At 60.3% G+C, this 42311-nt stretch carries 49 protein-coding genes and 1 pseudogene; 31 read left to right on the top strand and 19 right to left on the bottom strand.

Annotated elements, in window-relative coordinates; all coding sequences use genetic code 11:
• A pseudogene (locus ACESMW_RS10470) lies at positions 1-192 on the top strand (acyl dehydratase); the annotation flags it as partial.
• Positions 193-249: 57 nt separating this feature from the next.
• A complete protein-coding gene (locus ACESMW_RS10475; RefSeq protein WP_372986989.1) occupies positions 250-876 on the top strand; it encodes a response regulator in 627 nt (208 codons plus the stop codon).
• On the opposite strand, the gene ACESMW_RS10480 is transcribed toward ACESMW_RS10475, so the two are convergent.
• Entirely contained in the window at positions 873-2621 is a 1749-nt protein-coding gene (locus ACESMW_RS10480; protein WP_372986990.1) for an ATP-binding protein, read from the bottom strand. The genes ACESMW_RS10475 and ACESMW_RS10480 overlap by 4 nt on opposite strands.
• A 10-nt stretch (positions 2622-2631) precedes the next feature.
• On the bottom strand, positions 2632-3135 hold the full coding sequence (locus tag ACESMW_RS10485) for a hypothetical protein (RefSeq protein ID WP_372986991.1): 504 nt from the start codon (positions 3133-3135) through the stop codon (positions 2632-2634).
• Positions 3136-3326: 191 nt separating this feature from the next.
• On the opposite strand from ACESMW_RS10485, the gene ACESMW_RS10490 reads away from it, so the two are divergent.
• Positions 3327-4160 (top strand): DUF6544 family protein, encoded by an 834-nt coding sequence (locus ACESMW_RS10490; protein ID WP_372986992.1) that lies wholly within the window; start codon positions 3327-3329, stop codon positions 4158-4160.
• Between the two features lie 37 nt (positions 4161-4197).
• On the opposite strand, the gene ACESMW_RS10495 is transcribed toward ACESMW_RS10490, so the two are convergent.
• Entirely contained in the window at positions 4198-4617 is a 420-nt protein-coding gene (locus ACESMW_RS10495; protein ID WP_372986993.1) for a universal stress protein, read from the bottom strand.
• A 160-nt stretch (positions 4618-4777) separates the two neighbouring features.
• Between ACESMW_RS10495 and ACESMW_RS10500 the strand changes: the two genes are divergently transcribed.
• The gene (locus ACESMW_RS10500; RefSeq protein WP_372986994.1) at positions 4778-5110 is read left to right on the top strand and encodes an antibiotic biosynthesis monooxygenase family protein; all 333 of its coding nucleotides are present in this window, start codon (positions 4778-4780) and stop codon (positions 5108-5110) included.
• A gap of 79 nt (positions 5111-5189) precedes the next feature.
• Positions 5190-6689 carry a CoA-acylating methylmalonate-semialdehyde dehydrogenase gene (locus tag ACESMW_RS10505; RefSeq protein WP_372986995.1) on the top strand — a complete coding sequence of 500 codons (1500 nt, stop codon included), beginning with the start codon at positions 5190-5192 and terminating at the stop codon, positions 6687-6689.
• 39 nt (positions 6690-6728) lie between these two features.
• On the opposite strand, the gene ACESMW_RS10510 is transcribed toward ACESMW_RS10505, so the two are convergent.
• The gene (locus ACESMW_RS10510) at positions 6729-7706 is read right to left on the bottom strand and encodes a ribonuclease Z (protein WP_372986996.1); all 978 of its coding nucleotides are present in this window, start codon (positions 7704-7706) and stop codon (positions 6729-6731) included.
• 69 nt (positions 7707-7775) lie between these two features.
• Between ACESMW_RS10510 and ACESMW_RS10515 the strand changes: the two genes are divergently transcribed.
• A complete protein-coding gene (locus tag ACESMW_RS10515; RefSeq protein WP_372986997.1) occupies positions 7776-8411 on the top strand; it encodes a phosphoribosyltransferase in 636 nt (211 codons plus the stop codon).
• 49 nt (positions 8412-8460) lie between these two features.
• Here the strand turns inward: ACESMW_RS10515 and ACESMW_RS10520 are convergent, their stop codons facing one another.
• A complete protein-coding gene (locus tag ACESMW_RS10520; protein WP_372986998.1) occupies positions 8461-9039 on the bottom strand; it encodes a hypothetical protein in 579 nt (192 codons plus the stop codon).
• Between the two features lie 247 nt (positions 9040-9286).
• Here ACESMW_RS10520 and ACESMW_RS10525 point away from each other — a divergent pair, with 247 nt between their 5' ends.
• Positions 9287-10141 (top strand): crotonase/enoyl-CoA hydratase family protein, encoded by an 855-nt coding sequence (locus ACESMW_RS10525; RefSeq protein ID WP_372986999.1) that lies wholly within the window; start codon positions 9287-9289, stop codon positions 10139-10141.
• Positions 10142-10144: 3 nt separating this feature from the next.
• The gene (locus ACESMW_RS10530) at positions 10145-10741 is read left to right on the top strand and encodes a CPBP family intramembrane glutamic endopeptidase (protein ID WP_372987000.1); all 597 of its coding nucleotides are present in this window, start codon (positions 10145-10147) and stop codon (positions 10739-10741) included.
• 5 nt (positions 10742-10746) lie between these two features.
• On the opposite strand, the gene ACESMW_RS10535 is transcribed toward ACESMW_RS10530, so the two are convergent.
• The 3 genes from ACESMW_RS10535 to ACESMW_RS10545 all read right to left on the bottom strand — a co-directional run bounded on the left by ACESMW_RS10535 (position 10747) and on the right by ACESMW_RS10545 (position 12727).
• Positions 10747-11151, bottom strand: a complete 405-nt coding sequence (locus ACESMW_RS10535) for a DUF2721 domain-containing protein (protein ID WP_092006771.1) — start codon at positions 11149-11151, stop codon at positions 10747-10749.
• Positions 11152-11255: 104 nt separating this feature from the next.
• Positions 11256-11825 (bottom strand): NnrU family protein, encoded by a 570-nt coding sequence (locus tag ACESMW_RS10540; RefSeq protein ID WP_372987001.1) that lies wholly within the window; start codon positions 11823-11825, stop codon positions 11256-11258.
• Positions 11822-12727 (bottom strand): LysR family transcriptional regulator ArgP, encoded by a 906-nt coding sequence (locus tag ACESMW_RS10545; protein ID WP_372987002.1) that lies wholly within the window; start codon positions 12725-12727, stop codon positions 11822-11824. The genes ACESMW_RS10540 and ACESMW_RS10545 overlap by 4 nt, the downstream gene beginning before the upstream one ends.
• 88 nt (positions 12728-12815) lie before the next feature.
• On the opposite strand from ACESMW_RS10545, the gene ACESMW_RS10550 reads away from it, so the two are divergent.
• Positions 12816-13421 carry a LysE/ArgO family amino acid transporter gene (locus ACESMW_RS10550; protein WP_372987003.1) on the top strand — a complete coding sequence of 202 codons (606 nt, stop codon included), beginning with the start codon at positions 12816-12818 and terminating at the stop codon, positions 13419-13421.
• Positions 13422-13451: 30 nt separating this feature from the next.
• Here the strand turns inward: ACESMW_RS10550 and ACESMW_RS10555 are convergent, their stop codons facing one another.
• Complete coding sequence (locus ACESMW_RS10555; RefSeq protein WP_372987004.1) at positions 13452-13955, bottom strand: C40 family peptidase; 504 nt, start codon at positions 13953-13955, stop codon at positions 13452-13454.
• 95 nt (positions 13956-14050) lie between these two features.
• On the opposite strand from ACESMW_RS10555, the gene ACESMW_RS10560 reads away from it, so the two are divergent.
• From ACESMW_RS10560 to ACESMW_RS10570, 3 genes are read left to right on the top strand one after another with little or no spacing between them, the layout of a single operon-like run.
• Positions 14051-15970 carry a YdbH domain-containing protein gene (locus ACESMW_RS10560; protein WP_372987005.1) on the top strand — a complete coding sequence of 640 codons (1920 nt, stop codon included), beginning with the start codon at positions 14051-14053 and terminating at the stop codon, positions 15968-15970.
• A 36-nt stretch (positions 15971-16006) separates the two neighbouring features.
• Positions 16007-16228 (top strand): YnbE family lipoprotein, encoded by a 222-nt coding sequence (locus tag ACESMW_RS10565; protein ID WP_372987006.1) that lies wholly within the window; start codon positions 16007-16009, stop codon positions 16226-16228.
• A 31-nt stretch (positions 16229-16259) separates the two neighbouring features.
• On the top strand, positions 16260-16604 hold the full coding sequence (locus ACESMW_RS10570) for a YdbL family protein (protein ID WP_372987007.1): 345 nt from the start codon (positions 16260-16262) through the stop codon (positions 16602-16604).
• Positions 16605-16619: 15 nt separating this feature from the next.
• Here the strand turns inward: ACESMW_RS10570 and ACESMW_RS10575 are convergent, their stop codons facing one another.
• Together ACESMW_RS10575 and ACESMW_RS10580 are read right to left on the bottom strand one after the other, a co-directional pair.
• The gene (locus ACESMW_RS10575) at positions 16620-17291 is read right to left on the bottom strand and encodes an SOS response-associated peptidase (protein ID WP_372987008.1); all 672 of its coding nucleotides are present in this window, start codon (positions 17289-17291) and stop codon (positions 16620-16622) included.
• 8 nt (positions 17292-17299) lie between these two features.
• A complete protein-coding gene (locus tag ACESMW_RS10580; RefSeq protein ID WP_372987035.1) occupies positions 17300-18358 on the bottom strand; it encodes an alpha/beta hydrolase in 1059 nt (352 codons plus the stop codon).
• Between the two features lie 109 nt (positions 18359-18467).
• Between ACESMW_RS10580 and ACESMW_RS10585 the strand changes: the two genes are divergently transcribed.
• The 10 genes from ACESMW_RS10585 to ACESMW_RS10630 all read left to right on the top strand — a co-directional run bounded on the left by ACESMW_RS10585 (position 18468) and on the right by ACESMW_RS10630 (position 26074).
• Positions 18468-18785 carry a DUF2007 domain-containing protein gene (locus ACESMW_RS10585; protein WP_372987009.1) on the top strand — a complete coding sequence of 106 codons (318 nt, stop codon included), beginning with the start codon at positions 18468-18470 and terminating at the stop codon, positions 18783-18785.
• A 37-nt stretch (positions 18786-18822) separates the two neighbouring features.
• Complete coding sequence (locus ACESMW_RS10590; RefSeq protein ID WP_372987010.1) at positions 18823-19494, top strand: SDR family oxidoreductase; 672 nt, start codon at positions 18823-18825, stop codon at positions 19492-19494.
• A gap of 12 nt (positions 19495-19506) precedes the next feature.
• Positions 19507-20265 (top strand): glucose 1-dehydrogenase, encoded by a 759-nt coding sequence (locus ACESMW_RS10595; protein WP_372987011.1) that lies wholly within the window; start codon positions 19507-19509, stop codon positions 20263-20265.
• A 3-nt stretch (positions 20266-20268) separates the two neighbouring features.
• Entirely contained in the window at positions 20269-20838 is a 570-nt protein-coding gene (gene thpR / locus ACESMW_RS10600) for an RNA 2',3'-cyclic phosphodiesterase (protein ID WP_372987012.1), read from the top strand.
• Between the two features lie 42 nt (positions 20839-20880).
• Positions 20881-22449, top strand: a complete 1569-nt coding sequence (locus ACESMW_RS10605) for a carbon-nitrogen hydrolase family protein (RefSeq protein ID WP_372987013.1) — start codon at positions 20881-20883, stop codon at positions 22447-22449.
• A gap of 107 nt (positions 22450-22556) precedes the next feature.
• The gene (locus ACESMW_RS10610; RefSeq protein ID WP_372987014.1) at positions 22557-22949 is read left to right on the top strand and encodes a hypothetical protein; all 393 of its coding nucleotides are present in this window, start codon (positions 22557-22559) and stop codon (positions 22947-22949) included.
• 17 nt (positions 22950-22966) lie between these two features.
• Complete coding sequence (locus tag ACESMW_RS10615; RefSeq protein WP_372987015.1) at positions 22967-23575, top strand: ATP-binding cassette domain-containing protein; 609 nt, start codon at positions 22967-22969, stop codon at positions 23573-23575.
• The gene (locus tag ACESMW_RS10620) at positions 23562-24365 is read left to right on the top strand and encodes an ABC transporter permease (protein WP_372987016.1); all 804 of its coding nucleotides are present in this window, start codon (positions 23562-23564) and stop codon (positions 24363-24365) included. The genes ACESMW_RS10615 and ACESMW_RS10620 overlap by 14 nt, the downstream gene beginning before the upstream one ends.
• A gap of 63 nt (positions 24366-24428) precedes the next feature.
• A complete protein-coding gene (locus ACESMW_RS10625) occupies positions 24429-25418 on the top strand; it encodes a CobW family GTP-binding protein (protein ID WP_372987017.1) in 990 nt (329 codons plus the stop codon).
• A gap of 2 nt (positions 25419-25420) precedes the next feature.
• A complete protein-coding gene (locus ACESMW_RS10630; RefSeq protein ID WP_372987018.1) occupies positions 25421-26074 on the top strand; it encodes a class I SAM-dependent methyltransferase in 654 nt (217 codons plus the stop codon).
• A gap of 12 nt (positions 26075-26086) precedes the next feature.
• On the opposite strand, the gene ACESMW_RS10635 is transcribed toward ACESMW_RS10630, so the two are convergent.
• The 3 genes from ACESMW_RS10635 to ACESMW_RS10645 form a co-directional block, all read right to left on the bottom strand.
• A complete protein-coding gene (locus ACESMW_RS10635) occupies positions 26087-27082 on the bottom strand; it encodes a PA2778 family cysteine peptidase (RefSeq protein WP_372987019.1) in 996 nt (331 codons plus the stop codon).
• Positions 27083-27094: 12 nt separating this feature from the next.
• Positions 27095-27496, bottom strand: a complete 402-nt coding sequence (locus ACESMW_RS10640; RefSeq protein WP_372987020.1) for a PA2779 family protein — start codon at positions 27494-27496, stop codon at positions 27095-27097.
• Between the two features lie 71 nt (positions 27497-27567).
• Positions 27568-28632 carry a hypothetical protein gene (locus tag ACESMW_RS10645; protein WP_372987021.1) on the bottom strand — a complete coding sequence of 355 codons (1065 nt, stop codon included), beginning with the start codon at positions 28630-28632 and terminating at the stop codon, positions 27568-27570.
• Positions 28633-28789: 157 nt separating this feature from the next.
• On the opposite strand from ACESMW_RS10645, the gene ACESMW_RS10650 reads away from it, so the two are divergent.
• From ACESMW_RS10650 to ACESMW_RS10660, 3 genes are read left to right on the top strand one after another with little or no spacing between them, the layout of a single operon-like run.
• Positions 28790-30385 carry a serine/threonine-protein kinase gene (locus ACESMW_RS10650; protein ID WP_372987022.1) on the top strand — a complete coding sequence of 532 codons (1596 nt, stop codon included), beginning with the start codon at positions 28790-28792 and terminating at the stop codon, positions 30383-30385.
• Entirely contained in the window at positions 30385-31137 is a 753-nt protein-coding gene (locus ACESMW_RS10655) for a PP2C family protein-serine/threonine phosphatase (RefSeq protein ID WP_372987023.1), read from the top strand. Before ACESMW_RS10650 ends, ACESMW_RS10655 begins: the two co-directional genes overlap by 1 nt.
• 11 nt (positions 31138-31148) lie before the next feature.
• Positions 31149-31499 carry an FHA domain-containing protein gene (locus ACESMW_RS10660; protein ID WP_372987024.1) on the top strand — a complete coding sequence of 117 codons (351 nt, stop codon included), beginning with the start codon at positions 31149-31151 and terminating at the stop codon, positions 31497-31499.
• A gap of 18 nt (positions 31500-31517) precedes the next feature.
• On the opposite strand, the gene ACESMW_RS10665 is transcribed toward ACESMW_RS10660, so the two are convergent.
• Positions 31518-32243: a glutamine amidotransferase gene (locus ACESMW_RS10665; RefSeq protein ID WP_372987025.1), complete on the bottom strand. Its 726-nt coding sequence runs from the start codon at positions 32241-32243 to the stop codon at positions 31518-31520.
• A 152-nt stretch (positions 32244-32395) separates the two neighbouring features.
• Between ACESMW_RS10665 and ACESMW_RS10670 the strand changes: the two genes are divergently transcribed.
• Complete coding sequence (locus tag ACESMW_RS10670; protein ID WP_372987026.1) at positions 32396-32989, top strand: CAP domain-containing protein; 594 nt, start codon at positions 32396-32398, stop codon at positions 32987-32989.
• Positions 32990-33010: 21 nt separating this feature from the next.
• On the opposite strand, the gene ACESMW_RS10675 is transcribed toward ACESMW_RS10670, so the two are convergent.
• The 4 genes from ACESMW_RS10675 to ACESMW_RS10690 form a co-directional block, all read right to left on the bottom strand.
• Positions 33011-33733 (bottom strand): YebC/PmpR family DNA-binding transcriptional regulator, encoded by a 723-nt coding sequence (locus ACESMW_RS10675; protein WP_343815812.1) that lies wholly within the window; start codon positions 33731-33733, stop codon positions 33011-33013.
• Between the two features lie 131 nt (positions 33734-33864).
• Positions 33865-34665 (bottom strand): MBL fold metallo-hydrolase, encoded by an 801-nt coding sequence (locus tag ACESMW_RS10680; RefSeq protein ID WP_372987027.1) that lies wholly within the window; start codon positions 34663-34665, stop codon positions 33865-33867.
• A gap of 147 nt (positions 34666-34812) precedes the next feature.
• Complete coding sequence (locus ACESMW_RS10685; protein ID WP_372987028.1) at positions 34813-35241, bottom strand: SRPBCC family protein; 429 nt, start codon at positions 35239-35241, stop codon at positions 34813-34815.
• A 92-nt stretch (positions 35242-35333) separates the two neighbouring features.
• Positions 35334-36254: an AraC family transcriptional regulator gene (locus ACESMW_RS10690; protein WP_372987029.1), complete on the bottom strand. Its 921-nt coding sequence runs from the start codon at positions 36252-36254 to the stop codon at positions 35334-35336.
• 115 nt (positions 36255-36369) lie between these two features.
• Between ACESMW_RS10690 and ACESMW_RS10695 the strand changes: the two genes are divergently transcribed.
• The 5 genes from ACESMW_RS10695 (at position 36370) to mmsB (ending at position 42106) form a co-directional block, all read left to right on the top strand.
• Positions 36370-37863 carry a CoA-acylating methylmalonate-semialdehyde dehydrogenase gene (locus ACESMW_RS10695; RefSeq protein WP_372987030.1) on the top strand — a complete coding sequence of 498 codons (1494 nt, stop codon included), beginning with the start codon at positions 36370-36372 and terminating at the stop codon, positions 37861-37863.
• Between the two features lie 79 nt (positions 37864-37942).
• Positions 37943-39109: an acyl-CoA dehydrogenase family protein gene (locus tag ACESMW_RS10700; RefSeq protein WP_372987031.1), complete on the top strand. Its 1167-nt coding sequence runs from the start codon at positions 37943-37945 to the stop codon at positions 39107-39109.
• Positions 39110-39283: 174 nt separating this feature from the next.
• Positions 39284-40063 carry an enoyl-CoA hydratase gene (locus ACESMW_RS10705; protein ID WP_372987032.1) on the top strand — a complete coding sequence of 260 codons (780 nt, stop codon included), beginning with the start codon at positions 39284-39286 and terminating at the stop codon, positions 40061-40063.
• Positions 40064-40083: 20 nt separating this feature from the next.
• Positions 40084-41154: an enoyl-CoA hydratase/isomerase family protein gene (locus tag ACESMW_RS10710; protein WP_372987033.1), complete on the top strand. Its 1071-nt coding sequence runs from the start codon at positions 40084-40086 to the stop codon at positions 41152-41154.
• 64 nt (positions 41155-41218) lie between these two features.
• Complete coding sequence (gene mmsB, locus ACESMW_RS10715; protein WP_372987034.1) at positions 41219-42106, top strand: 3-hydroxyisobutyrate dehydrogenase; 888 nt, start codon at positions 41219-41221, stop codon at positions 42104-42106.
• The last annotated feature ends 205 nt before the right edge of the window (positions 42107-42311 follow it).

The following is a 42311-nucleotide window of genomic DNA, read 5'->3' on the forward strand; positions in this document are numbered from 1 at the left end:
TTCGGGGATACCATTGCCTGCGTGTTCACGATCACCGAGGTGGATGATCGGAACCGCGCGAGGGCAGAGGCAGTATTGTCGAACCAGCATGGAGAAACAGTGATCGAAGCCTGGCTGACCGGTGTGCTGCCCGGCGAGCCGGAGCGTCAGATCATGGCGCAGACGGCTGGCGATTCTGATCAGACGTTCTAGAATTTGTGGAAGGTTCGGTACCCGGGATTGGAAGCCGGCCAAACGCAGGATGCGACAATGAAACTGTTCATTGTGGACGACCATCAACTCTTTATTGATGGTATGCGACACCTGCTGGGTCACCTGGACGGTGTCAGTGTCATTGAAGAATGCAATCGGGCTGAGGAGGCAATCAAGAGGCTCGAGGCAGAGGACAGTTTTGACCTGGTTCTGATCGATCTCGGTATGCCGGGCATGGATGGGCTGGCCATTCTCCAGCGGCTCAGGGAAACCGGCTCCGTCACCCCGGTGGTGGTCGTTTCCGCCGAAGAAAACATTGCCCGAATCGGACATGCGCTTGAGCTGGGGGCGCTGGGCTACATTCCCAAGGAGCAGAGCGGAATCGACATGCTCCATGCCGTGAAGCAGGTGTTATCGGGCGAGATCTACGTGCCCGATCCGGTTCGGGAGCGCCTCAGTCTGTACCAGTCCCGCCGTCATCCTGAGCACGGCACCCTGACCCGGCGCCAGATGGATGTCCTCAATCTGGTCGCCAAGGGCTACTCCAACAAGCAGATCGCGGCCGCATTATTCGTAGCCGAACATACGGTCAAGGTCCACATCGCCGCCATTCTGAAAGCGCTCAATGCCACCAATCGAACCGAATGTGTGCACAAGGCCCGGAGCCTGGGGTTGCTGGATTAATCCGCACTGGCAGTGCTGGTGAGCTGGCGCTGTATGAGGCTTCTGAGCCTGGCCGGGCTGACCGGTTTGTGAATCATCCTGAGGCCACTCCTTTCAACCTCCCGCAGCTGCCGGGAACTGGTGGTGCCGGTGATAATGATGCCTGGTAACTCGGCCCCGTATCGTTGCCTGAGGCTCCGGATTACCTCAACACCATTCTTCGAGCCCTCCAGACTGAAGTCAGACAGCACCAGGTCCGGTCGCTCCGGCGATTGCTGGAGGGCTTCCGCCAGGGACGACACGGCAGTGACCCTGAACTTCCAGCGGCTCAGCAGTGTGTCCATTGCATTGAGCACATTTCTGTCGTCGTCGATGACCAGAATGTGATGTCCTGAGGCCTGCCAGATCGGCTCCGCGACTTGCTCTTCCCGATGTTTGATCCTGGTTGGATCACCGAGTGGAATGGTGAGGCTGAAAACGGACCCCCTGCCTTCGTCGGAGCGCAGGTCCAGTGGCAGCTCCATCAGCTCACAGAGCTTGTGAACGATAGCCAGGCCAAATCCCAACCCTTTGTCTCTCTCATCTTCGTGGGGAGAGGGGTGTGCCTGTTCGAACTCCACGAAAACTCGCTCCCGTGCCTCCCGGGGAATGCCGATGCCGGTATCCCATACCTGGACGAGTATCGAGTCCTCCCTCGGGCGGGCGCTGATGAGAACGCCCCCCGAGCGGGTGTATCGAATGGCATTGGCGATCAGATTACGCATCACGCGCTCAAGAAGGCCCCGATCGGCTCTCACTACGGCGGGTCGGGTATGAAGCCTGAGATTCAGTTCCTTCTGTTCGGCTTTTTCCCGGAATTCTTCCGATAGCTGAATGAGAAAAAATTCAATGTCGAAGTCCACTGGTTCCGGCTGGATAATATTGGCATCGAGCCGGGAAATATCGAACAGGGCATCAAACATCCGGCGCATGGCGTCCAGGGAGGCATCGATCCGGCGGAGAATGCGTTGTTCTTCCTGTGGGCTGCCCGCGCCTTTGAGTGCATCGAAGAAAAGCGAGAGTGCATGCAGAGGCTGCCGGAAATCATGGCTCGCTGTTGCCAGGGTACGGGACTTTGCCCGGATCGCGGTCTGCAGTTCCTGGGAGCGTTGACTGAGCTGATCTGCAAGATCGGCGGTTTCAAAGCGAAGGTGCATTTCCGAACGCACGATGGAATTGAGCTTTTTGGCAAAACTGTAGGATGCCAGAATCGCGAACGCGACCATCATCGCCAGGGCGAACCAGGCCACCTCGCCGAGGCTGATAAAGTGTGCCACCAGAGCTCCCTTGATGGGCATGCCGTAGCTGTAATACAGGGGCAGCCAGTGGGTACCGGCAGAGATGGAGCCGATGCCGAGGATCAGGGCCAGGGTGATCATGAACACCTGGTGTGGAACGGACTCGGTGCCGGCAAACAGAAAGACCGCGATTGCCCACAGGGTACCGAGGTAGATCTGTAACAGAAGAAGCTTACGATGCCAGGGTTCGGCAGTGGTGGGGGTGACATCCTGTTTCCGGTAGGCGGCCGTGAGCAGATAGCGGGTGCCAATGCCCGCGATCACAAGAACGAACCATCCTGAAAGCAATACCCGGTCCACCTGGTTCCACAGAACCAGAACAACGGTCAGGGGAACCAGGATGGTAATAGCAGCCCACTCACGCATTTTGTTGAAGTGAGGGGCCAGCGCCTCGAACGTGATGCGTTGCTCGATCTCCGTGGCATTCATGGGTGGCCGGTTACCTCAGCGCCTGTATGGTTCGCTGGTTTTCCTGGTGTCGTTCCACGAGAACCGAGAAGGTTTGCGGACGACACTGAACCCACCAGGAGCCGACAAAAGGCCTCTGGCGGTGCGGATGTGCCACTTCGCGACCGGTGTTAACGAATCCCCAGTTTGTTGCTTCATCCAGAAGCATGGCCCGTTCTCCGGAGAAAGCAAACGGCTGGGTCCTGGCGGGGCCACCACGGGGATCGCCGGTTTTCATGTTGCCACAGACCACCATGCCTCCGTCCGGGCCCGCGCCGGCAACGCCGTAGACGTTGAAAAACTCGACGTCTCCTGCATTCGCCAGCAGCTCGGCGACAGAGTTGGTGGCAGCGGCTTTCTGCTCGGAAGAGAGAATGACCAGCAGTGATTCCGAAGTATCGGAGGCTGGCGGGTCCAGTGATGCATAGCGCTGGGTATCGGTGCTCGCACAGCCGGTGATAGCGGCAAGCGCGAGCAGTAAGGGTAAGGTTTTCATTGATATCTCCGCTATTCCCTGTTCAGGCTCTGGTTGAGCCGTCTCCCGGCGCTGAGATGGGCGCCGGGTCCTTGCGTGAAACTGCAATGAGCGTCACATTTCAAGTATTGGGAATCGATGGCGGTTCTTGTATTACTCAAAAGAGCTAATTTCATGGCCCGGAATAAACAGACACGGAAAGTCCTGTAACCATGATCATCCACGTACTGAGCACTCTGATCTTTCTCGTCCTTGCCGGACTGTCTGCCCGCCGGTGGGCAGACCACAGGGCGGACCGCCGGATTATGGAGTCACTGGTCCGAAACCAGCCCCGAGATCCCGACCGGTTTGACCCGGCCATGGTTGACCGCCTGCCGGAACCGGCCCGGCGTTACTTTCTTTACACCATCGTCCCGGGAACGCCGCTGTACACCGTGGCAACGTTCTCCATGGAGGGACGGTTCGGCATGGGAGATCGGGACAAGCCAGATTACCTGGCGATGTCGGCCCGGCAGACCTTGGCGGCGCCCGTCGGTTTCATCTGGAGTATGAATGCCCGGCGCGGACTGATGCGTATATCGGGTTCGGACACCGGTCGCTGGACACGGTTCTGGCTAATGGGGCTGCTGCCAGTGGCCCGCATGGGGGGCACTCCGGATCACGCCCGCTCGGCCTTCGGGCGGTACGTGGCAGAAGCCGTGTTCTGGACGCCAGCAGCATTGCTGCCGGGGCCGAACGTGCACTGGGAACTGGTGGATGTGAACGTCGCCCGGGTAACGCTGCGCCATAACGGGTTATCCCAGTCGGTGGATGTGACGGTTGCAGAGGATGGCCAACCGCTTCAGGTGCATTTTGACCGCTGGAGCAATGCCAACCCGGAGAAGGAATACCGCTGGCAGCCTTTTGGCGGGTATCTCTCCGAATTTCGGGAAGTAGAGGGCTTCCGGTTGCCGATGCATGTTGAGGCCGGCAACCATTTTGGCACGGAGCGTTATTTTCCGTTCTTTGTGGTGGATGTAACGGAGATTGCCTTTCCCCATGACTGAAAGAACAGATAGCCCGGGCAAGCTGCGGGCCTGACCCTCAACGGACCACAAACACCGAGATATCACTGTGCTTGACGATGTTCGCGCCATTGGAGCGCAGCAGGTGCAGCCTGTCACCAATACCCGGTGGATGTGAGGCCATAATCACCAGGTCGGCACCCGTGTCCTTGATGGCATCCAGCAGCTTGTCGTCCAGCTCGACCGCAGTGTCTACCGACTCCAGAACTTCCGCGTCGGTTTTGATGCCGTGGGCCTTGCCCTGTTCTTCGGCAAATTCCTTCATTTTGGCGCGAAGTTCGTCCGGATTGTGGGCGGCGGCGCCGGGCGTGCTGTTGGTGACGGTGACATAGCAGAGGGTGGCGCTGTAATGCTTGGCCATGTCGATGGCGGTGTTCAGGGCCTTGGGTATTTTGTCCAGGTGGGACAGGTCTACCGGAACCAGGATTTTGTGATACATGGCGGTACTCCTCTTTGAGGGAGGAAATGAACGATGTGTTCCATACTTCAAGGGTGGCACTGAATGGCGGCTGGTGCCAACCTCAGTGGCGCAGGCTTGATTTCAGACAAGTTTTAGCTGATCCCGCCACTTGAACAGTTTTTCAAAGGAGGCAAGAACGATGAAGTATATTTTCGAAGTGCGAGTACAGGACGGACACACCGCGGAGGAGTACGCCGACGCCTGGGTGCGGGCCAGTGAGTTGATCCAGAAAGCGCCGGGTGCCCGAGGCACCATGCTTCATCGAAAGATTGGCGAGCCGAACACCCTGATTGCCATCGCATCCTGGGACAGCAAGGAAGCGCGGGATGCCATGGAATCCGACAAGGACCCTCGGATAACGGAAATCATCCGCAGCGCGGCTCCCTTTGTTGAGATCACGCCGCTGGGCGAATTCGAGGAACCGGAGTGGGTGGTGATGCCTCCGGACTCCGGGCAGGAATGGGGGATGTGAACGACAGCTGAACCGGCGAGGAACGATCAGGTGGTCTATATTTATCCGACGCCCAGTATCGTTCATCCGGAGGTCAGTCATGTCTGTTCGTGAAATACCCCTGTTCATTGATGGTAAGCCAGTCCGTTCGGAGAGTTCGGAGTGGCGTGATGTCGTCAACCCGGCTACCCAGGAGGTGGTTTCCCGGGTGCCGTTTGCCACCGAAGCGGAAGTAGAGCGGGCCGTCGCCTCTGCCAAAGAGGCGTTCCGAGAGTGGCGGAAGGTCTCGCTCGCCCAGCGCATGCGCATCATGCTCAAATTCCAGGCCCTGGTGCGTGAGCATACCAAGGAACTGGCAGCCCTGATTACCGAGGAACACGGCAAGACCCTGCCCGATGCGGAAGGTGAGGTGGGCCGGGGCCTTGAGGTCATCGAGTATGCCTGTTCGGTCACCTCCCTGCAGTTGGGCGAGATCGCCGAGAATGCGGCAGGTGGTGTGAATGTCTACTCGTTGAACCAGCCACTGGGTGTGGGCGCAGGTATCACCGCGTTCAACTTCCCGGTGATGCTACCCTGCTTCATGTTCCCGCTGGCTATTGCTACCGGCAACACGTTTATCCTCAAGCCTTCCGAGCAGGATCCCAGTTCCACCATGCGTCTGGTGGAACTGGCCCATGAGGCCGGCATTCCTGCCGGTGTTCTCAATGTGGTCCATGGCGGGCCCGATGTGGCCAACATGATCTGCGACCACCCGGATATCAAGGCGCTGTCCTTCATCGGCTCCACCCACGTCGGCACCCATATCTACAATCGCGCCGGTGCCGCAGGCAAGCGGGTGCAGTCGATGATGGGGGCGAAGAACCACTGCGTGATCATGCCCGATGCCAACCGCAGCCAGGCCATCAACAACATGATCGGTTCGGCATTTGGTGCGGCGGGCCAGCGTTGCATGGCCAACTCGGTGCTGGTCCTGGTGGGGAAGGCCCGGGAATGGATGCCGGAAATTATCGAGAAATCGAAAAACCTGAAGGTTGGCCCGGGCATCCAGCGAGATGCGGATCTGGGCCCGCTGGTTTCTCCCCAGGCTCTCAAGCGGGTCGTTGGTCTGATCGACAAGGGCGAGAAGGAGGGCGCTACCTTGGCGCTCGACGGTCGTGGTTGCACGGTTGAGGGGTGCCCGGAGGGCAATTTCGTGGGGCCCACGATCTTCACCAATGTGAAGCCGGATATGACCATCTACCGGGAGGAAATTTTCGGGCCTGTACTCTGTGTGGTGGAAGTGGATACTCTGGATGAAGCCATCGAATTCATCAACCGGAACCCGAACGGCAATGGCACTTCCATTTTCACCGGCTCCGGCTGGGCTGCCCGTCGCTTTGAAAACGACATCGATGTGGGGCAGGTGGGCATCAACGTGCCGATCCCGGTGCCGGTTGCCTTCTTCAGCTTCACCGGTTCCCGGGGCTCCAAATTGGGCGACCTGGGGCCCAACGGCAAGCAGGCGATCCAGTTCTGGACTCAGACGAAGACGGTTACCGCACGCTGGTTTGAGCCGGATCATCTGTCTGAAGAGGTGAACACCACCATCTCGATGAAGTAGTACTGCGGTGCCGTTCGAAGCTGGCGGCCCAATGTTGATCTATTGCCCCGACGGCTCCCGAAGCTGGAGTGTCAGGTCCTTTCCGAGCCGGTAACTGGCGAAATCCCGGGCCAGATAAAGCGTACCGCGATACAGGCCTGTCGCTTCCGCCTCGACTTCGCCGATGTGCGGGTAGGCATCCCGGCTGAGCTGATAGCGGGAGCTGAAATGCGTCAGTACCAGGTTGGGAATGCCCACAGCCTCTGCAAACCGGGCGACCTGTGCCGCCGAGCTGTGCTGGGGCCAGGAGCCGACGTGGTCGGCCACTTCCTGGGTGTAGGTGGCTTCGTGGATCAGCACGTGGGCGTCCTGACAGGCGGCCTCGAGTAATTCCGGGTTGTCGTTGTCGCCGCCCACGACAATTTTTCTCGGTTGTCGGGAAATGGCGGTGTACTGGTCGCTACGAAGTACTGTTCCGTTTTCCAGCACCACGTCCCTGCCTTGCTGTAGTTCGCCCCAGGCCGGGCCCGGTTCGACACCGTCAGCCTCGAGTTCGTCCTTCAACAGCTGTCGCTCCAGGTTCTTCTCGGTAAAGGTGAAAGCGCGGCTGGAGACCCGGTGGGAAAGCGGGGTGGCCATGACTTCGACCGCATCGTCTTCCCAATAGAACTCTTCCGCTTCCGAGTCGATGTATTTGAGCTCATAGCTCAGGCTGGAATCGCTGTTTCCCAGGGCGGTTTCCACAAAGGTTTTCACCGGCCTGGGTGCCACCAGGAACAGGGGCTCGGTACGGCCCAGCATGGAAGCGCTGGTGAGCAGACCGGGCAGCCCGAAAGTGTGGTCGCCGTGCACGTGGGTGATAAAAATCGCCTGCAGCTGCATCACGGAGTGGCGGGTATGCAGCAATTGGTGCTGGGTGCCTTCACCGCAATCGATCAGGTACCAGTGTTTCGGTTTGCCGTGCATCAGTGCCAGGCCAGTGACATTTCTGGCTTTTGTCGGCGTGCCGGCGGAGGTGCCGAGGAACGTGAAATCCATGGGGTTTCCTGTTGGGGCTTTTGAAAGAGTATAAAATTGAAAGACAGGATCACAAGGCGGGAGTCACCGATGGCAGAACCGACGCTCATGCAGGTCCAGTTGCTCAGCCCGGATGAGGTGGTGGATGCCTGCGATGAAGTCGCACGCCACATCCTGGCCAGTCGGTTCCGCCCGGACATGATCGTCGCTGTCGCCCGGGGTGGCTTCATGCCTGCCCGTTTCCTGTGTGATTTCCTGAACCTGGGGACACTGTGTTCCATCCGCGTCCAGCATTACGAGGCCGGTGCCAGCAGGGGTGAGGAGGCCCGGGTGACCATTCCGCTGGCAGCGGACATCCGCGGCGCCCGGGTGCTGGTGGTTGACGATGTTAATGACAGCGGCGATACCCTGCGGGCGGCGCGCTCCTACTTGGAGCCCCTCGGCCCGGCAGAGCTCCGCACCGCCGTTCTCCATGAAAAACTGGTGACCACCTGCCCGGCGGATTTCAGTTCCGGCGAGGTGCGAAAGTGGCGCTGGATTCTCTATCCCTGGGCCATGGTGGAAGATATCGCCCAGTTTATCCGGGAAATGGTGCCGGCACCTCAGGATGCAGCAGAAACCTTACGGCGTTTGCACACCTGTTACGGGCTGGCGCTGACGCCAGTTCAATTGACCCGTGTGGTCTATTTTGGCGGCCTGCCGCACTCACTGCTGCCTGCTACCTGAAAAAAGAACCCGCACCTCGCAGGCGCGGGTTCGCGTCAAGCGAACTGCCTTACCAGCCCTGATAGTATTGGCGCTGGCGGTTCTGTAGCTGTTGGCGCTGCTCGTCAGTGAGCACGTCGTTCATTTCCTGCTGGAATTTCTGACGCCGCTCGTACATTTCCTGCATTCGTTCCTGCTGCTGTTGCAAGTGCCGGTTCTGGATCTCCTCCATGCGTTTTTTCTGCTCATCCGTCAGATCCAGTCCCGCGCCCGGTCCCATGCCCGGGTAGCCGCCCATCATGCCGGGACCCATTCCAGGGGCCATACCACCTTGCATGCCAGGCCCATAGCCCATGCCGGGTCCCATGCCGCCGTGCATGCCCGGCCCATAGCCCATGCCTGGCCCCATACCGCCGTGCATGCCGGGACCGTAACCCTTGCCCGGTCCCATACCGTGCATTCCGGGGCCGTAACCCGGGCCAGGACCATACCCCATACCAGGGCCATAGCCCATTCCCGGGCCGGGCCCGTATCCCATGCCGGGACCCATACCCGGACCCATGTAACCCTGGGCCGCCGCGAGGCCGGAAAGACCCAGCCCCATAATGGAGACCAGCAATGTTTTCCTGAATGCTTCTGAAGTGCGCATTCCGGCTTCCTCCCTGTTGAATCAGATCGTAAATCCCGAAAGGGACTTGTTCACACTAGAGCTTGGCACAACTTTGTATATCGGCAAGGAGAGGGACGGAGTGGGGGAGGAGTTGTAATGTGCCGCTTTCGTCTGTGGCAGTTGAGCGGTATATTCGGAGGCAATCACGGAAAATCATCAGAAAATAGCTGAAAATATTACAAAATTTCCGGTTTTTATCGCTTTCAATGACCAACGGAGACAAAACGTGACCGAACCCTTCTCCTACCAGAGTTTCTCGGTTGATGTGTCCAATCACATCGCCCATGTCCAGTTCAAACGGCCGGACGCCCTCAATACCATGAACAAGGCCTTCTGGCTGGAGTTGCCACAGTGCATGCAGGACATCGAGGCCAATACCGATGCCCGCGTCATCGTGATCTCGTCTACTGGCAAACATTTCTCCGCCGGCATGGATCTGGGTGTGTTTACCGATTCCAAGGCCGTACCCATGGGGGGCGACCCGGGCCGGATGGCCGAGAACCTGCGCCGGGTGGTGCTGCAGCTGCAGGACACCCTGAGCTCCCTGGAGAAGGTGCGCCTGCCGGTGCTGGCGGCGGTGCATGGAGGCTGTATCGGTGGTGCACTGGACCTGGTCTGCGCGGCAGACAGCCGTTACTGCACAGCGGATGCCTACTTCACCATCAAGGAAACCGAACTGGGCATGACGGCGGATGTGGGCACCCTGCAGCGCCTGCCCAAGCTGATCCCTGAGGGTGTGGTGCGTGAGCTGGCCTACACCGGTCGCAAGTTTGGTGCGGAAGAGGCCCACCGGCTGGGGTTCGTGAATACCGTGTACGAAAATCACGAAACAATGCTGGAGGGCGTGATGGAGATCGCCGCCCGGATTGCTGCCAACTCGCCGCTGGCGGTTACCGGCTGCAAGGAAATGATCAACTACAGCCGGGATCACTCGGTGGAGGACAGCCTGAAGTACATGGCCACCTGGCAGGCCGGCATGTTCCGCCCCGACGACATGATGAAGACCTTCCAGGCCAAGGGTCAGAAGCAGCCGCCAGAGTACGATGACCTGTTCCCGGTGAAAGACCTGTTCAGCCAGTAAGTCATGGCAAGAACCGGAGGGTCTTCCATCTCGACCCGGGCCGCCCTGGTATTCCAGGGCGGCATCGGTGTCATTGGCCTGCTGGCGGTCTGGCTGTTCGATATTCCCGTGCAGTGGGGTGGCCTGAGCGGTTTGGAGATAATTCTGTATGGCGCTCTTGGCGCCGTCGGAACCTATCTGACCCTGATTCTGGTAACCCGGATCCCGGGCCTGTTCCCGGACAACCTGGGACAGCAGATGCGCGGGCTGCACCGTTTCGCCCGAAGCTTTTCCTGGACGGTTCTGGTGGCGTTGTCGGTGCTCGCCGGTGTTGGGGAGGAGCTTCTATTCAGGGGAGCCGTCCAGGGCTGGCTGATTCAGCACACCGGGCCCTGGACCGCGGTTATTGCATCGTCAGTCCTGTTTGGTCTGGTCCACTACGTGTCATTTACCTATTTCCTGGTGGCCACGGGACTCGGTCTGGTCCTGGGCGTTGCCTATCATCTCTCCGCCAGCCTGGGCATGGTCATGCTCTGGCATGCGCTTTACGACGTGCTGGCCCTCTATTGCCTGCTGCGTTTCCCACACTGGTTCGGAATTGATTCCGCAGGCCCGAGGTGACCGCCTCAGCCCTGGCTCTCGCTTTTTCTCGCCTCGAAGTTGGAGAGCTCCACGTTGATTGCGTTGGTGGAAATCTGGATCTCGTACAGTGAGTAAAGGAGCGATAGCGACAGCAAGACCAGACTGATACCAAACGCCACAATGCCCGGCATTTCAGATCCCAGAAACAGCAGGAACATGGAGACTGTGCAAAGGAAAAAACTGAGCACACCAAAGGTCTGCATTCGTTTGGTCAGCACGATGCGCTTTCGAAGCATGCCGATCTGGCGGGCAATCAGGGCGTGATCGTCTTCGGAATCCATCTGCTTGAGCTGGCGGATCAACTGCGCCAGCACCAGGAATCGGTTGGTGTAAGCCAGTAACAGTAGCGAGATGGCCGGGAAGAGCAGCGCGGGGGTGGTCAGGTCCAAATGTAAATCCTGTAGTGTTCAGGTGTGGTTTCTTACCAGTTTTCGAAGGCAATAAGCTCTTTACTGGTAACTGGTTGGTTGTAAACATGAGCCCGAGCCATTGCTCAGACCGGTGATACGCCAAAGAGCCACTGGTGGGCCCAGAAGACCGTGATGACGTATACCGCCAGGCCGCCGACAACTGCAATGGCATCGTTTGCCCGTGACGCCGGCAGCGTCGGGATTGACCGCTCGGTGCGGCGTTTCATGGATATCCGGTCCACCACCGCCCAGGCCAGGAAAGCGCCGAAAAGCAGTACATCGTGCAACATGCCGTTTGCCAACAGGTGCGCCAGGGCCCAGAGTTTTACGGCAACCAGCATCGGATGTTTGAGCGTTGCCTTGATCTTCCCGGGGAAATACGTGGCGAACAGCAACGGAAAAACCGGAATCAGCAACAGCATGGCCAGGTGCCTGAGCCAGCCGGCAGGTGTGTACAGTACCGTTGGGTCCATCCGGGCCGTCCCATATCCCCAGACAATCAGCACCAGGCCGATGATAGAAACCAGCGAGTAGAGGCCTTTGAATGCGCCCTCCCCAAGCCGATCATGTAGCCGGTTGCGCAGTGGTTCATTGACGATGGACAGGGAGTGGATTCCCAGAAACAGGATCAGGCCGACTATCAATATGCTCATTTAAAGCGACTCCTTGGTTTGTTCCTTTCCGCGGTACGTACGCAGGCATTCTGCAGGGCCTTGGTAAGGCGATCCATGGCACCTCCGCTGTGGCGCCAGAAATGCCAGTATAGCTTTACTTCCAATTGTTGCCCGATGGCGATGCTGGTCAGTCTTCCCGCCGCCAGCTCCTCCCGCACCTGGATTTCCGGAATCATGCCGTACCCCATGCCGGCGGTTGCCAGCTTTACAAAGCCTTCTGAGGACGGGCAGAGATGGTGGGGAAAGGAACCATGAAAACCGCATTGTGCCAGAAAACGATGCTGCAACTGATCGTTCGGTCCGAATACGATCGCCGGTGCTTTGCGTAATGCTGGCTCGGTCAGTCCTCCCGGAAAATGCCGCCCGATGTAATCGGGGGTTGCCAGCGGCAGGTAGATCATTGAGCCCAGTGGCACGCATCGCGCGCCCGCGACCGGTTGTGGGCTGCTGCACAGGCAGGCGGCGACATCGCCCTCGCGCATTCGGCGCAGACCAATGTCCTGATCCTCTATCACAAGGTCGAGTAACAGTTCCTCGTCCCGGCAGAACTCAGCGATGGCATCGGCCCACCAGGTGGCCAGGCTGTCGGCGTTTAAAGCAATGCGTAGCCTCGCCGATGGCTCGTTCAGGGTAGGCAGGGATTTCGCCAGATCCCGCTCCAGCAACTGCACCTGCTGAACGTGGTTGAGCAGCCGCTGGCCGGCGGGCGTGGCTTTCAGGGCTGGACTGCGAACAAGTACCGGCTGACCCAGCCGAATCTCCAGTGTGCGAATTCGCTGGGATACTGCCGACTGGCTGAGCCCGAGGGCAGCGCCGGCGCGCTCAAAACCTCCGCATTCGACGACCGTCGCCAGTGCTTCCAGCAGTTTGTAGTCAATCATAAGAAAAACTGATGCAATATTACGAGTATGAATTTCAAGTATATAGCCGCCGCGGTATGCTTGCGCCAGTTTTTCAGGGAGATTGAGCGTGCTTGAGAGTTATCTGACCGGATTGGTGGTTTGCGGCGGCATTATCGTGGCGATCGGAGCCCAGAATGCTTATGTGCTGAGCCAGGCCATTCGCCGCGAGCATCACTGGTGGTCGGCGGGGCTGTGCATGGCCTCGGATGTGATCCTGTTTACGCTCGGCATGTTCGGCGTGAGCGCGGCGCTGATGGCTATGCCCCAGGCCCTGGAGCTGCTGCGCTGGCTGGGGGTGGCGTTCCTTGGCTGGCTGGCCCTGCAGGCATTGGTGCGTGCGAGTCGGGGCAGGGCGGCGCTGGAGGCCGGGGAAGTCACCCGGCGCAGCCTGAAAGGAGTCCTGTTCACCACCCTGGCCGTCACCCTGCTCAATCCCCAGGTTTATCTCGACACCCTGCTGCTGATTCCGGCTGTGGGTGCCCAACAGGAGGACGCCACCAGCTTTGTGGCGGGCGCCAGCAGTGCCTCGATCCTGTGGTTCGGCGGGCTGGCCTGGTGCGGGTCGGCACTCGCCCCGGTCCTGTCACGGCCGGCGGCCTGGCGGATCATTGATGGGGTGATCGGTCTGATGATGGCCGCCATTGCTCTGCAGTTGGCGATCGGGGGTTTGTAACGCTGGCTCAGAGCCGTTGGGAGAATCGGATCAGTCTTCTTCGAAACGCCTTGCCTCGGTAAAACGATCGGCCCAGTAATAGCCGTCCAGTTCTGACAGGGTGACGCCGACAGAGGTGGACGCATGAATGAACCGGTTCTCGCCCATGTAGATTCCGGCATGCTGCTCCTTGCCGCCAATCCTGAAAAACACCAGGTCCCCGGGTTCTACCTGGTCCGGCGATACCTCCCGGCCATGGCGAAGCATCTGGGCGGTGGTGCGGGGCAGTTGCTGGCCGAGACCCTCCTGATAAGCCGTGATGATAAACCCGGAACAATCGAACCCCTGGGCTGACACGCCACCATATTGGTAGGGCGTACCCTGATAGCGCTCGAAGACCTGCCACAACCGGTCGACCTTCTCCGGTGAATCCGTCGTTTCGACGGGTGCGGGCTGTACGCTGTCCCCGGTCTGCAGGTGCTGATTACTGGCACAACCACCCAGCGCCAGGCCAAGTACTATCATTACCAGTATTTGTCGCAGCATTGACGCCATGCCGTTACTCCGCAACATTGAATCTGTATAAACCTTATTACTGATTGGGCCGGATGTCAGGTTACGGCTTGTTTGACGTAGGCAGGAAGCGATTTGTGGGAGCAGGAAAACGCACGAGGGCACGCAGGATCGGCCGGTGGTTAGCCGCGGCCGTCGTTGTTCTGTTGCTGGTGGTAATCGGTGCCGGTGTCTATGCCCGGGACGCCTGGCAGCAGTTGATGGCGAACCAGGCAATCCAGCAGTTTGAGTGGCAGGGAATGCACCTCTCGCTGGCAGGCATTCGTGCCGATGGTTTCTCCCTGGTGAGCTCCGATCCGGCGCGACCGTTCGCGTTGAGCGGTTCGGGTTTTGTGTTGGGCTGGGACTGGCAGAGTCTCTCGCTGGCCAGCGTCCGGATAGAACAACTTGAAGTTGAACTACCGGCATGGCCGGAGCCTGCAGCGGGCGGGTCAGGGACGAGTCAGTCGCTGTTGCCCGAGCAGGCACCGGCGTGGCTTCCGGACACCATTTCGGTGAACAGTTTACGGGTCGAACTGCCCGAAGAAACCGTGATCCGCGGGAACATTCACGTCGAGTTGGCGCCGGCCCCGGAGCAGTGGCGGATGGAAACGACCGAGCTCTGGATCAGCGGCGCGCTGCCGGACTCCGAGGGTTCAGGCTGGCGCGTCAACGGTATCGAGGGCCGAATCGGTGTGGCAGGAAACGCCGGTGTGGAGTCAGCCAGGCTGGACGTTCTGGCCGGTTCAACCCTGAATATGAATGGAGTGGTCAGCCCGGATGGGGGCGAGACGGTCCGCCTGGAGCAGGTGAAAGTGCGGCCGGGGGGTAGCATCCTTGAAGCCGGCTACAGCCTGAGCGACCGAAGCCTGAAGACAATGCGATTGACTGGCCCCCTGGCTCTTGATGTCGGGATGTTGCAGCAGGCCAATCTGAAGCCACAGTCCTGGAGCTTTGAGGGCCAGCTGGACGGGGATCTCAACCGGGTCGATATCCGTGGCGTGGCGAAGGGAGCCGCGGGGCTGGTTTTGGATGTCGATGCCCGCTGGCCCTTCAGCGGAATTCTACGGGTGGCTGCCAGCGCAGAGCTGGAGGGCAGTCAGGCCAGCCGGATCCTGGCGGAAACCCTGGAACAGTGGCCAGCCGGAATCGAGATCAGCGACGGGCGTCTTTCTGCGCAGGCCAGTGTTCGCCTGCCGGACAAGGGGCCAGAGCTTGAGGGCAAGGTAATCGCCAGCGGGATGTCCGGTATTACGGATCGAATGGCCTGGACCGGACTGGATGGCACCCTGGAGCTGTCTGTGGAGAACAGCCTGGTCATCCGCACCTCGGAGCTGCAACTGGAACAGCTCAATCCCGGTGTGCCGCTGGGGCCGGTATCCATCACCGGCAGCTACCGGGCACCGTTGCAGGCGCTGACGAAAGGAACGGTATCACTGATCCGGGCTCGCGCCGGATTTCTGGGTGGGGAGATCCGGGTCAAACCGGGAGAGTGGAGCCTGGCCAGTCTGCCTGTAACTGTCCCGGTGTGGCTCAATGGTATACAGGTCGAACGCCTGATGACGGTGTATCCCGCCGAGGGACTGGCAGGCAGTGGCACGCTTGAAGGCGAGATGCCACTGGTGATCGACCGCGATGGTGTGGAGGTTGCCGGCGGCAATATCAGGGCCGTGGCACCCGGAGGCACCCTGAAACTCCCCGCGGACCGACTCCAGGCCCTGGCCCGGAATAACGAGACCATGGACCTGGTGGTCGGGGCCCTTCAGAACTTTAACTATTCCGTACTCAACAGCACGATAGACTATGATCAGGAAGGAACCCTGAACCTCGGCCTCAGGTTAGAGGGCAGCAATCCGCAGGTGCGGGATGGTCACCCGATCGTGGTGAACCTCAACCTGCAGGAGGATATTCCGGCACTGTTGACCAGCCTGCAGCTCAGCGGTCGGGTGAACGAAGCGGTCACGGAGAAAGTCCGGAAACTGATGGAAAAGCGTGAAGCGGGTAACGGGAACAACTGATCCCGCTATGCCGGCCACAACCTACGGGGGAAATCTATGAAAGCGCAGAGCCGGACATTTCCCGGCGCCGCCCAGGTACGACAGGGGGCTGTGATAGTCACTATTGCCTTGCTGTCCGCAGCCTGCACGCCAACAGTGCAGATGGCGGCGCCAAAGGAGCCCATTACCGTCAACCTGAACGTCAAGATCCAGCATGAGATCTATGTGAAAGTTGATAAGGAAGTGGACGAGTTGTTCGAAGACCAGGGCCTGTTCTGATGGTCGTGGACGCTTCAACGGGGAGAGAATCATGAGATTGTTCAGTAAATTCGGCGTGCTTCTGTTGGCCCTGTGTCTGAGTCTGCCAGCGCTCGCCATGAGTCTCGACGAGGCCAAGCAGCAGCTCGATAGCGCCAAGCAATCCGGGCTGGTGGGCGAGACGCCAACAGGCTATCTGGCAGTGGTCAAGGCTGACGGCAATGCCCGGGAGATCGTTGACGCCATCAACGAGGCCCGGCGCCAGGAATACAGTCGCATTGCCGCGAAGCACAATATTCCGGTTGCCGAAGTGGAGGCTGTTGCCGGCAAGAAAGCAGTGGAAAAGACTCCTGCCGGCCAGTTTGTCCGGGTCGGTGACAAGTGGGTGCGAAAATAGCAGGCCGATCCCGGTCTACTTTTCCCTCTTCAAAAGCTCCGGATCGTTATGGCGGGGATTGTTGACCGCCTGGGAGACTGCGTATTCCTCCAGACGCTCCGGAGGCAGACGATGGGTTGCCGCCCGGATCTCGCCGCGGCCAGTGAGTTCCGGGTTGAGCCAGTCCCGCAGGCAGCCGGGATCAAGCACCACGGGTTGGCGGTCGTGGATGTGTTTCAACGCGTCGTGGGCTGGTTCGGTGATGATGGCGCAGGCGGTGGTTTCATCGCCTTCCATCGGTGTCCAGACGCCGGCAAAGAAGATGGCCGGGTCACTGTCTGGAGCCTTGGGAGTCACGTAGTGGGGTTCCTTGCCATGATCCGTTGCCATCCATTCATACCAGCCGTTGGCGGGGATCAGGCAGCGGTGGTGGGCGAAGGCCTCCCGGAAGTATTTTGAGGTGGCTACGGTTTCAGCCCGTGCGTTGATGGGAGAGGGCGCTTTCTCGCCGGCCCAGACCGGACGGAAGCCCCAGTGGGAGTGGGCCATAATCAGGGTGCCGTTCATGGTCATGCGGATCATGGGGATACCCACCCCGGGCGTGATGTTGTAGCTGGGGCCAAACTGGCCATCCACCTCCAAGCCTTCCGGAAAATATTCCAGAATCAGGGTTTCCGGTGGCGTGTAAAAGGTAAACCGTCCACACATGGGGCAACCTATTCGCTCTTGCCGGCCTCGACATCGGCCAGGAATTCCCGGATGTCCTCGAACGCTTCCTCGGCCTCCGGGAGCATGTCCCCAAAAATGTGCCATACATGCACCATGCCTGGCCAGGTATGGAGCTCCACCACGGATCCTTCGGACTGGGCCTTGGCCGCGTAGCGCCGGGCGTTATCCAGCAGCATTTCGGTATCACTGGCATGGATCAGGGTCGGCGGCAGGTTGGCGAGACTGCCCCGTAGTGGGGAGGCGACCGGGTTGGTGGGTGATACCCGTAATGCCGCCAGGGTTCCCCACCAGATAATCGGTAACGGAATCTTGGCCAGACCGCCAAACACCGGGCCCAGCAACGGGTCGGTGGGAATGTTATTGCGGTTGCTGGGAGCGGTCAGGGTCAGGTCTGTCGAGGGCGCCAGGGCAACCGCCGCATCGGCCTGCCGGAGCCCGTTATCCCTCGCCCAGGCCAACAGGCTCAGGGTATGGCTGCCACCGGCGGAGTCTCCCGCCACCACGATGAAGCTTGCGCGCTCCCGACCGTCCGGTCCGTGATCCAGGAGCCAGCTGTAGGCCCTTTGGCAGTCCCGTATCCCGTCCATGAAACGGTGTTCCGGCATTAGCCGGTAATCCACGGCGAAAACTGCGGCATTGGCCAGCCTGGAGAACCGGTCGGTAATGGTCCGGTGGCTTCTGGGGCTGCCCGCCGCCCAGGCTCCTCCATGGATATAGAGCACACGCCGGCGGGTATCGACGCCCGGCGCAATGACCCATTCACCGCGTGGCTCCTCGTTATGCCGGAACTCGGATACCAGCTCCATGCCTTCACTGAGGGTGTCCATGTGCTGACGCAGGGCCATTAGCCGGGCCTTGCCCTTTAAATCTTTGGCGGCTTCCCTCAGCTCCCGGAGCTGTCCCAGAACCTGTTGATGACCTTCGCTCGGGATTCTTTCCCGCACCGGGTAATCCTTGTCGTCCAGGTGGGACAGGTCTTCAATTCTGAACAGGAAAAAGGTGGCGGCCACGATGAGCAACACGATGGCCAGAACAATCCAGATAATATCCACTGCGTATCCTTGATGGCTCCCTGGAGCGGGTGGGTCTATGCTGAAATCATAACCGCGTAAACGGGCGGGTGCTGCCCCTGAATGTCACAGAAGGAGTAGGCCTTTGCAAATAGCCTATCGGGCCCGGGACATTACCGAAGCACACATTGTAGCCGGGTTTCTGGAGGTCCATGGTATCGAATCCCACGTTGGCGGCCATTACCTGCAGGGCGCTCTGGGGGAAATCGGTGCGGCCGGTTTCAGCAATGTCCATGTGGATGATGAAGACCTCTACCGGGCCCGCGAGCTGATCCGGGAATACGAAGAGGGAGGCTCCACAGTAACCGCTTCATCCCCGGATGAGGACAAACCCGACCAGTACGCCCGCTGGTTTCTGCTGGCACTGATCGTTACAGTGTGGCTACTCGTCCAGATCTACTGATCCAACCAATTGAATCCAATAGTGAAACGGAGGAATCATGTCTGCATCCGGAGTAGTTGTCATTACCGGTGCCAACCGGGGAATCGGCCTGGAACTGGCACGGCATTATGTCCGTGAGGGCGGCGACGTGATTGGCGTGTGCCGGCAGTCTTCCGATGAGCTGGCGGAGGTGGCCTCCGAGGTCATCGACGGGGTGGACGTCACCACCGACGCCGGCATCGAAAAACTGAAATCGGCCCTGGCGGGCAAGAAGATCCGGCTGCTCATCAACAATGCCGGCCTGCTGCAGGACGAGCAGCTCGGCAGCATCGATTTCGATTCCATCCGCAAGCAGATGGAGATCAACGCCTACGCGCCGCTGCGGGTCGCCGAGGCACTGGTTCCGCAGATTGAAGAGGGCGGCAAGATCGCTAACATCACCAGCCGCATGGGCTCCATTGCCGACAACGATTCCGGCGGCCGTTATGGTTACCGCGCCTCCAAGGCGGCCCTGAACGCTTTCGGCAAGTCCCTGGCGGTGGACCTGAAGCCCAAGGGCATTGCCGTTGCCCAGTTGCATCCGGGCTATGTGAAGACCCGCATGGTGAACTTCGGGGGGATGATCACGCCCGAGGAATCGGCCCGTGGGCTGGCGGATCGGATCGCCAACCTGAACCTGGAGAACACCGGCTCCTTCTGGCACAGCAATGGCGATGAGCTGCCCTGGTAAGCGGAGGTCACTGTGACAAACGAAGCCCGAGTGGCCCTGGTAACCGGCGGAGCCCGGGGAATTGGGCGTGGCCTGGTTCAGTTCCTGGCCGACCGTGGCTGGCAGGTGGCCTTCTGCGATGTTGACCGGGAGCAGGGTGAATGGTTGCAGCAACGGCTAGGCGACCAGGTGCGGTATTTCCAGGCCGATGTGGCCAGTGAAGCGGAAGTTGCCGGCATGATCCGCGCGGCGACCGACTGGCACGGCCGACTGGATGCGGTGATCAACAACGCCGGGCTGGCCGGCCCGGAGAACGGGCCTGTTGAGGAGCTGGACCTGGCTGTCTGGCAGCGTCGACTGGATGTGAACCTGACCGGTCCGTTCCTGGTCACCAAGCATGCGGTGCCCCATCTCCGGACGAACGGCGGCGCCATCGTCAACATCGCCTCCACCCGGGCCCTGCAGTCGGAGCCCGACACCGAGGCCTATGCCGCTACCAAGGGCGGCATCGTTGCCCTGACGCACGCCCTCGCCATGAGCCTGGGGCCGGAGATTCGGGTCAACTGCATCAGCCCCGGCTGGATCGACACCCGTGCGTGGCAGGATAAGGAGGAAAAGGCTCCGCCACTGTCGGAGAGCGATCACCGTCAGCACCCCGCCGGTCGGGTGGGAGAGCCTCGGGATATTGCCAGCCTGGCGGCCTTCCTGATTTCCGGCGAAGCGGGTTTCATCACCGGCCAGAACTATGTGGTGGATGGCGGTATGACCCGCAAGATGATCTACGAGGACTGAGCCGTGCCCCGGGTGTTTTTCGGGGTGGAAATCCCGTCAGAGGTCAAAAAGCGCTTGTTGGCGCTCAAGACTCCGATCAACGGAGCCCGATGGCAGAGCCGCAACCAGCTGCACATGACCCTGGTCTTTATCGGAAGCGTGAAGGATGAGGACCTGGAGACCTTGAGCTACTCAGCCTCCCTGGTCTCCACGCCCGCCTTCGAGGTGGAAGTGACGGGCTTGGGTGCCTTTGGCCGCCCGGAACACCCCCGGAACCTCTGGGCCGGGGTCTCCCCGGAGGCACCGGTGGCGGAGCTGTATGATCAGCTGTCCGCCCAGGTGGCGGCTGCCGGTTTCGAGACGGAGCACCGCGGGTTCCGGCCACATATCACAGTGTCCCGGTTCCGCAAGCAGGCCGCCTCGATTGTGAGCCTGTTGGAAGAGCATGGGCAGGACCGATTCGGGGTGCTCCCGGTGACGGAGTTTGTCCTGTTCGAAAGCGCCCCGGGAGCCGGAGGATCGGTATATACCGTGATCCAGCGTTTCCCGCTGCAGCCGCCGCTTGACGAAACGGATCAGCCCGACCAAATATGAGTGCATGTCCCCGCGCATTTCCGCGCCTGCTTCGAGGTATGTATGTGCCCACCTTTTTCCGATCCCGACCAGCGCCTGTTTGTTCGCAACGCCACCCTTGATGATATACCCGGTATCATCGACCTGAGCCACCGGGTCTACGAGGGCACCGGCATGTACGGCTACACCAAGGGACCGCTGACCGGGCAGATCAATACCTTCCCGGAAGGGCAGTTTGTCGCCATGCTCGGGGACCAAGTGGTGGGCTATTGTGCCACGTTCCGGATTGCCGGCGAGGTGGCCCTGGCCCGTCATGACTGGACGTCAATCACCGGCAACGGTTACGCCTCCCGTCATGACCCGGAGGGCGACTGGCTTTACGGTATGGAGGTGTGTGTTGATCCGGAGTGCCGGGGGTACCGGATCGGCGAGCGCCTTTATAACGAGCGAAAAAACCTGTGCCAGACCCTGAACCTCCAGGGCGTGGTGTTTGCCGGGCGTTTGCCTACCCTGCGCCAGAAACTGAAGAAATACGGCACGGTGGAGGCCTATGTCGATGCCGTCCGAAACAAGGAACAGAAGGACCCGGTGCTTTCGTTCCAGATGCATCAGGGCTTCGAGATCCACGACATCATTCCCCATTACCTGGACGCCGACCATGATTCCATGGGCTATGGCATTCACCTGGTCTGGCGAAATCCCAAGGTTCCCCAGAGCGGCCAGGACGAAAAGCGCAAGCGTTACGGGCACCGAATGCCGGATACCGTGCGCATCGGCACCGTCCAGTACCAGCAGCGGCCCGTGGCTTCGTTCGATGAGTTCAGCGAGATCGTCCGTTACTTCGTGGATGTCGTTTCCACCTACAAGGGCGATTTCGTAGTGTTTCCCGAACTGTTCACCCTCCAGTTGCTGTCCATCGAGGCCCGTGGCGGCAGCCCGGCGGAGGCGTTCTCGGCGGTCACCCACTACGCCGAACGCTACCGTGAGCTGATGCGGGATCTCGCGCTACGCTACAACATCAACATCGTGGCGGGCTCCACCCCGGTGCGGGAGGAGGATGGCACCATCCGGAACATGGCCCATGTTTTCCTGCGGGATGGCCGGGTCTATACACAGCCGAAGATTCACCCGACACCCAATGAGGCCTATTGGTGGAACGTGCGGGGCGGTAACCGGGTGAATGCCATTGAAACCGATTGCGGCACGATCGGGGTGCTGATCTGCTATGACGCGGAGTTCCCGGAGCTGGCCCGGCACCTGGTGGATCAGGGGGTGAGTATTATCTTCGTGCCGTTCTGCACCGATGAACGCCAGAGTTACCTGCGGGTCCGCTACTGCTGCCAGGCGCGGGCCGTGGAGAACCAGGTCTACGTGGTGTTGTCCGGCAATGTTGGCAATCTGCCCAACGTGCCGAACATGGAGATCCAGTACGGCCAGAGCTGCATCCTGACCCCCTGTGACTTCCCCTTTGCCCGCGACGGCATCGCGGCGGATACTGAGCCCAATGTCGAGACGGTGGCGTTCGCAGACCTGCGGCCGGAGACCCTGATCACTGCCCGGAACAGTGGAACGGTGAAGAACCTGCAGGATCGCCGGCACGATCTCTACAGCGTGAACTGGCGGGGCGAATAGTCCCGGTTGGCGGTTGTGGCTGGTACTCGAAGCCGGTCTCTGCCATATTGTTGACCGACTATGGCCGCTGGCCAATCCGCTTTTAAAACAACAAGTTCAGGGGCTCCATGGAAAAAACCCGGATTACCATTGTCGCGATCACAGGCATTGTCCTGTTCTTTCTTGCCAACTACCTGTGCCGGTTCCTGCTCGGTTTCAGTGGCCTGCTGGCCTCGCTGATCATTGCCGCGGCCATTGCCGCCTACATGGGCTTTTCAGTGGCCAGGGCCCTGGAACGCATGCCTATGGACGAAGAAAAATCCCGCTTGCTCTGGATCTATGGCGGTTTCCTCGGGGCCTTGTTTGCCGCCTTTGCAGCCTGGCTGTTCCTGGGCGAGGGCTTTGATGCCGTGGTGCTGGCAACCCTGTTCCTGCATTACCTGCCGTATCCCGCCCTGGCACATGTTTTCCTTTCCGAGGGGCTGATGCGCCGCTTTCTCGGCAGCAAGCACAAACCCTGATCACCGGAGTCCCGGATTTGAGTGAGCTACGCCTGGACACGGTATCGGTTGGCACCCTGAAAGAAGTCTCGTTGCAGGTCGGAAGCGGGGCGGTGGTCTGCATCTCAGGTGCCTCCGGAAGCGGCAAGAGTCGTTTGCTGCGGGCAGTGGCCGATCTGGAACCCCATGACGGCCGGATCTACCTCGATGATGCCGAACAGGGTTCCTTGCCGGCCCACGAATGGCGCAAACGGGTGGTGATGATTCCGGCGGACAGCCAGTGGTGGTTTGATGAGGTCGGCGCCCACTTCGCCGAGAATGCCCGCCACACCATGCCCGAAGCTCTCGGTTTTCCTCCCGGAGTGATGGACTGGCCGGTGAGCCGGCTGTCCTCCGGTGAACGCCAGCGCCTGGCCCTGTGGCGTGCGCTGGCAATGGCGCCGGAAGCCCTGTTGCTGGACGAGCCCACGGCGAACCTGGATGAAGACATGACGGGTGCGGTGGAAGCCTGGCTGCTGGATGAAATCCAGCGCCGGAACCTGGCCGTGCTCTGGGTGGCCCATGATCAGGGACAGATCCGCCGGGTGGCGAATCACCACTACCGCATCAACGGATCGCAGCTGGAGTGGTTGAATGGAAGTCATTGATCTTGCCTGGTGGAAGCTGGGGCTGGCCGCCTTGCTGGTTCTGGCGCTTGCCGGCGTCAGCCTTTGGGCCAGGCTGGGTATCACCCGCAGCCTGCTCATCGCCAGTGCCCGTACCGGCATCCAGCTGGCCCTGATCGGGCTGGTCCTGGAAGCGCTGTTCGCGTCGGCGAGGCTGTACTGGATTGCCCTGTTGGCCACGGTCATGCTGCTGGTGGCTGGCAGGGAAGTGATGGCCCGTCAGCAACGGCGGTTGCGGGGAATCTGGGCGTTCGGCATCGGTACGGGAGCAATGTTCGTTTCCTCCTTTGCCGTCACGATACTGGCCCTGACGGTGATTATCGGTCCATCGCCCTGGTATACCCCTCAATATGCCATCCCCCTGCTGGGCATGATGCTGGGCAACACCATGACCGGGGTGGCCCTGAGCCTGGACCGCCTCAACGAATCCGTCTGGCACCAGCGGGCGGTGATCGAGAACCGGCTGATGCTCGGGCAGACCTGGCGTCAGGCGGTGGAGGATATCCGCAAGGATGCCATGCGAGGAGGCATGATGCCGTCTATCAATGCCATGGCCGCCGCCGGCATCGTCAGCCTGCCCGGCATGATGACTGGCCAGATCCTCGCCGGCAGTCCACCCGCGGTCGCCGTGAAGTATCAGATCCTGGTGATGCTCATCATCACCGTCGGCACCGGTTTTGGTGCCCTGATGGCTGTGTCCTGGGGCAGTCGCCGGCTGTTTGACGAGCGCGAGCGGCTCCGGCTCGACCGGCTGGTGAAAGTCGGCAAGTGAATCGAGGCTGGTCAACCCTGTAGCGAGGTTGTTATATTATAACAATTTCGAGGCCCCTAACTGATGCCGGACATTTCCCACCCCATTCCAACCAACCTGATCCTGGGTTTCCTGGGTGTTGGCAAGACCACCGCCATTCTCGATCTGCTCCGCCACAAGCCGGAACACGAAACCTGGGCCGTACTGGTCAACGAATTCGGCGAAGTCGGCATCGATGGTGCGCTGCTGGAGAACGAGGGGGCGTTTGTCAGGGAGATACCGGGCGGGTGTATGTGCTGCGTGGCAGGTTTGCCCATGCAGATCGGCCTGAACCAGCTGATCCAGAAGGCCCGACCGGACCGGCTGCTGATAGAACCGACGGGGCTGGGCCATCCTTCCCAGATTCTGGAGACCCTGACCAGCGAGCATTACCGGGACATCCTGGCGATCGGCCCGGTGATTACCCTGGTCGATCCGCGCAAGCTGGAAGATCCGCGGGTACTGGACAATGTGCAGTTCCGGGACCAGGTCGCCGCCGCCGATATTCTCGTGGCCAACAAGACCGACCTGTGTACCGACGCCCAGCTTGCGCACTTTGACCAGTGGGCCGCAGCCCTGGAGCCCGCCAAGCAGCAGGTGTTCCATACCCGGTATGGCCACCTGTCACCTTCCTGGCTGGATGGTAAGGCAGATCCAAGAGACGTGAGCGATCCCCATGCCCACCATCACCACCATGGCAAGGCTGCTGCCCCGTTACCGGATATCGACGAGGAACCCTGGCAACTGGTCAGTAACCGGGGGCAGGGGCATTACAGTCTTGGCTGGCGGGTTCACCCGAAACTGGTGTTCGATGAAAACCTGTTGATGGCCCTGGCCATGGATGACCGTATTGTGAGGTTCAAGGCCGTGGTGCACACCCTGGACGGCTGGCGGGCGATCAACATGGTGGATGGGGCATTATCGGTATCGCCGTCCGAGCCCCGTGAGCTGACCCGGATCGAGCTGATCAGCGCGGTTGAGCCCGACCGCCAGGAATTCGATCAGGCGTTCCGGTCTGCAGCGGGGCTGGACTGACCATGGTCAGCGCCGAACTGTCCCGTTGCCCGGTCTGTCTCGAGAGGCATCCGGAATTTTTCCGGCAGATCGGCAAGCAGGTCTACCTGCGGTGCCCCACCTGCCTGGCGACCATCATGGCGCCGCAATCCCGGATGACCGCAGGCGAAGAAAAGCAGATCTACGAACTCCATGAAAACGACCCGGAAGACGCAGGCTACCGGCGATTTCTTGCGAAACTCGTCGATCCGCTGACGGAACGGCTGCCAGCCGGGGCAGAGGGGCTGGATTTTGGCTGCGGGCCGGGCCCGGCCCTGGCCGGAATGCTGAGAGAAGCCGGTTTTGCCATGGCGCTCTACGATCCCTTCTTCCACCCGGATATGGCGAGTCTGGACCGAACCTACGATTTCATTACCTGTACCGAAGTGGTGGAGCATCTGTACGAGCCCGCCGAGGTTTTCAATCTGCTGGACCGGTTACTCAGGCCAGGCGGCTGGCTGGGCATCATGACCTGTTTCCAGACTGACGATGAGCGGTTCGATAACTGGCACTACCGCCGGGATCCGACCCATGTGGTGTTCTACCGGCAGGCTACGTTTGAATGGCTGGCACGGAAGTATGGCTGGGCGCTGGAAGTTCCCGTGAAGGATGTGGTGCTGCTGAGAAAAGGCCGATAATCACCGGCCTCTTCACTGCGTGGATACCGGGCAGGATGGCAGCGCCGGGCAGTTCTCGCCGTCGCCGGTTTGCCCGGTACCGAAGGCTGCCTCTTCCTTGCCAAACCGCTCCGGTGACAGGCTCCGGGCGCAGGAAAGCGCGGCTGTTGCCTGTACCGGGCAATCCGCCTGATCCAGGGTATACGCCAGATTGTTCCAGCCCTCGGCGTAGTCCGGAAATTGCTCTACCACCCGCCTGAAATGGACCACCGCCCCGGACCACTGCTGTTGGCCGTAGGCCAGATTACCCTGGGCCATGATGGGCGCCGGTTGTTGCGGCCAGGTTTGCTCCGCGGTCTGGTAGGCACTGAGTGCCGCCCGGGTATGCCCGGTGGACTCCAGGTCGTGCGCGGCCCTGAGGAAAGTGAGGGGTTCTGCCGTGGCGGGTATCTGCTCCGGAGGCAGAACCACGACAGCCCAGCGCTCGGCCCGGCTCCAGGTGGCATGGAAAGCCTTGTAGGGCATGGCGTGGTGTTTGCGGGTATCCGTGTTCAGGATGATGGTTTCATCGTCACTGTCGAAGCCCACCACAACCGCGAAATGCCATTGGGGCCACCAGTCGATGAGCAGGTTCTGCATGACCAGCACCGGGTTACCGGCACTGACTTCCTCGAGAACGGCCTCGAGTTTCGGCTCCAGCGGGTACACGACCATATTGTGTGAACGGGCACCCGCCACCATCTCAACCTGCAGCGAGCCTTCCCGGGCGGGAATGTACACCAGTTCCTTGAGCACTTCAGGGTCGGTTTCCAGTCCCTGGCTGTTCAGCATCATGGCCAGGGAGGCGGGGCCACACTGGTATTTCTCCTGGGCGTAGAAGGGCACATCTTCCAGAAGAACATGGTTGGGCAGTACGGGCTTGCCAGCTTCGGATTCAGGTTCCGGCCAGGGCGGAGTGGAGGCACAGCCTGCCAGCAGGACCAGCCCGGTCAGGGTCAGGATCCTGCTGGCAATCCTCAGTCGATACATCAAAACGTTCGATCAGCGGATACAGTTGATGAACGAGAAGATGTTCGTGGCACACAGCATGTCGGTGATGATGAATACCAGCAGGAACAGCACGATGATCCCCACCACATCCTGGCCGGCGGGCGCTTCTGCCAGCTGTTGCTCGAAATCGGCCAGCTCGGTTGGTGTCAGGTTCTGGATGCGATCCGCCACCTGATCCTTGCTCACGCCCATCTCGGCCAGCTTCTCCTGCACTTCCTGTTTTTCCAGCATGTTCAGGAGTTGTTGCCGGTCCAATTCCACCTGTTGTTGCTGGATGATTTCTCCGGTTCCGACCATGCCGGCATGGGCGGTGGTGGAGAAGGTAGTGGCCATGGCCATGAGTACGGCCATCACCAGTGAAACCTGCTTTAGATAATTACGTATCTCGGACATTCCAGGCTCCTTCTTGTGTTGTTCCCTAAAACAGTAGGTTCAGATATGTATTCATTCAACATACAAAATTGTCATGGTCGCCGGACTTCAAGGCGCCGTTCGGGCCAGTGCAGGATCGCCGACCGTCGAATCATCTTGCTCGCAAGCTGGGGAAAAGCCTCCTCGATTACCCCGGCTGCGAAGTTCCCCAGAAAGTCCGACTTGAGAACAGCACGCGCTTTCTGGGGGCCGGGTTCCGTATAGGGTGCTGACGAGAGTAGTAAAAAACCGTCATCGGGAATCCGGCCGCTGTCCATGTTGTTCTGGATGATGCCGGCGGCCTGGCGGATGGGATGGGACAGATCCGGGCTATACGGGCCAATGATCAGGGCCAGGTTGGGCGCATGCAGGAAATCGAAGCCGCGCCCGAGGCAGATCACCCACTCCCGGTGTTCGATATCCAGTTCCCGGTCACTCTGGCGGATCTTGTGGATATGGCGGATGTTGCCCTGAACCAGTGGCAGCAGGTCCCGCTGAACCGGTGCGGGCATGTCCGGGCAGAGCGCTGCGATCTCTGCATCCACGGTGTCGATACTGTCCAGGGGTGCGTGAGCCAGGTCGAGGGTATGCTCGTGCCGGCCATGGAGAATCAGCGCATCCTCGTCGGTTTCAAAACCGCAGACCAGTGGATAGACGGTCTGGTGATCCCTGCCGAACAGGGTTTCCAGTTGGTCGCGAATCCTGAAGGCATGGGCCCGGGCCTCGTTGGTGTCGCAGTCGAAACCGGCGCAGCCGCGCTCCCGATGTCCCCGTGAAAAGTGGTAAGTGATAATGACCAGGGCGCGCCGGCCTTGCTTGACCGCTTCCTGCACGGTGTCTGCCAGCAAGTCACCCAGGTAGGGCCAGCCAAGTTCGAAGATGCCCCCGAGGTTGCGGAACGGATGAATGACACCCAGAGGAGTCTGCGTCGCGTACGGCAGGTGAATGCGCCCGTCCATGCACTTCATGGCAATGATCAGGGTGTCGTGTTCTGCCAGGTAGCGCTGGCGGGACAGATAGTTGTCAGGGCTGCAGAAGCTTGCGGAGTGTTTGCGGCTGAGCTCCATCAGCCAGTCGATGCGCTCACTGATCGGTCGCGTGTGTATTGCCGTAGTCATTGGCTGGGGCCCTGATGCTCAAGGTTTTTTAAACTCTACTATACGTGACCCCGCTCTCAGGTAAACAAACCCTTACAAAAAACGCCGGCCGGCAACTGTCCCATCATCGGTTCGCTTTCTAAACTAGCCGGATCAATCATTTACAACGAAGTTGCCTGTGAATCCATTATCACATCCGTTATCGAGCCTGTTCAGTCTGCGTTCGCTCGTGGTCGCCCTTGCGGCTGTCTTTATCGTGGCCGGCGAGCAGATCCCCTGGGTGGCTTTGCTGGACAGGGAGCTCCTCGCATTTCTGGGCTCTGAAGAGTCCGGTGGTCTCGATCTGCCGGTCTGGGGCCGGCTTGCGGTTGATGCCGGCCTGGTAGTAACCGCGGGCTACCTGGTCTTTGCCATCCCCCGGATGGGTGCCGCTGTTTCGTTACCGGTTACGCTGCTGCTGGGCGGCGGCCTGCTGGTGCTTCAGGCGGCGCTGATGTTCTATCACAACCTCTGGCTACCCCTGGGAGAGATCAACACCCTGCTGGCGGTCGGGTATGTGATCATGCTGTTCTGGTTACAGCCCTACCGGCAGATCCGGTCGCTTACGGAAAACGCAAGGGAGGCCCGGCTGAAGCTGGGCCAGCTATTGCTGGACCAGGGGCATACGGATGAAGCCCTAGGGGCTATCGCCCGCTGTCCCGAAGGGGAGGAGAGCCTGGATCTGCGCTACCGTATTGCCCTGCAGCAGGAGCGCAAGCGTCAGTACGACAAGGCGATACAGACCTACCAGGCCATCGTCTCCCGCAAGAAGAAATTCTGCGATGCAGCCGAACGCCTGGCCGCGCTGGAGAATCTTGCCTCCGGGTCGGCAGGAGCGGCAGCCGGCAGCTTCGACGCTACCCAGACCCTGGTGATGCCGGACCAGTCGGTCAGCCGGCCCACGCTGGGGCGCTATGAAATCCAGCGGGAACTGGGCCGGGGCGCCATGGGGGTGGTGTACCTGGGCCGGGACCCGGCCATTGCCCGCACCGTCGCTATCAAGACACTGAGCTACCAGGCCTTTGAAGGTGAGGAGTTACAGGCTCTCAAAAGCCGCTTTTTTCGTGAGGCGGAAGCCGCAGGCCGGCTCAGCCATCCGGCCATCGTCACCGTTTACGATGTAGGAGAAGAGGCGGACCTGGCCTATATCGCAATGGATTACGCCCGGGGCCGGCCCCTGAGCGAATTTGGCCGGGCCGGCCGGCTTTTGCCGCTGGCGACCGTACTGGATGTGGTCGCACAGGTGGCGGATGCCCTGGCCTATGCCCACGAGCAGAAGATCATTCACCGGGATATCAAACCGGCGAACCTGATCTACGATCCTGACAGCGGTGACATCCGGATTACCGATTTCGGGATCGCCCGGATCGCTGATGATTCCGTCACCCGGACCGGAAGCGTGATGGGTAGTCCCCTGTACATGTCCCCGGAACAGTTGAAAGGGCAGAAAGTGACGAGAGCCTCGGACATCTACAGCCTCGGGGTTACCCTGTACAAATTGGTGACCGGGGAAACCCCATACCAGGGGGACACCCTGGCCAACCTGACCTATCAGATCCTGAACAAGCGCCCGCGCAGTGCCCGTTCGCTCAATCCGGATCTGCCCAACGGTGTGGTCAGGCTGATCAACAAGGCGATCCAGCGTGAGCCTGACAAACGTTTTGCCACCGCTTTCGAGATGGCCGAAGCACTCAGACGCCAGGCACAGCGCGAGGCAAGGGAGGTGACCTCCTGATGGACTATGACATTGCTGGCGACTCCCACGTAGGGGCGGTCCGCCAGACCAATCAGGACAGGGTGGAGTGGCGGCGCGGCCATGATGGCCGCCAGGTTTTGCTGGTGCTGGCGGATGGTATGGGCGGCCACCAGGGCGGTGAGCTCGCCAGTCAGCATGCGGTGGCGGCGGTGCTGGATTCGTTACTGCCCGCGCTGTCAGCTTCGGTGGTTCTGGATACGGTGGCGGTCCGGGAACGGCTGGACGCCGCCTTTGCTCTCGCTACGGCGAGGATACAGGAGGAACAGGCGAAGGACGCCCGGCTGGAAAAAATGGGCACGACCCTGGTGGTGGTCTGGGTCATTGATAGCACCGCCTTTATCGCCCATATCGGTGATTCCCGCTGTTACCTGATCGCGGACACGGGCCCCCGGTGCCTGACCCGGGACGACACCGTGGTCCAGAACATGATCGAGGATGGCAGCATCAGCGAAGCCGAAGCCCCGAGGGTGCCGTTCCGGAACGTGCTCACCCGGGCCGTGGGCGCCTCCGACGACGCCACGCCCAGCTTCCGGGTGCAGGAGCTGGCACCGGGGGAAGGGCTGCTGTTGTGTTCCGACGGGCTTACCGGAGCGCTGCCGGAGGCCCGGTGGGCCGAAATCATCGAGCAAGTCGCGGAGGCAGATGATGCTGTGCAGGCGCTGATAGACCAGAGCCTTGAAAACGGCGCCGGAGACAACGTCTCTGTTGTTTTAATGATATTGAAGGACTGAGGAATACGAGAATGGCATCACTTTCACAGCTGGTGGACAACGTGGTGGTCCACACCTTTGAGCTGGAACAACCCCTGACCCGGATCGGACGGAAACCAGACAATGACATCCGTATCGACGAGATTTCAGTGAGCGGCCAGCACGCTGTCATTGAAGCGTCACCCAATGCCTACCTCGAGGGCACGATTGATTTCTATATTGTCGACAGCAACAGCACCAATGGAACCTTCGTGAACGACCTCCGCGTGGAGGGGAGGCAACGGCTCAACAGTAACGACATGATCCGGGTCGGCTGGAATGAGTTCCGGTTTATCGATGAGGATGAGAACACCCTGGAGAAGACCGCCTACATCCTCGACTGACCGGCAGTCTTCCGCCCGTCAGGCCTGCCTCTTCAAAACCAGCTCGGAGAAGCGCTGCAGAAGCCCGCTTGCCTCGGGAGCCGGCGCGACTTCACTGAGCAATGTCTGCGCATCCGACCCTTCCCGGTCCAGATCCGGTGCCTGGACTTCCAGGTAGGCCCGCATGATGGCATCGGAAAATTCGGGGTGGAACTGCACGCCCCAGGCGCATTCGCCCACCCGGAACGCCTGGTGGGGTTCAAAATTGGACTTGCCCAGGAGCACGGCCTCAGGCGGCAGTCTCAGGACCGACTGCTTGTGGGTCAGTTGCGCCCGGAAGCGCCGGGGCATCGAGTTGAACAAGGGATCCTGCCCAGCCTCCGGGAACAGTTCGACGATCCTGGTGCCGGTTTCGCGGCCCTTCGGGTGGTAGCCCACCTCACCGCCGAGGGCATGGGCCAGCAACTGGTGGCCGTAACATACACCCAGCACCGGGACACCGGCGCCCACCGCCTTCGCCAGCCACGCCGCTGCGTTTTCACTCCAGTCTTCCCGGTCACTGACCATGGCGGGCGAGCCGGTCACTACAATGCCGTCCCACTGCGATGGATCTCCCGGTTCTTCGCCGTGGGGGAGATTCATCACGGTAAGGTCCAGTTCCGTGGCAAGGCCTTTGATGAACCAATCGTCGAAATCACCGAATCGGGCGCGGATATCCGCGTAGGTGGTCCCGGTTTTCAGAATTAACACTCGTGGGTTTGCCATCTGTCAGTTCACTGGTCGTTCAGGGTGAATGGATACATGTCGGTTTGGGCAAGCTTTGTAAGGAAATGTAGTTTCGTGGATCCAATCCCGGGAACCCTTCGTTAATTTACGTACTTTTTCACAATTTAACCGGAATGGCGGTCCCTAGTTCAATGAGTACATCCTCAAGGTTGTTGTTTTTCGTTCTTTCGACAGTTCTGATTGCCGGTTGTGGCGGCGGATCCGGTGGCGGTGAGTCATCGGCCTCGGCTGTGTCGGACAGCACCGAGCGGAACCGGTCTGCCCCTGAAGAGCCTGTCACGATCCTGGTGGATGGCTGCGAGGTGCAGGAATATCAGGCGGCGATGCTGGAGTATGTCAACGCGGCGCGCAGCCAGGGCCGGCAGTGCGGATCCGAGTTCTTCCCGGCAGTTGAGCCGCTGGTCTACAACTGTCCGGTTGAAGGGGCGGCGAGCAAGCACAGCAATGACATGGCGCAGAACAATTTCTTCAGCCACACCGGATCGGACGGTCTGCGGGTCGGAGATCGTGTTACCGAAACCGGCTACGAGTGGTCCGTGGTCGGCGAGAACATTGCCGCGGGTTTTGACGATGTGGAATCGGTCATGACCGGCTGGCTGGAGAGCCCGGGGCATTGCCGGAACATCATGGACAGCCGGTTCACCGGCGTTGCCGTTTTCAGGGTCGACAGCCGGACTGCCGATTACCCGAATTACTGGACGCAGGTATTCGACAGGCCCCGGTAACGGGGCCGTCATCCCGGCCGGTCAGTCGCTGACTTCGGCGTTGTGATAAACGTTCTGGACATCGTCCAGTTCGTTCAGCATGTCCAGGAATTTCTCGAACATGGCCACATCGTCGCCCTCCACCGGCGTGGTGGTTTTTGGCAGGAACTGGATTTCGTCCACGTCGAACTCGATGCCCTCGAAGGCTGCTTCCAGGGCCTGCTTGGCCTTGGCGTATTCCGTGTTCGGTGTGAATACAGTGATGCGGCCGTCCTCGTTCTCGATATCGGTCACGTCCACGTCCGCTTCCATCAGGGCCTCGAGCACTGCTTCCTCGTCCTGGCCGGTGAAGGCGAAAATCGCGCAGTGGTCGAACATGTGGGCAACGGCGCCCGGGGTGCCGATCTTGCACTTGGTCTTGGTGAAGGCCAGCCGGACATCGCCAAAGGTGCGGTTGGGGTTGTCGGTGAGGCAATCCACGATGACCATGCAGTTGCCGGGGCCATAGCCTTCATACCGGGCCGGAGAGTAGTCCTCGCCGCCACCGCCCTTGGCCTTGTCGATGGCCTTCTCAATGACGTGGCTGGGCACCTGGTCTTTCTTGGCCCGGTCAATGAGGCCCCGCAGCGTCAGGTTGGCCTGGGGATCAATGCCGCCTGACTTGGCGCACATGTAGATTTCGCGGCCGTACTTGCTGTAGACCTTGGTTTTTGCCGCAGCCGTCTTGGCCATGGACTCTTTTCGGTTCTGGTAGGCTCTGCCCATCTGACCTGCCTCTTCTTGCTATTCAGGAAAACGCCGGATTTTACTCAACAAAACGTTCTGGGGACAGGTTTAATACTATTGTGCCGATTCGGCGTGGAAACGGGCGGCGACAGGGCCACCGCCCGGGGAGATCAGATGTAGTCGTTTGGTGGCCTGTAATTGTCCGGGCCCATCAGGTCGATGCCGCAGGGAACATCCGAGACCCAGTTCAGGAACCGCTCCACCATCTCGGGACCCTCGAAACGCTTTCCATGCTGGGGCACGATCATGCTTACATCGAGTCCGCGAACCATGTCGGCCCAGAGGCGACAGACCTTCTGGGAGGCTATGTAGCGTTTGTGGAAGCCAATCATGCTGGGAATATGGCGATCGAAATCCTGAACCGGCTTGTGATCGTCCTCGCCACCGAGCGAGGCGCCCAGATCGCCGGAAAACAGGATCTTCGACACCGGATCGTAGAACTGCAGGTTACCGACAGAATGCATGAAGTGCGCCGGCAGGCAAGTCAGGTAGGAATCGCCGAAAGGCACCTTGGCGCCGGCATCCGGGATGCTGACGATCCGGTCATAAACGCTGCCGGTGAGCTGGTTGGTCACATAGGTCGAAACCAGATGCGGCAGGAATCGGGCCCACAGCCGCGAGGTGACGATCTTGGCACGGGTGTGGACAATCCAGCGATCGATGGCGCCGATGATGTCCGGATCCTGGTGGGACGCAAAGACATAGTCCATGTCCTTGATGTTCATGTAGCGCGACGCGGCCACGGAGAGGGGGGTGTAAGTCAGGTCTCCGCCCGGATCGATCAGCGCTTCGTGCTTGCCATCAACGACCAGGAACTGGTTGGACTGGACGCCCTCACCGGTTACCAGGGAATCGAACATCAGGCATTTGTGGTGTCCGTCATCGAACAGGACAATGGGCTCTGCTGCCATTACTGTCTCCCGCCAGGATTTTGTTTTCGGCCGATTAGCCGGATATTGCAAACCTGGCGGAAGATTACAGAATTGATAAATGCAAATTTTTGCCTCAGGTCAATTCTGTGACATTCATCAAGTAACGGTTTGTTGCCGACCGGGGTGTCAGGCCAGATCCGGCACCCGCTTGATACCCCGGCGAATTCCCTGTTCCAGAGCCCTGGAGACCACTTTGCCGGTGAACGGCACGATGTCCTCGAAGCTGATGGTGTAATGCACCCGGGTCTGGCCGTCCGGAGTATCCTCGAAGCGAATCCGGCCCAGGTGATTGCGTATTGGGCTCATGCTGGTGACCGTGTATTCGATCAGCGTTTCCGGCTCGAAGCTCAGGACGGTTTCCTCAAGGCCAATGGGGCCGATGCCGATCTTGCGGACCGAGCCGATACCGTTGGGGTCGGCCTGGTCGCTGTCCCGGATCCGCTTGATGGGAGCCCCCAGCAGCTTTCCGAAGCGCTGGTGGTCGGCAAACAGGGCGAACACTCGTCGTCGCGGGATATCGAAGGTTTCGTCGATTTCAATCTTGTACTGTGCCATGGCGCAATCTCTTGTTATTGGCGATGACTCCAGAGTAACGGTTCGGCGTATTCAACGAAAGTCGTAGGCGGGCTGCCTCTCCACTCTGGCCTTCAGTGACGGGCCGTGTGCCGGTAATCCCTCGGCGACTGGCCCATTACCTTCTTGAACAGGCGGGAAAAATAGTAGGCATCGTCGTAACCCAGCCGGCGGCTGATGTCGGCAAAGCTCAGGCCGGTGGTGTCCAGCATCTGGCAGGCTCGTTCCACTTTCAGGTGCAGGAAATGCTGGATCGGCGAGGTGCCGGTCTGCTCCCGGTAACGGGTGGCAAAGTGCGCGGGAGAAAGGCCCGCCAGATCCGCCAGTTGTTCAAGGGTAAGGCGCTCTTCCAGATGCTCGCGCATGTAGTTGTGGATGGTGTCCAGTTCGGACTGACGTTCGTGGCTGGTCTCGTCCGCATTCAACGGTACCGCCGCCAGAAGCTGACGCAGGCGGTTGGCGGCATGGATCAGCCCGCGGGTTCGGAAGCCGGTCTGCCGTACCGAAAGCAGGCCATTGAAATCCACCAGCAGCCGGGGCTGGCGGCCCAGGTGCCGGATGCGGGTAGAGTCACCAAACCCCATGTACTTGCGGAAGTCCTCGGCCAGCGGGCCGGTGTAATGCACCCAGTGGATGGTCCAGGGATTATCCGGGTCGGCGGTATAGCGGTGGCTGGCCCCGGCCGGCAGCAACAGTAAATCACCGGCCTCCACGGTATAGGGCTCTCCCGCGACGTTCAGGAAAGCCTTCCCTTCGGTGCAATAGATCAAAAGATTGTCGCGATGGTGCTCCCGGTGCATGTGGTGGCCGGCGGCCTTGCGATAGTGCCCGAAGGCCAGGGGGTAGAGTTCCCGGGTCAGTGGATGGCTGGCCAGCAGGCGGACGATGGGCTCTGGTACCACATAGCGGACGCTGTCCGGTGGCACCGGCCATTGTGAGGTTTGTGCTGTGGATTTGCTGTTCGGAAGTGTGCTCATCGAAAAATAATCCATCATGGGCGAAATTTAGTCAATCACCTCCGGCCAAACCTCGTGCTAGGATTTTTCCAATCGTGGCCGAACCCCGACGGGTGAGGCTGTTCCCACATAACAACAAACCAGGGATTCCAACATGAAGAATGTTCCCCAGTACATTGCCGGTGAATTCGTCCAGAGCCAGACCAGCAACTGGATCGACGTCACCAATCCTGCCACCAACGAAGTGATTGCCAAGGTGCCGTGCGCGACCGAAGAGGAAATGCGCAAGGCCATCGACAACGCTGGTGAGGTGTTCAAGACCTGGAAGGAAACCCCGGTTTCCGAGCGGGCCCGGGTCATGCTCCGTTACCAGGCGCTGCTGAAAGAACACCACGATGAAATCGCCGAGATTCTGTCCCAGGAAACCGGCAAGACCTTTGACGACGCCAAGGGCGATGTCTGGCGCGGCATTGAGGTAGTCGAGCACGCCGCCAACGTGGCCTCCATGATGATGGGCGAGACCGTCGAGAACGTGGCCCGTGAAGTGGATACCCATTCCTGGATCCAGCCTTTGGGCGTTTGTGCGGGCATCACCCCGTTCAACTTCCCGGCCATGATTCCGCTGTGGATGTTCCCGATGGCCATAGCCTGCGGTAACACCTTCATTCTGAAGCCGTCCGAGCAGGATCCGCTGACCCCGATGCGACTGGCCGAGCTGTTCGAGGAAGCTGGTGCGCCAAAGGGCGTCCTGCAGGTGGTCCACGGTGCCAAGGAACAGGTTGATACCCTGCTGACCGACCCGACCATCAAGGCCATCTCCTTTGTCGGTTCTGTTCCGGTTGGCCGCTATATCTATGAAACCGGCACCCGCCACATGAAGCGCGTACAGAGCTTTGCCGGTGCCAAGAACCACATGGTGATCATGCCGGATGCGGACAAGCAGCAGGTCATCAACGCTCTGGTGGGTGCCTCCGTCGGTGCCGCCGGCCAGCGATGCATGGCGATTTCCGTTGCCGTGTTCGTGGGCGAGGCCCAGCAGTGGATTCCGGAACTGAAAGAAGCCATGGCCAAGGCCCGTCCGGGTGCCTGGAACGATTCCGGCGCCAGCTATGGCCCGATCATCAGCGCCAAGGCCAAGGACCGTATCGAGTCCCTGATTGCCACTGGTGAGGCCCAGGGCGCCAAGCTGATGCTGGACGGTCGCGGCTGCACCGTTGACGGCCTGCCGGACGGTAACTGGGTAGGACCGACTTTGTTCAGCGAAGTCACTCCGGATATGGACATCTACAAGGAAGAGATCTTTGGGCCGGTACTGTCCTGTGTGAACGTGGACAACCTGGGTGAGGCGATCGACCTGATCAACCAGAGCCCCTACGGTAACGGTACCTCTATCTTTACCAACCACGGTGGTGCGGCCCGTCGCTTCCAGCATGAAATCGACGTGGGCCAGGTGGGTGTGAACATCCCCATTCCGGTGCCCCTGCCGTTCTTCTCCTTCACCGGCTGGAAGGGCTCCTTCTACGGTGACCAGCACGCCTACGGCAAGCAGGCAGTTCGCTTCTATACTGAGACCAAGACGGTAACGTCCCGCTGGTTCTCCAGTGAAGCGACCTCCTCTGAAGCCAATTTCTCCATTCAGCTTCGTTAAAGCGTTGAGGGTGAGGTCTTGGGCCGGAATCTTTTCCGGCCCCTTCTTTTTACCCTTTTGACATGACAGGAGCCTGGTAATGGACTTTAACCTGACCGAAGACCAGCTGGCGTTCCGGGATGCGGCCCGGGCCTTTGCCGAGAAATCCATGGCCCCCCATGCCGCCCAATGGGATGAGGAGCACATCTTCCCGGTCGACGTGATGAAGGAAGCCGGCGAGATGGGCTTCATGGGCCTTTACACCCCGGAATCCCTGGGTGGCATGGGGCTTTCCCGGCTGGATACCTCTGTGATCGTAGAGGAGCTGGCGGCAGCCTGCCCGTCCACCGCTGCCTTCATCACCATTCACAACATGGCGACCTGGATGGTGGCCAGTTTTGCTTCCGATGATCTGAAGCAGGAGATCGTACCGAAACTCGCCAGTGGCGAATGGCTGGCCTCCTACTGCCTGACCGAACCCGGTGCCGGCTCCGATGCGGCCAGCCTTCGTACCAAGGCCGTTCGCGATGGCGACAGCTACGTGATCAATGGCAGCAAGATGTTTATCTCCGGCGCCGGCAGTACCGACATCCTGGTGCTGATGGCCCGGACGGGCGATGCCGATAGTGGTTCCAAAGGCATTTCCACCTTTGTGATTCCCGCCGATGCCGAGGGCGTTTCCTACGGCAAGAACGAGGACAAGATGGGCTGGCACAGCCAGCCGACCCGCCTGGTCAGCCTGGAAAATGTGCGCATTCCCGCCAGTAACCGGGTGGGCGAGGAAGGTGACGGCTTCGCCATCGCCATGAAGGGCCTCGACGGCGGTCGCCTCAATATCGCCACCTGCTCACTGGGCGGTGCCCAGGCCGCACTGCTGCGGGCCCGCAACTACATGCACGAGCGCGAGCAGTTCGGTAAGCCCCTGGCGGCCTTCCAGGCCCTGCAGTTCAAGCTGGCGGACATGGCCACCAACCTGGTGGCGGCCCGGCAAATGGTGCGCCTGGGTGCGTTCAAGCTCGACAGCGGCGACCCGGAAGCCACCCTGCACTGTGCCATGGCCAAGCGCTTCGCCACCGACGCCTGTTTCGACGTGGTCAATGAGGCGCTGCAGCTCCATGGTGGCTATGGTTATATCCGGGAATACCCGCTGGAGCGCTATGTCCGGGATCTGCGGGTGCATCAGATCCTGGAGGGTACCAACGAGATCATGCGCCTGATCATCGCCCGCCGGTTGTTGGACGACGGCGTGGCTGAGGCGATTCAGTGAGTTGAACGCGAAAACGGGGTCAGAAGAAAGCGTTCTTCAGACCCCAGAGTTGGGGCCCGAAAGGGGTCTGATGAAAGCTTTCATCTGACCCCATGTTCAAGCCGAACCCCAAAGTCAAAACCCGGGGTCAGATGAAAGCCTTCATCTGACCCATCTTCAGGAAGGGAAAACAACATGAGCGACCTCATCCAGCTCGAAAAACGCGGACACATCGCAATCCTGACCATCGACAACCCGCCGGCCAACACCTGGACGGCGGCATCCCTGCAAGCTCTGACCAAAACCATCGAGGAACTCAACGAGGACAAGCACATCTTCGCCCTCGTCGTTACCGGCCAGGGTGAAAAATTCTTCTCCGCCGGTGCCGACCTGAAATCCTTCGCCGACGGCGACAAGGCGAATGCCAACTACATGGGCCAGCTTTTCGGTCAGGCCTTCGCCGCACTGACCGCCTTCCGCGGCGTCTCCATCGCCGCCGTCAACGGCTACGCCATGGGTGGTGGCCTGGAATGCGCCATGGCCTGTGATATCCGCATTGCCGAAGAGCACGCCCAGATGGCGCTGCCGGAGGCCAGTGTGGGCCTGCTGCCCTGTGCCGGCGGCACCCAGAACCTGCCCTGGCTGGTGGGTGAGGGCTGGGCCAAGCGTATGATTCTGTGCGGTGAACGCGTTGATGCCGACAAGGCCCTGAAAATTGGCCTGGTCGAGGAAGTGGTGCCCGCCGGCAAGGGCCTGGAGAAGGCGCTTGAGCTGGCCGAGGGTGCGTGCAAACAGAGCCCGTCTGCCGTGGCCCGCTGCAAGAACCTGATCATGAGTGCCCGGGATGGTCGCAGCCACAGCGATGGCTGGCGCATGGAGCGGGAGCTGTTCGTGGAGCTGTTCTATACCGAAGACCAGCGGGAAGGCGTGAACGCATTCCTTGAAAAGCGCAAGCCGCAGTGGAAGAACCGGTAACCGCCGGGGCGAGGACTGTTATGAGCGATCAACCGATTGTCTTTGAGGAGTGGAAAACCGCGGACGGTGCCATGATTGCCGTGGCCCGGCTGAGCACTCCGAAAAACCTGAACTCACTGTCCATGGACATGATTCACCTGCTCAAGCCCCAGCTCCAGCGGTGGGCGAAGGACCCGCAGGTGTGTGCGGTGTGGCTCGAGGCCGAGGGCGACAAGGCGTTCTGCGCCGGTGGTGACATTGTCTCCCTGTACCGCAGTATGACCGAACCGGGCAACGCCACTGAGGGTGAACGCTTCTTCACCGAGGAGTATGAACTGGACTACCAGATTCATACCTTCCCGAAGCCCCTGATCTGCTGGGGTAACGGGATCGTGATGGGCGGCGGTATCGGGCTCATGGTCGGCGCCTCCCACCGGGTGGTGACCGAGAACTCGAAAATGGCCATGCCCGAGGTGAACATCGGCCTCTACCCCGATGTGGCCGGCGGCTGGTTCCTCAACCGTATGCCCGGGCGCACCGGCCTGTTTCTTGGCCTGACCGGAGCCCGGATCAACGCCTCCGACGCTCTGTTCGTGGGTATGGCAGACCGGTTTGTTAAGCACAGCCTCAAGGAGCGGGTAATCGAGGCGCTCACAGCGAGTGAATGGCGCGATGACAATGCCCACGCCGTGGTTGGCCGGGTGCTCCGGCAGTTCGAGCAGCACAGCCAGGACGCCCTGCCTGAGTCTCCGGTTCGCCAGCACTTTGACGAGATCAACCGGGTGACCGATGCCGACTCCCTGGAACAGGTGGTCAATCAGCTGACCGAACTGGGCAGCCGTGAGGACTGGATGGGTAAGGTTACCAAGGGGCTTGGCAATGCCTCGCCCACATCCCTGGCGCTGGTGTGGCGGCACCTGCATGGCTGCCGGCACGACAGCCTGAAGGAAGTGCTGGACAAGGAACTGGTGCTGTCCTGCAACTGCCTGAAGAAGGGCGAGTTTACCGAGGGTATCCGGGCACTGCTGATCGACAAGGATCTGCAGCCCCGCTGGCGTTACGCCTCGCTGGAAGAAATGGACAGCGACTGGATCGACGACTTTTTCAACTGATTGCCGGATTGGCCGCGGTGAGCCGCGGCCCACTCATCGGAATACAACAACAAGGGGAAGAGATATGGCAAAGATTACATTCATCGGTCTGGGTAACATGGGTGGTCCCATGGCCTCAAACCTGGTCAAGGCCGGCCACGATGTGACGGTGTTCGACCTGTCCAAAGCGGCCGTCGAAGCACTGGTGGGTGAGGGCGCCAAAACCGCGGACACCGCCGAAGCGGCCGCTCAGGGCGCGGAGTGCGTGATCACCATGCTGCCGGCTGGCAAGCATGTGGAAGCGGTTTACCTCGGCGACGACGGCCTGCTGGCCAAGCTGCCTGAGGGAACGCTGGTCATCGATTCCTCCACCATCGCGCCGGAAACGGCCCGTGGAGTGGCGGAAGTTGCAACTGACAAGGGGCTGGATTTCATCGATGCCCCGGTTTCCGGTGGCGTCGGTGGCGCCAAAGCCGGCACCCTGACCTTCATCTGTGGCGGTGAGGAAAGCACCTTCAACCGTGCCAAGCCGATCCTCGAGGCCATGGGCAAGAACATCTTCCACGCCGGCCCCCACGGCTCCGGCCAGGTCGCCAAGATCTGCAACAACATGCTGCTGGCGATTCTGATGGCCGGTACCAGCGAAGCACTGGCCCTGGGTGTGCGGAACGGCCTGGACCCTGCTGTGCTCTCCGAGATCATGAAACAGAGCTCCGGCGGCAACTGGGCCCTGAACGTCTACAACCCGTGGCCGGGCGTCATGGAAGGCGTACCCGCCTCCCGCGACTACCAGGGCGGCTTCCTGGTCAACCTGATGACCAAGGATCTCGGTCTGGCCTTCGACAACGCCGTCAAGAACCAGGCCTCCATCCCCATGGGTGCTTTGGCCCGCAACCTGTTCCAGCTGCACGCCGGACAGGGCAACGGCGAGCTGGATTTCTCCAGTATCCAGCGTCTTTATAAGCCGGAGTGACCCGGGAGGGTGACCTGGTGAAAACGGGGTCGGTTCAGCCTCAGGGGTCTGATGAAAACCTTCATCTGACCCCAAGTTCACCTCACCCTCAGCTCTCGGTTAAAATCGGGGTCAGAAGAAGGCTTTCTTCAGACCCCAAGGCCATGCTCAGGGGTCTGATGAAATCTTTCATCTGACCCCATCTTCAATCCCATCCCCCTCCAAC

Source organism: Marinobacter sp. (genome assembly GCF_041690455.1).
Lineage (GTDB): Bacteria > Pseudomonadota > Gammaproteobacteria > Pseudomonadales > Oleiphilaceae > Marinobacter.

Coding starts and splice junctions, on each gene's coding strand:
- ACESMW_RS10575 (WP_372987008.1), bottom strand. CDS start 17,291: ATGTGTGGACGGTTTACCTTTTACACGCCACCGGAAACCCTGATTCTG.
- ACESMW_RS10640 (WP_372987020.1), bottom strand. CDS start 27,496: ATGTCCGAGATACGTAATTATCTAAAGCAGGTTTCACTGGTGATGGCC.
- ACESMW_RS10675 (WP_343815812.1), bottom strand. CDS start 33,733: ATGGGCAGAGCCTACCAGAACCGAAAAGAGTCCATGGCCAAGACGGCT.
- ACESMW_RS10680 (WP_372987027.1), bottom strand. CDS start 34,665: ATGGCAGCAGAGCCCATTGTCCTGTTCGATGACGGACACCACAAATGC.
- ACESMW_RS10590 (WP_372987010.1), top strand. CDS start 18,823: ATGTCTGCATCCGGAGTAGTTGTCATTACCGGTGCCAACCGGGGAATC.
- ACESMW_RS10645 (WP_372987021.1), bottom strand. CDS start 28,632: ATGACTACGGCAATACACACGCGACCGATCAGTGAGCGCATCGACTGG.
- ACESMW_RS10710 (WP_372987033.1), top strand. CDS start 40,084: ATGAGCGATCAACCGATTGTCTTTGAGGAGTGGAAAACCGCGGACGGT.
- ACESMW_RS10690 (WP_372987029.1), bottom strand. CDS start 36,254: ATGATGGATTATTTTTCGATGAGCACACTTCCGAACAGCAAATCCACA.
- ACESMW_RS10555 (WP_372987004.1), bottom strand. CDS start 13,955: ATGGCGTCAATGCTGCGACAAATACTGGTAATGATAGTACTTGGCCTG.
- ACESMW_RS10660 (WP_372987024.1), top strand. CDS start 31,149: ATGGCATCACTTTCACAGCTGGTGGACAACGTGGTGGTCCACACCTTT.
- ACESMW_RS10565 (WP_372987006.1), top strand. CDS start 16,007: ATGAAAGCGCAGAGCCGGACATTTCCCGGCGCCGCCCAGGTACGACAG.
- ACESMW_RS10625 (WP_372987017.1), top strand. CDS start 24,429: ATGCCGGACATTTCCCACCCCATTCCAACCAACCTGATCCTGGGTTTC.
- ACESMW_RS10630 (WP_372987018.1), top strand. CDS start 25,421: ATGGTCAGCGCCGAACTGTCCCGTTGCCCGGTCTGTCTCGAGAGGCAT.
- ACESMW_RS10705 (WP_372987032.1), top strand. CDS start 39,284: ATGAGCGACCTCATCCAGCTCGAAAAACGCGGACACATCGCAATCCTG.
- mmsB (WP_372987034.1), top strand. CDS start 41,219: ATGGCAAAGATTACATTCATCGGTCTGGGTAACATGGGTGGTCCCATG.
- ACESMW_RS10520 (WP_372986998.1), bottom strand. CDS start 9,039: ATGCGCACTTCAGAAGCATTCAGGAAAACATTGCTGGTCTCCATTATG.
- ACESMW_RS10545 (WP_372987002.1), bottom strand. CDS start 12,727: ATGATTGACTACAAACTGCTGGAAGCACTGGCGACGGTCGTCGAATGC.
- ACESMW_RS10500 (WP_372986994.1), top strand. CDS start 4,778: ATGAAGTATATTTTCGAAGTGCGAGTACAGGACGGACACACCGCGGAG.
- ACESMW_RS10495 (WP_372986993.1), bottom strand. CDS start 4,617: ATGTATCACAAAATCCTGGTTCCGGTAGACCTGTCCCACCTGGACAAA.
- ACESMW_RS10480 (WP_372986990.1), bottom strand. CDS start 2,621: ATGAATGCCACGGAGATCGAGCAACGCATCACGTTCGAGGCGCTGGCC.
- ACESMW_RS10620 (WP_372987016.1), top strand. CDS start 23,562: ATGGAAGTCATTGATCTTGCCTGGTGGAAGCTGGGGCTGGCCGCCTTG.
- ACESMW_RS10515 (WP_372986997.1), top strand. CDS start 7,776: ATGGCAGAACCGACGCTCATGCAGGTCCAGTTGCTCAGCCCGGATGAG.
- ACESMW_RS10530 (WP_372987000.1), top strand. CDS start 10,145: ATGGCAAGAACCGGAGGGTCTTCCATCTCGACCCGGGCCGCCCTGGTA.
- ACESMW_RS10685 (WP_372987028.1), bottom strand. CDS start 35,241: ATGGCACAGTACAAGATTGAAATCGACGAAACCTTCGATATCCCGCGA.
- ACESMW_RS10570 (WP_372987007.1), top strand. CDS start 16,260: ATGAGATTGTTCAGTAAATTCGGCGTGCTTCTGTTGGCCCTGTGTCTG.
- ACESMW_RS10505 (WP_372986995.1), top strand. CDS start 5,190: ATGTCTGTTCGTGAAATACCCCTGTTCATTGATGGTAAGCCAGTCCGT.
- ACESMW_RS10490 (WP_372986992.1), top strand. CDS start 3,327: ATGATCATCCACGTACTGAGCACTCTGATCTTTCTCGTCCTTGCCGGA.
- ACESMW_RS10665 (WP_372987025.1), bottom strand. CDS start 32,243: ATGGCAAACCCACGAGTGTTAATTCTGAAAACCGGGACCACCTACGCG.
- ACESMW_RS10695 (WP_372987030.1), top strand. CDS start 36,370: ATGAAGAATGTTCCCCAGTACATTGCCGGTGAATTCGTCCAGAGCCAG.
- ACESMW_RS10540 (WP_372987001.1), bottom strand. CDS start 11,825: ATGAGCATATTGATAGTCGGCCTGATCCTGTTTCTGGGAATCCACTCC.
- ACESMW_RS10655 (WP_372987023.1), top strand. CDS start 30,385: ATGGACTATGACATTGCTGGCGACTCCCACGTAGGGGCGGTCCGCCAG.
- ACESMW_RS10605 (WP_372987013.1), top strand. CDS start 20,881: ATGTGCCCACCTTTTTCCGATCCCGACCAGCGCCTGTTTGTTCGCAAC.
- ACESMW_RS10670 (WP_372987026.1), top strand. CDS start 32,396: ATGAGTACATCCTCAAGGTTGTTGTTTTTCGTTCTTTCGACAGTTCTG.
- ACESMW_RS10700 (WP_372987031.1), top strand. CDS start 37,943: ATGGACTTTAACCTGACCGAAGACCAGCTGGCGTTCCGGGATGCGGCC.
- ACESMW_RS10485 (WP_372986991.1), bottom strand. CDS start 3,135: ATGAAAACCTTACCCTTACTGCTCGCGCTTGCCGCTATCACCGGCTGT.
- ACESMW_RS10610 (WP_372987014.1), top strand. CDS start 22,557: ATGGAAAAAACCCGGATTACCATTGTCGCGATCACAGGCATTGTCCTG.
- ACESMW_RS10510 (WP_372986996.1), bottom strand. CDS start 7,706: ATGGATTTCACGTTCCTCGGCACCTCCGCCGGCACGCCGACAAAAGCC.
- ACESMW_RS10475 (WP_372986989.1), top strand. CDS start 250: ATGAAACTGTTCATTGTGGACGACCATCAACTCTTTATTGATGGTATG.
- ACESMW_RS10635 (WP_372987019.1), bottom strand. CDS start 27,082: ATGTATCGACTGAGGATTGCCAGCAGGATCCTGACCCTGACCGGGCTG.